Origin of the sequence: Croceibacterium xixiisoli, from assembly GCF_009827305.1 — a bacterium.
In the GTDB taxonomy this organism is placed as follows: domain Bacteria; phylum Pseudomonadota; class Alphaproteobacteria; order Sphingomonadales; family Sphingomonadaceae; genus Croceibacterium_C; species Croceibacterium_C xixiisoli.
The window spans coordinates 397,328-451,619 of the sequence record NZ_WTYJ01000003.1 but is presented as its reverse complement, the minus strand read 5'-3'; the positions used below and the strand labels follow the sequence as shown (position 1 = coordinate 451,619).

62 protein-coding genes and 1 pseudogene (2 of these 63 cut by a window edge) are annotated in these 54,292 nt (G+C 62.1%); 39 read left to right on the top strand and 24 right to left on the bottom strand.

From position 1 onward, the window contains the following. The 11 genes from GRI97_RS15865 to GRI97_RS15810 all read left to right on the top strand — a co-directional run. A protein-coding gene (locus GRI97_RS15865; protein ID WP_161392169.1) for a phage tail protein crosses the window boundary here: on the top strand, window positions 1–22 show its 3' portion. 455 nt of this gene lie to the left of the window's left edge; only the last 22 of its 477 coding nucleotides appear in the window; its start codon lies beyond the left edge, outside the window; it ends in the stop codon at window positions 20–22. Then, entirely contained in the window at window positions 22–696 is a 675-nt protein-coding gene (locus GRI97_RS15860; protein WP_161392168.1) for a phage virion morphogenesis protein, read from the top strand. The genes GRI97_RS15865 and GRI97_RS15860 overlap by 1 nt, the downstream gene beginning before the upstream one ends. Before the next feature lie 225 nt (window positions 697–921). Further along, window positions 922–1,143 carry a hypothetical protein gene (locus GRI97_RS15855; protein WP_161392167.1) on the top strand — a complete coding sequence of 74 codons (222 nt, stop codon included), beginning with the start codon at window positions 922–924 and terminating at the stop codon, window positions 1,141–1,143. A 542-nt stretch (window positions 1,144–1,685) separates the two neighbouring features. After that, complete coding sequence (locus GRI97_RS15845) at window positions 1,686–2,357, top strand: hypothetical protein (protein ID WP_161392166.1); 672 nt, start codon at window positions 1,686–1,688, stop codon at window positions 2,355–2,357. A 932-nt stretch (window positions 2,358–3,289) separates the two neighbouring features. Then, on the top strand, window positions 3,290–4,285 hold the full coding sequence (locus GRI97_RS15840; protein ID WP_161392165.1) for a baseplate assembly protein: 996 nt from the start codon (window positions 3,290–3,292) through the stop codon (window positions 4,283–4,285). Then, window positions 4,282–4,926 carry a phage tail protein I gene (locus tag GRI97_RS15835; RefSeq protein WP_161392164.1) on the top strand — a complete coding sequence of 215 codons (645 nt, stop codon included), beginning with the start codon at window positions 4,282–4,284 and terminating at the stop codon, window positions 4,924–4,926. The genes GRI97_RS15840 and GRI97_RS15835 overlap by 4 nt, the downstream gene beginning before the upstream one ends. Beyond that, window positions 4,926–6,017 carry a gp53-like domain-containing protein gene (locus tag GRI97_RS15830; protein ID WP_161392163.1) on the top strand — a complete coding sequence of 364 codons (1,092 nt, stop codon included), beginning with the start codon at window positions 4,926–4,928 and terminating at the stop codon, window positions 6,015–6,017. Before GRI97_RS15835 ends, GRI97_RS15830 begins: the two co-directional genes overlap by 1 nt. 2 nt (window positions 6,018–6,019) lie before the next feature. Beyond that, window positions 6,020–6,460, top strand: coding sequence for a hypothetical protein (locus GRI97_RS15825; protein WP_161392162.1), 441 nt, complete (start codon window positions 6,020–6,022; stop codon window positions 6,458–6,460). Next, window positions 6,460–7,989 carry a hypothetical protein gene (locus GRI97_RS15820; RefSeq protein ID WP_161392161.1) on the top strand — a complete coding sequence of 510 codons (1,530 nt, stop codon included), beginning with the start codon at window positions 6,460–6,462 and terminating at the stop codon, window positions 7,987–7,989. Before GRI97_RS15825 ends, GRI97_RS15820 begins: the two co-directional genes overlap by 1 nt. 2 nt (window positions 7,990–7,991) lie before the next feature. After that, window positions 7,992–8,771: a hypothetical protein gene (locus GRI97_RS15815; protein WP_161392160.1), complete on the top strand. Its 780-nt coding sequence runs from the start codon at window positions 7,992–7,994 to the stop codon at window positions 8,769–8,771. Window positions 8,772–8,942: 171 nt separating this feature from the next. Beyond that, complete coding sequence (locus GRI97_RS15810; protein ID WP_161392159.1) at window positions 8,943–9,764, top strand: DNA adenine methylase; 822 nt, start codon at window positions 8,943–8,945, stop codon at window positions 9,762–9,764. Between the two features lie 14 nt (window positions 9,765–9,778). Here GRI97_RS15810 and GRI97_RS15805 read toward each other — a convergent pair whose 3' ends face one another. Further along, the gene (locus tag GRI97_RS15805) at window positions 9,779–10,426 is read right to left on the bottom strand and encodes a YoaK family protein (protein WP_161392158.1); all 648 of its coding nucleotides are present in this window, start codon (window positions 10,424–10,426) and stop codon (window positions 9,779–9,781) included. Window positions 10,427–10,553: 127 nt separating this feature from the next. On the opposite strand from GRI97_RS15805, the gene GRI97_RS15800 reads away from it, so the two are divergent. Genes GRI97_RS15800 through GRI97_RS15760 form a run of 9 tightly spaced genes read left to right on the top strand, consistent with a single transcriptional unit; the run spans window position 10,554 to window position 17,611 of the window. Next, entirely contained in the window at window positions 10,554–11,102 is a 549-nt protein-coding gene (locus tag GRI97_RS15800) for a phage baseplate assembly protein V (RefSeq protein ID WP_161392157.1), read from the top strand. Window positions 11,103–11,107: 5 nt separating this feature from the next. After that, on the top strand, window positions 11,108–11,449 hold the full coding sequence (locus GRI97_RS15795) for a GPW/gp25 family protein (RefSeq protein ID WP_328598577.1): 342 nt from the start codon (window positions 11,108–11,110) through the stop codon (window positions 11,447–11,449). 12 nt (window positions 11,450–11,461) lie between these two features. Further along, window positions 11,462–12,628 (top strand): phage tail sheath subtilisin-like domain-containing protein, encoded by a 1,167-nt coding sequence (locus GRI97_RS15790; RefSeq protein ID WP_161392155.1) that lies wholly within the window; start codon window positions 11,462–11,464, stop codon window positions 12,626–12,628. A 43-nt stretch (window positions 12,629–12,671) separates the two neighbouring features. After that, on the top strand, window positions 12,672–13,184 hold the full coding sequence (locus GRI97_RS15785; protein ID WP_161392154.1) for a phage major tail tube protein: 513 nt from the start codon (window positions 12,672–12,674) through the stop codon (window positions 13,182–13,184). Window positions 13,185–13,242: 58 nt separating this feature from the next. Continuing rightward, the gene (locus GRI97_RS15780; protein ID WP_161392153.1) at window positions 13,243–13,581 is read left to right on the top strand and encodes a phage tail assembly protein; all 339 of its coding nucleotides are present in this window, start codon (window positions 13,243–13,245) and stop codon (window positions 13,579–13,581) included. 8 nt (window positions 13,582–13,589) lie between these two features. Beyond that, the gene (locus GRI97_RS15775) at window positions 13,590–13,727 is read left to right on the top strand and encodes a GpE family phage tail protein (protein WP_161392152.1); all 138 of its coding nucleotides are present in this window, start codon (window positions 13,590–13,592) and stop codon (window positions 13,725–13,727) included. Window positions 13,728–13,729: 2 nt separating this feature from the next. Further along, a complete protein-coding gene (locus GRI97_RS15770) occupies window positions 13,730–16,156 on the top strand; it encodes a phage tail tape measure protein (RefSeq protein ID WP_161392151.1) in 2,427 nt (808 codons plus the stop codon). 22 nt (window positions 16,157–16,178) lie between these two features. Further along, window positions 16,179–16,607 carry a phage tail protein gene (locus GRI97_RS15765; RefSeq protein ID WP_161392150.1) on the top strand — a complete coding sequence of 143 codons (429 nt, stop codon included), beginning with the start codon at window positions 16,179–16,181 and terminating at the stop codon, window positions 16,605–16,607. After that, complete coding sequence (locus tag GRI97_RS15760) at window positions 16,604–17,611, top strand: contractile injection system protein, VgrG/Pvc8 family (protein WP_161392149.1); 1,008 nt, start codon at window positions 16,604–16,606, stop codon at window positions 17,609–17,611. The genes GRI97_RS15765 and GRI97_RS15760 overlap by 4 nt, the downstream gene beginning before the upstream one ends. Window positions 17,612–17,763: 152 nt before the next feature. On the opposite strand, the gene GRI97_RS18835 is transcribed toward GRI97_RS15760, so the two are convergent. Next, the gene (locus GRI97_RS18835; RefSeq protein WP_161392148.1) at window positions 17,764–18,372 is read right to left on the bottom strand and encodes a response regulator transcription factor; all 609 of its coding nucleotides are present in this window, start codon (window positions 18,370–18,372) and stop codon (window positions 17,764–17,766) included. A gap of 274 nt (window positions 18,373–18,646) precedes the next feature. On the opposite strand from GRI97_RS18835, the gene GRI97_RS15750 reads away from it, so the two are divergent. The 3 genes from GRI97_RS15750 to GRI97_RS15740 all read left to right on the top strand — a co-directional run bounded on the left by GRI97_RS15750 (window position 18,647) and on the right by GRI97_RS15740 (window position 20,465). Further along, a complete protein-coding gene (locus GRI97_RS15750; RefSeq protein ID WP_161392147.1) occupies window positions 18,647–19,168 on the top strand; it encodes a nuclear transport factor 2 family protein in 522 nt (173 codons plus the stop codon). Window positions 19,169–19,689: 521 nt separating this feature from the next. Continuing rightward, on the top strand, window positions 19,690–19,989 hold the full coding sequence (gene sciP, locus GRI97_RS15745; protein ID WP_161392146.1) for a CtrA inhibitor SciP: 300 nt from the start codon (window positions 19,690–19,692) through the stop codon (window positions 19,987–19,989). Window positions 19,990–20,153: 164 nt separating this feature from the next. Next, window positions 20,154–20,465, top strand: coding sequence for a hypothetical protein (locus tag GRI97_RS15740; RefSeq protein WP_161392145.1), 312 nt, complete (start codon window positions 20,154–20,156; stop codon window positions 20,463–20,465). A gap of 40 nt (window positions 20,466–20,505) precedes the next feature. Here GRI97_RS15740 and GRI97_RS15735 read toward each other — a convergent pair whose 3' ends face one another. The 3 genes from GRI97_RS15735 to GRI97_RS15725 all read right to left on the bottom strand — a co-directional run bounded on the left by GRI97_RS15735 (window position 20,506) and on the right by GRI97_RS15725 (window position 22,221). Further along, entirely contained in the window at window positions 20,506–20,736 is a 231-nt protein-coding gene (locus GRI97_RS15735; protein ID WP_161392144.1) for a hypothetical protein, read from the bottom strand. A gap of 157 nt (window positions 20,737–20,893) precedes the next feature. Further along, the gene (locus tag GRI97_RS15730) at window positions 20,894–21,358 is read right to left on the bottom strand and encodes an OB-fold protein (protein ID WP_161392143.1); all 465 of its coding nucleotides are present in this window, start codon (window positions 21,356–21,358) and stop codon (window positions 20,894–20,896) included. 212 nt (window positions 21,359–21,570) lie between these two features. Further along, a complete protein-coding gene (locus GRI97_RS15725) occupies window positions 21,571–22,221 on the bottom strand; it encodes a hypothetical protein (protein WP_202392789.1) in 651 nt (216 codons plus the stop codon). Here GRI97_RS15725 and GRI97_RS18985 point away from each other — a divergent pair. The 10 genes and pseudogenes from GRI97_RS18985 (at window position 22,106) to GRI97_RS15685 (ending at window position 24,936) form a co-directional block, all read left to right on the top strand. Then, window positions 22,106–22,483: a carph-isopro domain-containing protein gene (locus tag GRI97_RS18985; protein ID WP_407924108.1), complete on the top strand. Its 378-nt coding sequence runs from the start codon at window positions 22,106–22,108 to the stop codon at window positions 22,481–22,483. The two genes, GRI97_RS15725 and GRI97_RS18985, sit on opposite strands and share 116 nt — an antisense overlap. Continuing rightward, window positions 22,480–22,974, top strand: coding sequence for a hypothetical protein (locus GRI97_RS15720; RefSeq protein WP_161392142.1), 495 nt, complete (start codon window positions 22,480–22,482; stop codon window positions 22,972–22,974). Before GRI97_RS18985 ends, GRI97_RS15720 begins: the two co-directional genes overlap by 4 nt. Next, window positions 22,964–23,272 (top strand): ogr/Delta-like zinc finger family protein, encoded by a 309-nt coding sequence (locus GRI97_RS15715; protein WP_161392141.1) that lies wholly within the window; start codon window positions 22,964–22,966, stop codon window positions 23,270–23,272. Before GRI97_RS15720 ends, GRI97_RS15715 begins: the two co-directional genes overlap by 11 nt. A 100-nt stretch (window positions 23,273–23,372) precedes the next feature. Beyond that, window positions 23,373–23,585 (top strand): hypothetical protein, encoded by a 213-nt coding sequence (locus GRI97_RS15710; RefSeq protein ID WP_161392140.1) that lies wholly within the window; start codon window positions 23,373–23,375, stop codon window positions 23,583–23,585. After that, window positions 23,582–23,812, top strand: a pseudogene (locus tag GRI97_RS18945) (DNA translocase FtsK); the annotation flags it as partial. The gene GRI97_RS15710 and the pseudogene GRI97_RS18945, both read left to right, overlap by 4 nt. A 54-nt stretch (window positions 23,813–23,866) precedes the next feature. Next, the gene (locus tag GRI97_RS18460) at window positions 23,867–24,130 is read left to right on the top strand and encodes a DUF2312 domain-containing protein (protein ID WP_202392810.1); all 264 of its coding nucleotides are present in this window, start codon (window positions 23,867–23,869) and stop codon (window positions 24,128–24,130) included. Window positions 24,131–24,132: 2 nt separating this feature from the next. Continuing rightward, window positions 24,133–24,315 carry an LITAF-like zinc ribbon domain-containing protein gene (locus GRI97_RS15700; RefSeq protein ID WP_161392138.1) on the top strand — a complete coding sequence of 61 codons (183 nt, stop codon included), beginning with the start codon at window positions 24,133–24,135 and terminating at the stop codon, window positions 24,313–24,315. A 1-nt stretch (window position 24,316) separates the two neighbouring features. Next, window positions 24,317–24,496: a hypothetical protein gene (locus GRI97_RS15695; protein WP_161392137.1), complete on the top strand. Its 180-nt coding sequence runs from the start codon at window positions 24,317–24,319 to the stop codon at window positions 24,494–24,496. 10 nt (window positions 24,497–24,506) lie between these two features. After that, the gene (locus GRI97_RS15690) at window positions 24,507–24,656 is read left to right on the top strand and encodes a hypothetical protein (RefSeq protein WP_161392136.1); all 150 of its coding nucleotides are present in this window, start codon (window positions 24,507–24,509) and stop codon (window positions 24,654–24,656) included. Between the two features lie 73 nt (window positions 24,657–24,729). Continuing rightward, the gene (locus GRI97_RS15685; RefSeq protein ID WP_161392228.1) at window positions 24,730–24,936 is read left to right on the top strand and encodes a helix-turn-helix transcriptional regulator; all 207 of its coding nucleotides are present in this window, start codon (window positions 24,730–24,732) and stop codon (window positions 24,934–24,936) included. 765 nt (window positions 24,937–25,701) lie between these two features. On the opposite strand, the gene GRI97_RS15675 is transcribed toward GRI97_RS15685, so the two are convergent. From GRI97_RS15675 to GRI97_RS15665, 3 genes are all read right to left on the bottom strand, one after another. Continuing rightward, complete coding sequence (locus tag GRI97_RS15675) at window positions 25,702–25,950, bottom strand: hypothetical protein (RefSeq protein WP_161392134.1); 249 nt, start codon at window positions 25,948–25,950, stop codon at window positions 25,702–25,704. Window positions 25,951–26,081: 131 nt separating this feature from the next. After that, the gene (locus GRI97_RS15670; protein WP_235917879.1) at window positions 26,082–26,432 is read right to left on the bottom strand and encodes a hypothetical protein; all 351 of its coding nucleotides are present in this window, start codon (window positions 26,430–26,432) and stop codon (window positions 26,082–26,084) included. A 67-nt stretch (window positions 26,433–26,499) separates the two neighbouring features. Continuing rightward, entirely contained in the window at window positions 26,500–27,324 is an 825-nt protein-coding gene (locus GRI97_RS15665; protein WP_161392132.1) for a formate/nitrite transporter family protein, read from the bottom strand. 198 nt (window positions 27,325–27,522) lie between these two features. Between GRI97_RS15665 and xth the strand changes: the two genes are divergently transcribed. Next, window positions 27,523–28,317 carry an exodeoxyribonuclease III gene (xth, locus tag GRI97_RS15660; RefSeq protein WP_161392131.1) on the top strand — a complete coding sequence of 265 codons (795 nt, stop codon included), beginning with the start codon at window positions 27,523–27,525 and terminating at the stop codon, window positions 28,315–28,317. Window positions 28,318–28,395: 78 nt separating this feature from the next. Beyond that, entirely contained in the window at window positions 28,396–29,538 is a 1,143-nt protein-coding gene (locus tag GRI97_RS15655; RefSeq protein ID WP_161392130.1) for a glycoside hydrolase family 130 protein, read from the top strand. A gap of 24 nt (window positions 29,539–29,562) precedes the next feature. Here the strand turns inward: GRI97_RS15655 and GRI97_RS15650 are convergent, their stop codons facing one another. The 12 genes from GRI97_RS15650 to GRI97_RS15595 form a co-directional block, all read right to left on the bottom strand. Next, window positions 29,563–30,264 carry a response regulator gene (locus tag GRI97_RS15650; RefSeq protein ID WP_161392129.1) on the bottom strand — a complete coding sequence of 234 codons (702 nt, stop codon included), beginning with the start codon at window positions 30,262–30,264 and terminating at the stop codon, window positions 29,563–29,565. Continuing rightward, complete coding sequence (locus GRI97_RS15645; RefSeq protein ID WP_161392128.1) at window positions 30,261–32,927, bottom strand: sensor histidine kinase; 2,667 nt, start codon at window positions 32,925–32,927, stop codon at window positions 30,261–30,263. The genes GRI97_RS15650 and GRI97_RS15645 overlap by 4 nt, the downstream gene beginning before the upstream one ends. After that, window positions 32,927–33,520 (bottom strand): potassium-transporting ATPase subunit KdpC, encoded by a 594-nt coding sequence (kdpC, locus tag GRI97_RS15640; protein WP_161392127.1) that lies wholly within the window; start codon window positions 33,518–33,520, stop codon window positions 32,927–32,929. The genes GRI97_RS15645 and kdpC overlap by 1 nt, the downstream gene beginning before the upstream one ends. Window positions 33,521–33,532: 12 nt before the next feature. Continuing rightward, entirely contained in the window at window positions 33,533–35,563 is a 2,031-nt protein-coding gene (kdpB, locus tag GRI97_RS15635) for a potassium-transporting ATPase subunit KdpB (protein ID WP_161392126.1), read from the bottom strand. Between the two features lie 13 nt (window positions 35,564–35,576). Beyond that, window positions 35,577–37,280: a potassium-transporting ATPase subunit KdpA gene (gene kdpA, locus GRI97_RS15630; protein WP_161392125.1), complete on the bottom strand. Its 1,704-nt coding sequence runs from the start codon at window positions 37,278–37,280 to the stop codon at window positions 35,577–35,579. A 13-nt stretch (window positions 37,281–37,293) separates the two neighbouring features. After that, on the bottom strand, window positions 37,294–37,383 hold the full coding sequence (kdpF, locus tag GRI97_RS15625) for a K(+)-transporting ATPase subunit F (protein ID WP_161392124.1): 90 nt from the start codon (window positions 37,381–37,383) through the stop codon (window positions 37,294–37,296). A 354-nt stretch (window positions 37,384–37,737) separates the two neighbouring features. Then, window positions 37,738–38,016 carry a hypothetical protein gene (locus GRI97_RS15620; protein WP_161392123.1) on the bottom strand — a complete coding sequence of 93 codons (279 nt, stop codon included), beginning with the start codon at window positions 38,014–38,016 and terminating at the stop codon, window positions 37,738–37,740. Between the two features lie 30 nt (window positions 38,017–38,046). After that, complete coding sequence (locus GRI97_RS15615; protein WP_161392122.1) at window positions 38,047–38,895, bottom strand: TorF family putative porin; 849 nt, start codon at window positions 38,893–38,895, stop codon at window positions 38,047–38,049. 173 nt (window positions 38,896–39,068) lie between these two features. Then, window positions 39,069–40,100 carry a CDF family Co(II)/Ni(II) efflux transporter DmeF gene (dmeF, locus tag GRI97_RS15610; protein ID WP_161392121.1) on the bottom strand — a complete coding sequence of 344 codons (1,032 nt, stop codon included), beginning with the start codon at window positions 40,098–40,100 and terminating at the stop codon, window positions 39,069–39,071. Window positions 40,101–40,108: 8 nt separating this feature from the next. Further along, complete coding sequence (locus GRI97_RS15605; protein WP_161392120.1) at window positions 40,109–40,384, bottom strand: metal/formaldehyde-sensitive transcriptional repressor; 276 nt, start codon at window positions 40,382–40,384, stop codon at window positions 40,109–40,111. Window positions 40,385–40,436: 52 nt separating this feature from the next. Further along, window positions 40,437–41,027, bottom strand: a complete 591-nt coding sequence (locus tag GRI97_RS15600; RefSeq protein ID WP_161392119.1) for a TetR/AcrR family transcriptional regulator — start codon at window positions 41,025–41,027, stop codon at window positions 40,437–40,439. Then, window positions 41,020–42,171 carry a sterol desaturase family protein gene (locus GRI97_RS15595; protein ID WP_161392118.1) on the bottom strand — a complete coding sequence of 384 codons (1,152 nt, stop codon included), beginning with the start codon at window positions 42,169–42,171 and terminating at the stop codon, window positions 41,020–41,022. The genes GRI97_RS15600 and GRI97_RS15595 overlap by 8 nt, the downstream gene beginning before the upstream one ends. Window positions 42,172–42,387: 216 nt before the next feature. Between GRI97_RS15595 and GRI97_RS15590 the strand changes: the two genes are divergently transcribed. Beyond that, a complete protein-coding gene (locus tag GRI97_RS15590) occupies window positions 42,388–45,822 on the top strand; it encodes an acyl-[ACP]--phospholipid O-acyltransferase (protein ID WP_235917878.1) in 3,435 nt (1,144 codons plus the stop codon). A 61-nt stretch (window positions 45,823–45,883) separates the two neighbouring features. Here GRI97_RS15590 and GRI97_RS15585 read toward each other — a convergent pair whose 3' ends face one another. Then, window positions 45,884–46,699 carry a ribonuclease E inhibitor RraB gene (locus GRI97_RS15585; protein ID WP_161392117.1) on the bottom strand — a complete coding sequence of 272 codons (816 nt, stop codon included), beginning with the start codon at window positions 46,697–46,699 and terminating at the stop codon, window positions 45,884–45,886. A 254-nt stretch (window positions 46,700–46,953) separates the two neighbouring features. On the opposite strand from GRI97_RS15585, the gene GRI97_RS15580 reads away from it, so the two are divergent. Continuing rightward, on the top strand, window positions 46,954–47,628 hold the full coding sequence (locus GRI97_RS15580) for a response regulator transcription factor (RefSeq protein ID WP_161392116.1): 675 nt from the start codon (window positions 46,954–46,956) through the stop codon (window positions 47,626–47,628). A gap of 466 nt (window positions 47,629–48,094) precedes the next feature. Here the strand turns inward: GRI97_RS15580 and GRI97_RS15575 are convergent, their stop codons facing one another. The 3 genes from GRI97_RS15575 to GRI97_RS15565 all read right to left on the bottom strand — a co-directional run bounded on the left by GRI97_RS15575 (window position 48,095) and on the right by GRI97_RS15565 (window position 53,418). Continuing rightward, complete coding sequence (locus tag GRI97_RS15575; RefSeq protein WP_161392115.1) at window positions 48,095–48,850, bottom strand: RelA/SpoT domain-containing protein; 756 nt, start codon at window positions 48,848–48,850, stop codon at window positions 48,095–48,097. A 158-nt stretch (window positions 48,851–49,008) separates the two neighbouring features. After that, the gene (locus GRI97_RS15570; protein WP_161392114.1) at window positions 49,009–51,675 is read right to left on the bottom strand and encodes a TonB-dependent receptor domain-containing protein; all 2,667 of its coding nucleotides are present in this window, start codon (window positions 51,673–51,675) and stop codon (window positions 49,009–49,011) included. Window positions 51,676–51,801: 126 nt separating this feature from the next. Beyond that, window positions 51,802–53,418 carry a hypothetical protein gene (locus tag GRI97_RS15565; protein WP_377019704.1) on the bottom strand — a complete coding sequence of 539 codons (1,617 nt, stop codon included), beginning with the start codon at window positions 53,416–53,418 and terminating at the stop codon, window positions 51,802–51,804. A 275-nt stretch (window positions 53,419–53,693) separates the two neighbouring features. Between GRI97_RS15565 and GRI97_RS15560 the strand changes: the two genes are divergently transcribed. Together GRI97_RS15560 and GRI97_RS15555 are read left to right on the top strand one after the other, a co-directional pair. After that, the gene (locus GRI97_RS15560; protein WP_235917877.1) at window positions 53,694–54,068 is read left to right on the top strand and encodes a hypothetical protein; all 375 of its coding nucleotides are present in this window, start codon (window positions 53,694–53,696) and stop codon (window positions 54,066–54,068) included. Window positions 54,069–54,224: 156 nt separating this feature from the next. Beyond that, window positions 54,225–54,292, top strand: the 5' portion of a protein-coding gene (locus GRI97_RS15555; RefSeq protein ID WP_235917876.1) for a lytic transglycosylase domain-containing protein. It continues 583 nt past the right edge of the window; 68 of the gene's 651 nt are visible here — the first part of the coding sequence; it begins with the start codon at window positions 54,225–54,227; its stop codon lies off the right edge, out of view.

Here is a 54,292-nt window from a genome sequence, read left to right as displayed (position 1 = left end):
GCCTGCTACGGGCGAGGAATAATGGCGGACGAGCTCGCCGAGGTCGAACGCCTGGCCGGCGCCATCCTGCGCAATCTCTCCCCGGCTGAGCGCGGCAAAATCCTGCGCCGGATGGGCATCGCCCTGGCCGGCAGCCAGCGCCGCCGCATCGCCGCCCAGCGGGCGCCTGACGGCACGCCGTTCGAACCCCGCAAGGAAAAGCAGCAGGGCCTGCCTTCGCGCGGTGCCACCTGCTTCCTCTATCCGTCTGGTGGCCCCGGCGGATCGCGCCGCGTCATCATGAAGAGCTTCACCTGGGGCACCGGCCGGATGATGACGGGCTTCGATATAGAAACGGGCGCGATCCGCTCCTTCGACTTCGACAAGGTCATCAAGTGGCTGCCGGTGCCTGACGAGCACCGCAACACATCCACCGGCGGGCGCCTGCGCCGCCGCTCGAGCCTGCGGCGCAAGGCCATGTTCCGCCGCCTTGCCTCGGCCCGCTTCCTGCGTGCCGGCGTCGACGATCAGGGCATGTGGGTCGGCTTTACCGGCAAGGCCTCTCAAATCGCCGACATCCACCACAGCGGGCTGCGCGACAAGCCGTCGCTGCGGGGTAACGCCATCCGCTACCCAAAGCGCGAATTGCTGGGCGCGACACCGGACGATCGCGAGATGCTGCTCGATCTGCTTTTTGCGCATGTCGGCACGCCATAATTTGGATGAATGTCATCAACCATAATGCAAATATTTCTCCGGTGGAGAATTCTATTCTGCACATTTGCCATATTATTTTTCAACAGCGGTTGAAAATAAAATTATACGCCCTAAATCGTGAATAAGCCGAGCATATTTCCTGACAGATTTTTGCGGTCGAAAAATATAAACTGAGGATTATTAAAAATTTTTTTGATTGTCCAATTTCCTAAGGAGCGTCGCGATATGCAGTTATCACTCGACCAATGTCGCCAACAAGTGGCAATCCATCTGGATCGTGCTGCCAACGAAACCTTGGATAATGTCAGGCGAATTTCATTGCGAGCTGCGCAGGCATGGGAACGAGAAGCGGACTTGGCTGAAAAGCGGGATAAGCGCCGACAAGCCCTAATCCAATCGCGCGCCAAGCATGGCACTGCCTCCAATTTTGATGCAGTTGATACCTGAGAAGCGCCTAACGATGAGCTTTTAGTCGAATGTGTGTTAAGCCCGAAGTTTAGCTATTTATCGAGTAATCAGCGATATATTTTGAATTCCCGTCAGGCATCGAACCATCGAGCATTTGGCCGACCGCCCGGCCCAATGCCCTACTTAGCAATCTGACGCCGTCTCCCCCGACATGGCCCGGCCATGGCCGATGCAACCTTCACCGCTGTCGATCTGTCGCGCCTCGCGCCGCCGGATATCGTCGAACGCCTCGATTTCGAGACAGCGCACGCGTAGGCCTTGGCATGGTTTAAGGAGGCCTTCGCGACCACGATCCGACAGCCAAAACTTCTTAAGGGCAACGCGATCCGCTACTCCAAGCGTGAGCTGTTGGCGCAACGCCGGACGATCGCGAGATGCTGCTCGACCTGCTGTTCGCGCATGTGGCAAGCAACCTATAAATCGGCCAGCGGTCCAGTGCTGCGTTTTTTATACCGGTCCGGAGCGTTACAAGTTAGCACCGTCAACGAATCATCTGCCAATTTAGAGTAGGGTGCCCGCGCATGAATTTCATGCAGCTTTTACAGTCCCTCGATGAGCTCCTTTACGAGGTAATGAGTTGGCTGGTATTCTTTCCCATCACGCTCTGGCGGACCATCACTCGACCGCTTCAAACCATGGCATACGCCGATAGCGAACTATATGATAAATCTAGCGAACAGTATGCGGATGCGCTGACTCCTCCGCTTTTCCTGCTCATCGCGCTATTGCTATCGCATGCAATCGAGCTGGCCTCTACCGGCTATACCAACCCGATTGTGGCCAGCCAAAAAGGAATGGCTGCTTACATCGACAGCGATACAAAGCTTCTCATTCTCAGGATGATCATCTTTTCAATCATCCCGTTGACACTGGCAGTCGCATCATTGGTTGGGCGGGGGACAGCCATCACCCGCGAGAGTCTGCGCTCGCCGTTTTATGCCCAATGTTACCCTGCTGGCGCATTTGCATTGGCTATCGGGGTGGGAACCATTCTCGTACACGATGCGAGCGATTTGGTGTCGTGGTTTGGCGGCCTTCTGTTTTGCACCGCGTTGATCATGTATTTCGCCATTCAGTTTATTTGGCTTCGCCAGATCATGAGGCGTGGCAAGGTCATCACTGGATTATACGCTGCGACGTCGATCTTCGGCGGCTTTGTGATAGCAGTTTTGCTAGCTCTGTTGTTTGCGTAGATATAGTTTCATCGCTGACGATCTCAGTCTCAGCGATCGTCACTGGGGAGCAGTACTGATGCGCATGATATTAGCAATTTCGGCGTTTTCCATCTTGGCCAGCGTTACGGCGTCCGCCCAGGCTCCTCGGGGACTGGAAGATCTTGTGGGTGCTCGCGCTGCAGGTGCGGAAAATGCCATGCAGACGCGAGGGTATGTGAATGTGGGCGGCGAGACTGGCGATGACCGCGTTTGGACCTATTGGTGGAATGAACGAACGCGGACATGCGTAACAGTTTCCACAGTTGAGGGGCGATATGAAGCCATAACACCCTCGCCCGAGCCCGACTGCCAGCGATCTCGTCCCACGACGCTGCCTGCCTCACCCCCAGCCCAGCAAAGCCCGGATCATTGGTTTAGTTTGGGGCTGATTTGCTTTGGCGAGGGGCAGCGACCTACCTTGGGGACCAGTTACGGTTATACTTGGGACTCTGACAAAGGGCGCTACGTTTACGGTAATCGCACCGAATTGACCCGGCAGGATTTCGATGCCTCCGTTACAGTCCAGCTATGGGACGATGGAGGGCGGATTCTTTTGCCAAGCAAGCTAATCCCACCGATCCATTCGCGCGGAGATCATGGCTGGTGGGAACTCGATAACCTATCGAATGGGCACGACACCATCACTGCGGAATACCGTTTGAATGGCTTGAACAAGCCCCGGTTGGTCATTGACCGCAGATCTGGGCGGATCTCAATCCGAGGGACCGGCGACTACGCATTCAGTGGAACATGTGACTCAGTCGATAATCCACAAAGGCGGTTTTGAGCCATCTCCCACTGGGATCTGCAATTAAGCGCAACCCTGTTTGCGGCTTAAAGCATTGGGACACGGGTTAGTCCCAATGCCTCCTATAGCAATCTAAGGTAGCATCGCCCGACATGGCCACGCCATGGCCGATGCTACCTTCACCGCTGTCGATCTGTCGCGCCTCGCGCCGCCGGACATCGTCGAACGCCTCGATTTCGAGACAGCATACGCGCAGGCCGTCGCGCGCTTTAAGGCGGCCTATCCCGACCATGTGCTGCGCGACAGCGATCCGGCGGCCAAAGTGCTGCAGGACATTGCCTATCGCGCGATGCATCAGCGCCAGCGCGTCAATGACGCCACGCGCGCGGTCATGCCGGCATTCGCTGTCGGCGCGGATCTCGATCACATCGCAGCCATCGTGGGCGTCCGCCGGCTGACCATCACGCCGGCCGATCCAGCGAATGGGACGCCGGCAATTATGGAGAGCGATGACGATCTGCGCCGGCGCATGGTGCTGGCACCGGAAGGCTATTCGGTCGCCGGCCCGCGCGGCGCCTATGTCAGCCATGCCCTGTCCGCCGATGCCGATGTGCTCGATGCCGACGCGTATGGGCCCAAGCCGGCCGACATCCGCGCACTGGTGATGGCCATCCTCGCCGATCATGGTGCAGATACTGCCCTGACCCAAGCCATGGCCACCGCGCTCGACGCCGCCGACTGGCCGGGCGATGTGATCATCTCGCTGCTGGCGCGCAGCGGTACCGGGGAAGCCTCGCCAGCCCTGACCGACAGGATCGAGGCGTATCTTTCAGACGAGACGCGCCGTCCGTTGACCGATCATGTAATCGTCCGCTCGGCCGAGATCATCGACTATGCGATCGAGGCCACTATCTCCACCTTCACCGGTCCGGATGCCGCGATCGTGCTGGATGCGGCGCGGCGCCGGATCGAGGCCTATGTCGCCGACAGCCACCGCCTGGGGCGCGATATCACTCGATCAGGGATCTTCGCCGCGCTGCATACCGAAGGCGTGCATCAGGTCGTGCTGCACACCCCGGCTGACGACATCATCATTGCCCGGCATCAGGCACCTAACTGCAACGGCATTATGCTCACCCATACCGGCGTCGGCGAATGAGCAGCACAACCATCCTGCCGCCCGGCTCGACCCAGCTCGAGCGCGCGCTCGAACAGGTGGCAATCGAGATGCTCGATATTCCCGTGCCTGTGCGCTCGGTCTGGTCGGCCGATGATTGCCCGAATACGCATTTGCCCTGGCTCGCCTATGGCCTGTCGGTCGACAATTGGGCAGACGACTGGAGCGAACCTGTCCGCCGCGAGGCCATCCGTCAGGCGATCCCGCTTGCCCGCGTGAAGGGCACCCGCGCGGCCTTGCGCGCCGCTCTCGATCGCCACGATCCCGCGATCGCGATGCACGACTGGTTCGAGGCCGATCCCCCGCTGCCGCCGCACCATTTCCGGCTTGATCTGCCAATCGCGGCCGACAGCGACGTCGTCTATAATGAGCAGCTGGTCAGCCGGCTGTTGCGTGACATTGAATCTGTGAAGCCCGTCCGCAGCCATATGCAGGCGACCCAGCGGCTCAACACCGAGGTGGCCGGCTATCTGATGGGGGTGGCCAATCCCGGTGGCTTCATCCGCAGCAAGATGACGGCTGACACGGCATCCGCGCTCGATCCCATCTGGGACAGCTTTCTGCAGACCGAAAACGGCGAACCGCTGACGCTCGAGAGCGGTGCCATGCTGGAGCATGAATAATGGCGCTTGCGCTCAAGATCACCCGCGCCGGCCGTGACGCCCTGATCAATGCCGAGGACGGCACCACCGAACCGATCCAGATCGTCGCGGTCGGGCTGTCATCCGTGCCGTTCGTCATGGCGCCGACGATCGAGGCGCTTCCTGGGGAAATCAAGCGGCTCAACAGCATCGCCGGCCAGGCCATCGATCCGTTCACCATCCACATGTCCGCCCAGGACAGCAGCCCCGACGTTTATGATCTGACCGGGATCGGCTTCTACCTGGCCGATGGCACGCTGTTTGCGGTCTATTCCCAGGATGAACCGATCTTCCGCAAGGTCTCGATCGCCGTTTTCCTGATGGCCTTTGATGTTCGCTTCGAAAGCGAGATCGCCGGCGCCATCGAAATGGGCGATGCGACGTTTCTCTATCCGCCGGCCACCGAATTTGTGCAGGGCGTGGCCTATATCGCCACGCAGGCTCAGGTCGATGCCGGCGAGGAAGAGCGGGCGATCGTAACCCCGCGCACCATGGCGGTTCGTCTTGCCGCGCTGGTCGCCGGCATCAACGGCCAGATCGCCAACTTCACCGCTGCGATCGATGACACGATTGCCGGCTTCATCGCCTCAGTAAACGCCAGCCTGGCGGCCATCCGCGCTCGCACTATCACCGGTAGTGGTCTGGCCACGGGTGGAGGTGACCTGACCGCGAACCGGATCATCCATGTGCCGGCGGCCGGTGGCGCCGATATCGACGCTGGTACCGCCGCCGATCTGGCAGTCACGCCGGCATCGCTGCGCGCCACCTCGCGCTCGATGGGCAGCACCGGTTGGATCCGCAATGCTGATGGCACCATCGAGATGTGGGGCCGGGTAACGCCTTCCTACACAAGCGAAGGCGATTTCGCCGTCGCCTTTCCCACCTCATTTCCCACTGCCTGCGACAGCGTAATGCTGTGCGATCTGATCAGCAGCGCTTCTACCGGCGTCGATGCATGGACCCAGCTGATCAACAACAGCATCACGCAGAGCGGTTTTCGTGCCCAGGTCCAGGGCGGTTGGGGCGCATGGGCGGTGCCTGTGGGCATTGCCTGGCGGGCAAAGGGGCGCTGACTGTGGCGATCTTTTATTCTGCATCGACCGGCGGCTTCTATGATGAGACCATCGGCTACACGCCCGGCGCCATTCCGGCTGACGCGGTGGAAATCACCCCGGCGCGCCACGCCGAACTGTTGGCCGCCCAGAAAGCCGGCCGCAAGATCATGACCAATGATAGCGGCCGCCCCGTGCTGGCGCGCGGTCCCTCGGCGGAGCAACAGCGCGCCGCCCTGGTCAATGCCATCAAGGCAGAAGCCCGCCGGCGGATCGAGGCCGTCAGCCCGCCCTGGCGCCAGCTGAACGACAGCCGCGAACCCAGCCCGGCCGGTGCCGCTCGCTTTGCGGCGATCGATGCGCTGCGCGCGGCCAGCGATCGGATCGAACAACAGCTGCAGGCAACGCCTGCTGCAGACCTCGCCACCTTCGATATCTCCACCAATCCGCACTGGGACGCATAATGGCCAAGATTTCCGACCTTCCAAATGTCGAGGCTGACGCAATCGTCGGCGATGAAATCCTGCCGATCGTCAAGGATGGCGCAACGGCAACCGTGACGCTCGACGATGTCGCCCGCGCCCCGATCCGCGAGCTTGCCGCCAATGTTGCCGGGGAGATCGGCCGGCTCGACGAGGCGATGGGCCCGACCATCGCGCAGAGCGACCAGCTGCTGTTCGTGCTGCTCGATGCGCTGCGGCAGGCAACCTGGCTGGCGGTCGATCGCGAACATGGCGGCCCGCCTGAATGGGTGCTGCAGTTTCTCGGCGCGCTGATGGCGGACAAGGGCTTTACCTCCAAGCCCAGCGATCTGGCCACCGACCTGCTCTATGCTTTTGCTGACGCGGCCGGGAATCCCACCTGGCTCTCGGCCCAGCGTTCCGATGGCGGGCCGCCGCCCTGGGTGGTGGATCTGATCGGCGCCCGTCTCGATCGCGCCGGACTGATCCCGATGCGCCGCGATACGGTGCGCGATATCTTCGCCAGCATTACCGATGAAGCCGGCAATCCCACATGGCTTACCGCGCAGCGCTCGGACGGTGGTCCGCCGCCCTGGGTAATCGACCTGCTGCGCAGCCGGCTTGGCATCGGCCAGTCCGGCCTGATCCTGCCCTCTGATCATTACCTCTCTGCCGATGGTCCAAAACCGATCGTCACGGATATGACGCGCGCGGCGCTGTGGGGGTCATCGTCCTCGCAGCTGGGGTGGTCCTATCTTAACCCGATGATGGCATCGTTTGGTGTGCCGCTGTTTAACGGCGGCAAATCCAACGAGCTGGGCTGGAATTCCTTTGCCCGCCTCGGCTCGCGCGTGACCAGGCTGACCTTCCCCGGCAACACCATCCCGGCCAGCGGAGCGGTTGTGGTGGGCAGCACCATGCCGCCCCGGGCGGACATGCTCGCCTTTGCCGGAACGATTGGCGGGGTACAGGGCACGCTCTCCTCCACCGCCAGCGAGTTCACCTTCACCCGCAGCGCCGCCGGCGCGGCCGTCGCGGTACCCGCAGATACGCCGTTCGTGCCGGTGCAGGGCGAGGCGCACAAGAACGCCATCACCTTCATCTGGGGCGCGGGCAAGAACGACCTGACCGGTGCGGCCGGCTCCGATGCCACCGTCATCGCCATGCATGATGAGGCGGTCGCCTATCTGACCCCGCTGACCAAGCGGGTGATCATCATCGGGCAGTTCGTCAACACGCTCACCCCGGCTGTGTCTGCCGTTCGCGACCGGATCAATGCGGTCAATGACCACCAGCGCGCCCGCTATGGCCAGCTGTTCATCGACTATGGCGCCTATCTTACAGGCGCTGCGGTCTGGGGTCATACAGGCCTGACGCCGACCGCCACGGATCTGGAACAGCAGGCGCTCGGCAATCTGCCGCCCTCGCTGCAGATCGACAATGGCCATGTGAACGGCACGGCCAACACCGCCTTCATCAAACACATCGTCCGCCCCCGGCTGCTCGCCCTGGGCTGGTTCAAGGAGTCCTGACCGTGGCCAATTCCCTGTTCATGCGCGCACCTGGCGCCATCGGCACGCCGATCCCCGGCGCGCCGATCATCGCCAGCACCGGCTATGATTATCACTTCAAGCTTGCTGCCGAGGATCACAAGGCGGCCAACGACAACGGCGCCGTTGTCTCCCGCCTTGTAGCGCCCGGCGCTGCCAGCGCAGCAGTTCGCACCTTCGCCACCAAGCACTCGGTCTGGAATTTCCCGAAGATGAAATACGCAGCCACGCCCACCGGCAAGGCCGCGCTGCTGTTCGAAGGCTCCGAGCATCTTGCCAATGCGCTCGCGGCTCTGCCGGGGACCTTGGCCAGCTATACCTATGCAATTGTGTTGAAGGTGGCTGACTGGACGGGTGGCGCCGGCAACTATGACCGTATCATCGGCGGGGACGGTGCCAATGTCACCACAATGCGGCTGTCGGCCACCGTTGGCGAACGGCTGTTGTTTTCCTTTGGCGGGGGGGCGTTTGAGCGGTTGTTGGCGCTCGGCAATGGCTATTTCGTCGTGCTGTTGGCCGTCGATGGTACCAGCACCTCCGATCGGCTGAAGATCGGCGATGGCGCCGTTGAAACGGTCAATCTGGGCAACAACACCTTCTCAACCCTGAGCATGGGTTGCCAGTCCTCGAGCCCTGGCTCTGGCGGCCTGGGTCAAGGGTTCAAGGGCGAGATTGCCAATGTGCAGTTGTGGCCCTGGGCCATGTCGGCCGCCGAACTGAACCAGATCTACGCCAGCCTTAAGGCTGAATACATTGGCGCCTGATTCAAACTATTGGGCTCCGGTCCTATAGGAGCCCCGCCCTCAGAAGGGGGCGTCCGGATGTCCCCACATCCTTCCACTGCGAGACTGCACTCGCACCCATCGGGGCGGCGCGCCGCCCGACATGGCCCCTCTGCGGCATGCTGCAGCGGGGCCTCTTGCAGAAAGACCTACATGTCCACCTTGCTTACCCCTGTTGAACCAGTCTCTCCCGCTGCCGGCTATATCGGCGGCAAACGCAATCTGGCCCGCCGGATCTGCGACATCATCGCCCGCACCCCGCACAGCAGCTACGCCGAACCTTTCGTAGGCATGGGCGGCATTTTTCTGCGCCGGTCGGTCAAACCGCGCGCAGAAGCCATCAACGATATCAGCGGAGATGTCGCCACGCTGTTCCGGTGCGTGGCCGAGCATTATCCCTATGTCATCGACATGCTGCGCTTCCGCGTGGCGAGCCGCGCAGAGTTCGAACGGCTGCTGGCGCTGCCGGCAGAACGGCTGACGGATCTGCAGCGCGCGGTGCGTTTTCTTTACCTCCAACGCCTGGCCTTTGGCGGCAAAGTCGCGGGCCGGCATTTCGGCGTCGATAACCGTGGCCCCGCCCGCTTCGATGTCGGCAAGCTGGAGCCGATGCTGGCCGATATCCATGATCGGCTGCGCTCGGTTGTGATCGAGTGCCTCCCCTATGGCGACTTCATCCGCCGCTATGATCACGAAGGCGCGCTGTTCTTCCTCGACCCGCCCTATTGGGGCAACGAGACCGACTATGGCGCCGGCGTCTTCAGCCGCGACGACTTCGCCGCGATGGCCGCCCAGCTGAGCGGCATCAAGGGCAAGTTCCTCATGTCGCTCAACGACAACACTGGCGTGCGAGAGACCTTCACCGGCTTTCACATCATGCCGGTAATGACCAGCTACAGCGTAGGGCGCAAAGGCGCGAAACCGGCCGGGGAAGTGCTGATCAGCAATTATCCGATTGCTGCGAATGATCTTTAGCAGGCGCGGAGAGTCTAGGGGCGCGCCACCCCGGCGATTGTGCGGGATGTGAACAGGGTCAGCAGTGCCGCGAAGAGAACGGCAATCCAAAGGCTGGCTGACCCCACATTCCGATAGGCAACGGCGCCCGCCAATGCCCCCAACACAAAACCGCACCATAGCAAGAAATAGGGCAGCCACTGCCAGCGGCTGCCCCCTTGCATCGACAGCACAATTCGCTGTCCCATCTTTACCAGCGTCCCGGTCATGTAGGTCACCCCGATGCTGACCTCACCATTGCGTTGAAACACCGTGTTCTCGGCGCCCATCGCCAAGGCGATGAAGACGACGGTCACTGCGGGTGCGCCGGCCACATCCAGTGTCGCCGCAACAGCCAGCGCCATGGTAACCAGGCCCAGGACAGCTGCCTTGCGGTGATGCGCTGCCTTTTGCCCAACCATCGTCCCGATCATTACGCCAGCCACAAACGCAGCAATCAGCTTTAGGGCATCCAGGGCCACGGCAGAGCCATCCACCAAGGTGACAGCCAGACGTGTGGAATTGCCCGTCATGAATGACACAAAGAGGCCACCCAGCTTGATGAACCCGATGGCGTCGACAAACCCAGCGAGCGCAGACAGCGCCGCTGCCAGCAGCCAATAAGGTTTTTCGTACTGGATCACGCCAATCGCCCGCTTTCAGATTGTACCGGATTGCCCGCACGGGCGAAAACCACCCCTAGCATATGGATAAACGGCTGTCCCAATGCGGGGCCGCGCAAGATAGCAAGCGGCGCGTCATGGTCGGTCAATGTCTCAGACAGACCACACCATTGGCGAAACGCTTCAGGAAGGCACGATTGCGTCCGTCGATTATACAGGCGCGACCTGCACAGTGCAGCTGGGTGATCTTGTCACCGGCGATCTGCCATGGCTGACCGGCCGCGCCGGCGCTGTCCGGATCTGGTCGCCGCCCACCGTGGGCGAAGGGTGCCTCGTCCTCGCGCCTGAAGGTGATCTGGCGAACGGCCTGGTCCTGCTCGGCACCTGGTCCAACGCCAACCCCGCGCCGTCGGCTTCGCCAGATCTCACCCTGATCGCATTCGCCGATGGCGCCGCTCTCTCCTATGATCACGCCGCCCATACGCTGGCGATGATCCTGCCCGGCGGCGGATCCGCGCAGATCGATGCGCCTGCCGGCGTCACCATCAATGGCCCGGTTTCAATCGATGGCGACGTGACCGTCTCCGGCGATGTCACCGCTGCAGGGGATGTCATGGCCGACAGCGTCAGCCTGAAGCAGCACCGCCACAGCGCCGTGCAGCCCGGCGGCGGTCAGAGCGGGCCGCCCGCACCATGACCGGCATGTCGCGCACCACCGGCGCCCAGATCGACGGTATCGAGCATATCAACCAGTCGGTTGCCGATATCCTCGGCACGCTGATCGGCACGCGTGCCGGCCGGCGCGATTACGGTTCGCACAATCCCGATCTGATCGACCAGCCTCAGACGGCTGCCAACATCCTGCGCCTGTTCGCCAGCACCGCGCTGGCCCTGTCGCGCTGGGAAGACCGCATCCGCCTGCGCCGCGTCAGCCTCGAGCGCGGCGATCAGCCCGGCGCCGCCGTGCTGACGATCGATGCCGAACGCACCGACACCGCATCCGCCAACCGTTCGGTGCGCCTTTCCCTTCCGCTCAACCGCTAGGAGCCTGCCCCCATGCCTTTCGTCCATGGCATTACGCTTACCGAGATCACCGAGGGCGCCCGCACGCTCACCGCTGTCTCGACCGCCATCATCGGTCTGGTCGCCACTGCGGCCGATGCCGATGCGGCGGTCTTCCCGCTCGACCGCCCGGCGCTGATAACCAATGTCGAAACCGCGATCGGCGCTGCCGGCGTGGATGGCACGCTGGCCACCTCGCTGCGCGCGATCGCCGATCAAACCCGCCCGATCATTTTCGTGGTGCGCGTCGAGGAAGGCGACACCGACGCCGAGACCGCCGCCAATGTCATCGGCAGCACAGGTGCCGACGGGATCAAGACCGGCATGCAGGCGCTGTTGGCCGCCCAGAGCCAGCTGGGCGTAACCCCCAAGATCCTCGGCACGCCCGGGCTGGAAACCCAGGCGGTGACGACCGCTCTGGCTGTCGTGGCGAAGCGGCTGCGCGGCTTCGTCTATGCCCGTGCTCTCGGTGCCAACTCGGCTGCATCAGTCACCTACCGCGCTAATTTCGGCCAGCGTGAGCTGATGCTGCTGACGCCGGACTTTCTGGCCTTCGATCAGGCAGCAGCCGAAACCGTCACCAGCTATGCGGCCGCCCGCGCGATGGGCCTGCGCGCCAGGCTCGATACGGAATACGGCCCGCACAAGACGCTCAGCAATATGAATGTCGCCGGCGCCACCGGTCTGACGCAGGATATCCATTGGGATATCGAGGATCAGGCCACCGAGGCCGGCATTCTCAATGCCGCCCAGGTGACCGCGCTTATCCGCACCGATGCCGGCTTCCGCTTCTGGGGCAATCGCACCTGCTCGGCAGACGAACAGTTCACCTTTGAATCCACCGTGCGCGTCGCCCAGCTGGTCAGCGACACGATCGTCAAGGGCATGCTCTGGGCGCTCGACAAGCCGCTGACGCCGGCGCTGGCCAAGGACATTGTCGAAACCATCAACGGCTTCCTGCGTCAGCTGGTGGCCGCAGAAATCCTGCTCGGCGCCAACGCCTGGCTCGATGAAAGCCAGAATACGGTGGATCAACTGCGCGCCGGCAAGCTGGCGATCGATTACGATTTCACCGTTCCGTCGCCGCTCGAGCACCTCGGCCTGCGGCAGCGCGTGACCGATCGCTACTACGCCGATTTTGCCAGCCTGGTTGCGGCCTGATCCGCGCCTTCCTCCCCGCATCCCTTGATATCAGGAGTCCGCCATGGGCCTTGCTCGCACGCTTAAAGACCAGATGCTGTTCAATGAGGGCCAGAACTACCTCGGCCAATGTCAGACCGTTACCCTCCCGACGCTCACCCGCAAGATGGAAGAAAAGCGCCTGGCTGGCATGAACGGCCCGGTCTCGCTCGATATGGGCATGGAGGCGCTCTCCATGTCCTTCGTCTGCCCTGGGCCCATGCGCCATGTCATGCGCCAGTGGGGCGAACCGCGCGTGGATGGCACCTATCTGCGCTGGGTTGGCAACTACCAGATGGATGACACCGCCGCGATCGATCACGTCGAGGTGGTCGTGCGCGGTCGCCATAGCGAGATCGAGATGGGCGATCAGGAAACCGGCGAGGCCGGCTCCTTCACCGTCAGTAGCGCGCTCGCCTACTACAAATTGACGTGGAACGGCCGCGTCGAGATCGAGATCGACTTCCTGCGCATGATCGAGCGCGTCGACGGCGTCGATCGTCTGGCCGAACGCCGCGCCCTGCTCGGCATCTTCTGATCAACCGGCCCGGTCGCGCGCCGGGCCGCCCCTCTTATCCCGTCTCCGGAGCAATCTCATGACCAAAACCGTTGCCGCCGCCGCTCTCGCCTCCACTGCCGTTGCGGCTATGACCACCATCACGCTCGACACGCCGATCCAGCGCGGCGAGACCACCATCGAGACGCTGCAGGTGCGCAAACCCGCTGCCGGCGAACTGCGCGGCCTGTCGCTCTCCCAGCTGCTCAATCTCGACTATGGCGCCCTCGAAAAGCTGCTGCCGCGCATCACCATTCCGAACCTGACAGCTCTGGAAGTGGCCGCACTCGATCCGTCCGACCTGACCCAGCTGGGCACGGAGGTAATGGATTTTTTGCTGCCGAAAGCGACCAAAGCAGCGGTCTCCCCCTCCACGTAGAGGAGGCGATGGCAGATCTGGCGGTCATCTTCCATTGGCCGCCCGCTGCGATGGAAACCATGTCGATCGCTGAACTGATGGGCTGGCGCGCCCGTGCCGCCAAGCGCTCACAATCCCATGATGCACTTTCGAAGGGCAAAAAATAGCCATGTCGAACCGTAACCTCCGCATCCGCGTCCTGCTCGAGGGTGCCGATCGCCTTACGCGCCCGATGCGCGATGCGGCGGCCGGTTCTTCGCGTTTGGCGCAGACCTTGGCCGCCACGCGCAACCAGCTGAAGGCGCTGCAGCGCAGCCAGGCGGATATTCAGGAATTCCGCCAACTGCGTAGCGGTACCCGTGCCCTAGAACAGCAGATGCAGCAGGCGCAGGCGCGAACAACCGCGCTGGGCCGCGCGATCGGGCAATCCACCAACCCGACACGGCAGATGCAGCGCGAATTTGCTGCCGCCAGGCGTGAATCCGAACGACTGACCAATGAGCACCGCCAGCAATCCACCCGCCTGACCGAACTGCGCACCCGGCTTGCTGCAGCCGGCATTTCCACGCGCGACCTGGTCAATGGCGAGCGGCGCCTGCGCGAACAGATCCGCCAGACCTCGGACAGCATGCGCGATCAGGATCGGCGCCTGCAGGAATTGACGGCGCGGACCCAGCGCTTTGCCGATGCGCGTGCGCGCTTTTCGAGCATCCAGGGCACCGCAACCGGCACCGCCGCCGGCGGCGCCGCCGCGATCGGCACCGGCCTGACAATCATGCGCCCGCTCGAAGGCTCGGCCGACGACGCGATGCAATTCGAAAGCGTAATGACCGACATCAACCAAAAAGTTGTTCAGGCGCGCGACGCTGGCCGTGAGATGGGGCTGGAGCTGCGCCGGTCGGCGCTTGCGGTCAATCAGATGCCCCAGGATCTGCAGCGCGGGGTCGATGCGCTGACCGGGTTCGGCCTGGGCGGCCAGCAGGCGGTCGACATGATGACGCCGATCGGCCGGACGGCCACGGCGTATAAGGCCGATATCGAGGATCTGAGCAAAGCCACCTATGCCACCTTCGACAACCTGAAAGTTCCGATCGAGCAGACCGGCAAGGCGCTCGATGTCATGGCCCAGGCGGGCAAGAGCGGTGCCTTCGAACTGAAGGATATGGCGAAGTTTTATCCGCAGCTGACCGCCAACCTGCAGGCTCTCGAGCACACCGGCATTCCGGCTGTGGCGGATCTGTCTGCAGCGCTGCAGATCGCCCGAAAAGGTGCGGGTGATGCCCCTCAGGCCGCCAACAATCTGATGAATCTGCTGGCCAAAATGAATTCCGAGGAGACGATCCAGAATTTCCGGGAGCTCGGGATCGATGTGCCCAAGGCCCTTAAACGCGCAGTCAAGGAAAGCCGCAGCCCGCTGGAAGAATTCATTCGATTGACCGAGCAGGCGACCGGTGGCGATCAGGCGAAGCTGGCAGGCCTGTTTGGCGACATGCAGGTGCAGCAGGCGCTGCGCCCGCTGATCGCCAACTTCGAAGAATACAAGGCGATCAGGGCCGACGCCATGGGCGCGGACGGCACCGTCGATGCCGACTTTGCCGAGCGCATGAACGATACGGCTCAGAAGGTTCAGCGGCTTAAGATCCGGATGCAGGATCTGTCCCTGACCGTCGGCGAAAAGCTCCTCCCGCTGATCGCCCAGGGCGCGACCAAATTTTCCGAGATTGCAGATCGTATTTCCGCATTCGCTGAGCGGCATCCGGATGTCATCCGGGGCGCCGCCATGGCCGCTGCCGTGCTCGCTGCGCTGTTTCTGGTCGTGGGCGGCGGTGCGATAATCCTGGCCGCCGTGATCGCGCCGATCGGCATTCTCGCAGCGGCGGCCACAGCGCTCGGCATCGGCCTTTTGCCGCTGATCGGTATCGCCCTGTTGGTGGTCGCCGGCATCGCCGCCATCGCGGCCGCGAGCTACTGGCTGTACGAGAACTGGGGTAACTGGCCCAAGATTGCGCAGGGCATCGTAAACGGGCTGAAGTATGTCTTCCTGAATTTCTCGCCATTGGCGATCTTCAGGCGCGCCTTCATGCCGGTGCTTGATTATCTGCGTTCGATCAATCTGGCCGATATCGGTCGCCATCTCATTCAGGGACTGATCAAGGGCATCGGTGGGGCTATTCCGGGCCTGCGCGCGGCGATCGATGTGGTGGGCAATCTGTTGCCCGACAGCCTCAGGAAAACGCTCGGCATCCACTCGCCATCCCGCGTCTTCGCCGAGATCGGCGGTTACGCAATGGCCGGGCTGGATCAGGGGCTGGGCAAGAATGCCAATGCGCCGCTGGCGCGCATCAATGACCTTTCGGCCCGAATGACCCGGGCGCTGGTCGTGGGAGCCGGCGCCGGGGCCATGGCAACCGCAGCGGCACCCGCCGCCGCGCGCGATGCCGCCCGCTCAAGCCCGCCGGCAGTCAGCGCGCCCGCCGAATTCCACCTGCATTTCCATGGCGTGACCGGCGATCCGGCCGCCATCGCCGATGCCGTGCGCAAGGCGATCGAGGATCTCGAGCGCGAACGGCGCGGCCGCACCTTCAGCGACGAATGAGGAAGGCTGATCCATGCATCTGATGGCCCTTGGCATGTTCCTGTTCGAACTGGCGACGCTGTCGGCCGAGGAATTGCAGCGCAAAACCAATTGGAGCCACGCCCGATCACCCCGGATCGGCGCGCGCGATGCCACCCAATACACCGGGCCAGGCGAGGAAGTGATAACCCTGGCCGGGTCGGTCTTCCAGGAAATCGCCGATGGCCGCGTTTCGCTCGACCAGCTGCGCGAGCTTGCCGACGCTGGCGAGGCGCTGCCGCTCGTTGCCGGCAATGGCACCGTCTTCGGTTGCTTCGTGATCGAGGGCCTCGACGAACGCCACACCTGGCTGCTGGCCGATGGCACGCCGCGCCAGATCGACTTCAGCATCAACCTCCTACGCGTCGATGATCCGGCCACCCAGCGCTATGCCAACGGCGACCAGCCCGCGCCGGCCAAGCCTGCGGCATGACCGCCCGCAGCAACATCGCCGATTGGCGCGTCACGCTCGATGGCGTGGATCTGTCTGATCGCCTGCGCCCCCTGCTGATGTCGCTGCGGCTCTCGGAAAAGCGCGGCGATGAGGCCGATCAGCTGGATATCACGATCGCAGATGTCGGCGGCCGCGTTGCCCTGCCACCCGAGGGCGCCGTCCTGCAGCTGCAGCTGGGTTGGAGGCAGGGGCCGGATGTAACGGTCGGACTGGTCGACAAAGGCAGCTTCAAGGTCGACGATGTCGGCCACAGCGGCCCGCCCGATCAGATCACCATTCGCGCGCGGGCCGCAGATTTCACCAGCGAGATTCGCAATCGCCGATCACGCAGCTGGAAAAACACCACCCTCGGCGCTGTCGTTACCCAGATCGCCGCCAGCAATGGCCTCTCGCCGCGCGTGGCGCCCGCCCTGGGCGCAATCGCGGTGCGGAGCATCAGTCAGAGCCGGGAAAGCGATATCGCCTTCCTGCGCCGCCTCGGGGGCGATCACGATGCCGTTGCGACCATCAAGGACGGCTGCCTGATCTTCGCCCCCAAGGGCGCCGGCACCACCGCTGGCGGCCAGCCCCTGCCGGTACTCGCCATCCGCCGCTCAACGGCCGGAACGCACAACTGGCAGCGGCAGAAGCGCGACGGGCAAACCGGCGTCACCGCCAGTTGGCACGATCGCGCCGGCGCCCGCCGCCAGAGCGTGACGGTGGGCGATGCCGAGGGCGCCAAAAAGCTGCGCCGGATCTATCCGGACGAAATCAGCGCCAGGCGCGCGGCCGAGGCGGAACGCAGCCGGCTCGGCCGCGCTCCGGAAACGCTCGATCTGCGCCTGCCGCTCGGCCGGCCTGACGCCTTTCCCGAAGCGCGTGCAAATGTCAGCGGATACAAGGCCGAGATCGATACCGGCGACTGGCTGATCACCGAGGTGACCCATTCGCTCGACAAGGGTGGCGGATTTGTGAGCGATATGAGGATGGAGCGGATGGCATAAATGTGCCCGGCAGGATCCAGACCGCCGGGCACTTTCCCCATGCTGCAGAATGTATCACATCTGCCGAATATGTCCAAATTGTCGCCTTTACACTGCTGGCAACACTATGAACCGCAACCAAAACTCTGGCGTCTGGCAAAACGGCGCAGGCATCATTCCTCGTGGAGTTCGCCATGAATGGCGATCCTGGCGGCTGCTGCGATGCTCGGCGCCTCCAGCTTCCGCAAGATACTGGCCCGGTGAATTTCGACAGTGCGATAACTGATGCCGAGCCTCAGCGCAGTCTCTTTGTTCGAACAGTCTTGCATCAGGCAGCCAAGCACCGCCCTTTCGCGTTTTGACAGCAGTTCGAGCTTTTCCCGACATTCTAGGCGTCGCCGCTGCTGGCGGATATGCTCAACAGCTGAAGCACGCAGCAGCTTGATGGCTTCCGAGAGCGAATCTGTTGTGATGGGCCAGCGTAAATATCCCAGCGCACCGTCGAGAACAGAACTCACGAGCGTTTCGATATCAGGATCATCATCGTAAAGGATGACGGGATAAAACAGGCCCTTGGGCATGATATCCGACAGCAGGGGCGCGTCGTTGCCTAGCGAGCCGTGGTGGGCCAGAACAACGCCCGTCCGGGGCCGCAGCCGCCTGAATTCGGTCGCGCTGTCGAAAATCTCCGGATGCAGTCCCATTGAGTGAATCAGGGCAGAGATGCTTGCTCGAAATTCTGATCTTTGGTCGATCACATAAATCTTGTCGCCAAATTCCACCTTGCTGATCCCTCTGCCGACCGCAGGTTAAGTTACAATTGCATACCGCGGGGCAACGTCGATGTTGCAGAAAATTTCCATTGCGTTCGCTCGTAACAAGACCGTTTACGCCTCAAGCTTTGCCAAAACTGTCGACAAATCAACAACGAGACATTGAGATTGTTCATTCGATCAACTATTTATATGTTGACGGAAATCGAGCGATGGCGGGCAAGGCTTTCGTCGCTAAAATGCATTCGACGCAGGAAAATTTCTACCAACTGGGAGAAAATTGATGAGGGCTTTGGTCTCGATCACTGTAGCGGCGCTCATGTCCGCTACAACACTGGCGCCAGCAGCGGCGCAGCCGCTCAGCGATCCCGTAATTGCACACGCCGACCCTGAAAGCCTGTTCACCAGCGCAGACCCTGACTTGCACCGCAACAAGCAGGCAGCGCTGAACATCATCAAGGTGCTGTTGGAAGCCAACCAGTGGGATCGCGCTGGGGAATTCCTCACCGACCGCTATATCCAACACAATCCGCTCGCGGCCTCTGGCCTGGACGCGGTGATCACCTATTTCACCCAGGTCGCCAAGGCGAAGCCTGCCCCGGTGCTTGAACGCACCCAGCGACCGATCGTCGCCGTGCAGGCAGAGGGCGATTTTGTGACCGTTCTGTTCGTGCGCGAACTTCCCGTCCCGGGCAAGCCTGGTGAAAGCTATACCACAACTTGGTTTGATACCTGGCGCTTTATAGACGGTAAGGCAGATGAGCATTGGGATCCGGCTACTCTTCCGTTGCCTGCTCCTCGATAAACCCCGCCTCACGCGGTCGGTTCGCGCAGGCATCATTTAACCTTGCCTGCGCATCGCTGTCGCCGCATACCGATGCCTTATGCGTCGCCGCTTTTGGTCTCGCGCCTGTCGTCGGCATGGGCTGCCGGATCGAAAATCACCCAACCTGAACTCTGTCGCAGCAGATTGCTGCCGCATCGCCGGCACTTGGTCCGGTAATTCAGACCATCATGCCAAACCCTGCGCGGATCCACCTTGTGTCCGAAGAACTCGCAGATTGTCAGCCAGAACATGCTTAATTCCTTGCAGCTGTGTTGAGTCCTCCCCGACGAATTCTGGATACCGCTCTCGAATGCTGCAGTGCAACATGTAAAATCTCGAAAGCGGGGTTTTCCTAGGTTCATGCGCCCGCGAACCCGACTTCTGCTGCCAAAATTTACATATGTGACCAGCGAGCGGCATTAACCAAAAGGTGAAGCAACAAATTAACCTCTCCGGCGCAGCTTAAGCACAAACGCGTACATAGAGGTATTTGTCGTCTTATGTCGGTTCAACAGTCGTGTCAGTCTCCGCCTGTAATTGGACCGCTGGGGGAGATCATGTCCCTTTCATCGCTACCTCCGCGCAATCTCAAGCGCTGGGTGCCGCGAAGGAAAGCGGAAGTGGTGTGCGCGGTGGAGGGCGGCCTTCTGACCATGGATGAGGCGCTCGAACGCTACAGTATCACCCTTGAGGAATTTGTAGGCTGGCAAAGGTCCGTCGACAGATCCGGAATGAATGGTCTGCGAGTGACCAAGATCCAGCATTATCGTGAGATTTACGACCAGCGATTGAAATACTGAGGTTGTGCGGGCGGTGCCAAGCTTCCTGGTTGGATTGGCATCGCTCGCATAGCGAAATCGACAGCGCAGGCAATTCGCGGGGGAAGGGTTTGTTCGCAGTCCCTCTTCACCTTAAAAGATTGAAAACATGCTGAATTCACCGTGTTAATTGCGGCGTGATATGCATGGGCGAGTCCCTGGGTGCCTTCTGCGATAAAATTGTGTCGCTGCGTCGATATGAAGCTGCCTTGCAGGCAGTTGAGGCTGTATTCGCAGAGCTGGAGCATGCACCGGACATCATCATGATGGTGAGCGAGCAAGCGCTAAATGCCGGACAGGATGTGCAGGCCATCACGGAAGCGCTCGCTGCTGCCGACTTGCCCGCCGTTGAAGCCCAGATTGCCTCTATGCGATACATCTTTGTCATCCAGGCAGATGATCAACGCTTCCGTATCACGGTCCAAGCAGGCCAAGTTGACCTGTCCAGAGTGCTTTAGCTCGATCTGCTGGGAGCGATGGTCGCCGGGTAAAGGCTGTTCAGACTCGCCTTATAACCTGACCGCCATCAACAATCCGGAAGGCTGGCGCACTTTCGCCCTCAACAATCTCGATCGGTCTCCCATCCATCAATCGATGGGAAATGCGGCCTTTCCGGGTCCACGGTTCACCTGAACGAGTGTGATAAATCACCTGCCGCTGAAACGCCTTTACCGTATATTGTTTGCCGTCGGCGTCAGTCGCTAAAAACTGCTCAAGCTCAACCCACATGAATGGCCTCCGGGCTCGAATCATGACTTGGCTTCAGTGTACACCGCGCATCTACCTTGGTCTGCCTGCATTCGCCTGGAGGAGCTAGGGGCTACGATAGGCTATGCGTCCTCCCCTCACCCACTCTGCGCTGCCGCATGACCCTTGGCCAAACTGGCTAATCGGCGATTTCGCAATCCCGCAACTGCGGTGCTCCGATCACTTCTCTGATCCCGCCACAAAGCACGGAAATCTCCGCGCCCTCTATAAGTGATGCCAATTTGGCCTCGCTGGCACCTTCTAGGGAAGCTTTCACAGGCATAAACTGATTGCTTGTTTTCAGTTGCAACACGGGCTGGTTCATAAAGTCGACCGCAACGCCGGCGATGGTGCCACTCACCAGAAGCCGGTGCTCCCCGTAGGCCTGCTGGGCTGTGAACTCATTGGCATCATAGGCTTCAAACAAGTCAGAGGCGGCAACCGTCACAATGGGCTTATATTTGTCGGAAATGATGTCTGATTTGCTGTCGGTGTTTCGTCTTTCGGATACCGCTCCGAAAACGACCAGCCCGACCATTGCGGCTGCTACGATCAGCCCGAATTTTTCGACACCTCTGTGTGCAGTATTTGCGCGTTCGAACAACTTTTGCCCCTGCTGCGAATCACACCCCCTACCTGATGCTGACAGCGCTGGGCACCTTCCGCAACACCGCCAGGCCGAAACTTTTCCCTGTCCTACAACCCCGGGACTAACCTAGTTGGAACATTTCATGAACGTTAAGGGGGTGAGGTTGCGTGCAATCAGACTTACACCGGGCTGCGAATTCGCCTGCCCGCAATGCAGTGTCAGATGCGCTACGGTCGTGATGACGAGGGATGATCTTTGGCGGGAGGTGGAGGCACTGTTGCGCCTTCAGGCGTTGGAGCCTTGCCCTGACCGGGCGCGAAAGATCCGGTCGCTGCGAAACCAGTTGGCAGCCGCTGAGCGAGAATTCGGGCGGCTTCAGCCCGCGATGCGCCCTCGGGCACAAAGGCCAGCAGACCTTCGAACATATCGGTCAGCGCGGCTTCACTAGGTAGCACGACTGACATGGTAACATATTGGACGTCAGGTTTTCCGGCCTCGATGGCTTGGGCTTCAGGCTCTGCTTCGTCGTCCCTCAAACCAGCCAACTGCATCACCTGCGCAGGGTCGATGCCCCGCAACGCCAAAACCCCCGCAATTTTTCGGGTAAGATCTATCGGGAGTTCGCGTTTCTTGAAGCGTTTTGAATCCTCGAAATAGGCATAGCGTGGAAACCCAATCCCGAGCTCGTCGGCCATCCGACGAATAGAGATCGGCGGGTCGGCCGCCATCCTCAATTTTTTTAACCGCTCGCTTGCCGATATCATGGCAGCCACCGTGCAAAAATTTTGCACGCCGTCTGTACGGCAAACGTATTGCTTAGTGTATAAAATATCTATACACGCGGTCGACATGGAACCGGACATCTCAATTTTCGACATGCTTGGCGGTATTCGGCCGATGGCAAGGATGCTGGGCGAAAGTCCGAGTAAAGTGATGGGATGGAAGAACGCGGGAAGGATTCCGTCTCATAAGCAACGGGAGGTACTCGAAAAATGCATATCTGCAGGTTTCGAGATTACAACTCAGCACGTGGTCTTCCCCCTTGGCCGCTCCGGTGAGTCTTCTACCATAGAAAGTCAGCGCGGGGACGTCGCTTGCGATCGGAATGGAGAAGCGAAACGCAAGGCGGCGCGCTCATGACCAAACCGCGCGCACCCATGACATTTGGCCTGGCGATCAAGACCGTGGTCGGGGTGCTCGGCCCGGATCAGGCCCGGCAAATCGTCGGCCGATCCAAGCGCACGCTCGAATATTGGGAAGATACCGACAAGCCGACCCTGCCGACGCTCGATCAGGCTATCGCTCTCGATACCGCCTTTATTGCTGCGGGCGGCGGCTTTGCTCCGATCCTTGAATCCTACGAGCGGCAGCTGAACGTGTCGCTGACAGAAAGCTTCGCCTGCCGCACTGCATTGGCCGACGATATCAACGCGGTCGCTCGCGAAATGGCCGATGCGATCGGGACCAGCGTGCGCGTGATCGAGCCAGGCGCCTGTCCCAAAACCATCTATCGCGCGGTTGCTGAAGCAGAGGAGGCCATCACGGCACTCACAATCATGCTCGCCCGCCTCAAATCATTCCTGCCCGGCAATGGGGCCGCGCAAGAACGGGGTAATACAAATGACGGGTGAAACGGGGAAACTTCCACATGTTCAGTGTCCGGCCTGCGGCGGCAAAGCCTTTGCACGCACGTCGGGCAAGCATAGCCTGACCTATCGAGAGGCCTATTACCACTGTCGCAACCCGGACGCCTGCGGCCATCAGTTCGTGGTCGAAATGGTCGCCACCCGCAGCGTGAAGCCCAGCAGGTTTCCGCGCCCCAAGGTAGTCCTTCCGCTCACGACCTGGCGCACCGCCGCCAACGATCGCGCGGCCAATGACGATGGCCCTCCGGGGGAACCGGTCGCCGGTACCATGACCGACCGCTGATCTAACCCACCAGCCCGTCCCCTTCTGAATTTCTGCCACCCGGCGCGACCCCCGTCGCCGGGCGCGCTCCCCCTTTGCCTACTGAAACGGAGCATTTCCCATGCGTATCGCCAGTCAGACCATCGCCACCCGCAACCCGGTTATTCCGCCGGCAAAGCGCGCCTATTCCTTCACCTGCCACTGCTGCGGCACCACCGAAAACAGCCCCAGTCCCCACGCGCCGGCAGGTTGGGTGGTCGCCTTCAACGACGATGCGAGCTTCCTGTTCTGCCCCAATGAGCGCCTGTCGGCCGCACTGGCGGTGACCCAATGATCGCCGCACCCGCCATGCCGCCTGCCACCCAGCCAAGTGCAGGGGATAGCGCCGCTACCGATGCCTCGGCTCTCTACATGCGCGCCGTCGCTGCCGTGCAGGACAGCGGCAAACCCTCCACCTCCTGGCTCCAGCGCCAGATGGGCGTCGGTTACAACACCGCCGCCGCATGGATCGAACAAATGCAGCAGGACGGCATGATCTCAACTCCCGATCACCTCGGCCGCCGCGTCATGTTGGGGGAGGGCGCGCCGCCGCCCAGGCCCGCACCCGAACAGCAAATGCAGATCCCCGTCGAACTGCCGGAGAAATTCCGCACAGCCGACGATCGCCTCCGCCTGCTGATCGAACGCGTCGAGCGGCTCGAGGAAGAAAAGAAGGGCATCAACGACGACATCCGCGAAGTCTTCGCTGAGATGAAGGGCACCGGCTACGACACGAAGATCGCCCGGATGATCCTGCGCCTGCGCAAAATGCGCCCCGACGATCGCGCCGAAATGGAAGCGCTCCTCGACGCCTACAAAGCCGCCCTGGGGCTCTCCTGACCATGCGCCGCGACACCACCATCCACCCGATCGGTTGCACCTGCCCCAACTGCAACGGTCCAACCCGCACCCGAACCAGGGCCGCCGCCCGCACCATCACCCGCGCCCTGCTCCTGATCGCCGCGATCTGCGCCATCCCCTTCATCGTCGCCTGGGCCTTCGCCTCGGCGTCGGGAAATCGCTGACATGACCTTGCCGCAGCCCAACACCGGCCGCCGCCCGGAAGCGGCTGCCGGCAAGCGCGTGAACGTCACGCTCCGCAACGGGATGCGTCCTGCTGAAAGCTGGGCCGCAGACGGTCGAGCCGGCTGCAATTGGTCGCTGAACGGCCACCCGTTCGACATCACCCATTTCAAAATTGTCTGAGAGCGCAACCATGATCCGCCGTTACCCAGACCCGCGCATCGCCCGCGTTATGGCCGATCTCAACATCGGCCGGATGCAGGCTTATCGCCACCTGCAGCAGCGTGACGCGCTCGCCCTTCGGTTTCGCGAAGAGCGAACAAAACGGGCGCGCGATCAGTGATCGCATCGCCTGCTTTCACCCGTCGGCGCCGCCCCCTTCCCCCGCCGCGCTCGCCCCATTTCTGGAGGATCACATGCCCGAATACCCCGCCCGCACCGGCCGCTTCCTCACCCTTCGCGATATCGTCAAGGAAACGTCCCTATCCCGCGCCACGATCTACCGCATGATCGCTCGCGGAGAGTTTCCCGCTGGAACTCGGATAAGTCCGCGCAGGGTCACCTGGCGTTCCGAGACGATCGAAGCCTGGAAAAGCGAGCGCTACCCGATTCCGCAAGTCTGAAGCGCCGGGCCTCGCTGCCAAGCGAATCTATCTATCTCTCCAAATCTAGGGTACTCGCCGTGCAGCAGGCATCAGCGCAAATTTTTCAACGTCCCCCGCTCGCGGCAAATGGGGGCATCCCCGGGGGCACCGACGCATTTCAGGGCGAAATTTACTCAGGTAAAACAGAGCCAAACCGCCTAAATGCAGGCTGTCTCCGTCTCCGCCACCCTTGCGGCAGCGTTTTTCCCTGCATCGTTCCAGAAATCGCATGATCGCTGGCATTGGGACTAATGCCGGTCGTCGGCATGTGGCAGACCTGCCCCGCCCTGACTTCCGCGCCGCCTTTGAGCTCCAAACAACAGGCGCGCGACGCAACCAGCGTTCACACCTCGCGCGGCCAGCACACCCGAAGGCGGCCTTCACCGTCATCGTCAAGGCGATCAATGCATTGGAACGCTGACCTTTCGGCACTTACCCCAGGGTTCGCCGGTCGCTCCATCGCTCCGTCATCCAGCACCCAAATGCGATCGACAGGACCAGGGGCACGGAAAAAATCAGCCCACCGATCCCGAAGTAGGAGATAATCGCAAACGACAGCAATCCATTGCAGACGGCAATCCACCAGCACTTCATGTCATTCCCCCAGCAGCGATAGCCAAGCCATCGATTTGATTATGCCAAATACGTAACCGTTTGTCGCGCAACCAATTCAGAACAGATCGGATATGTCAGAATGATAATGGTCCGCGTCTGAAACTACCCACTCGTGTCCAATTCGGCGGCTCACCCCGTGACGGGCATATCCACGAAATCCGGCGTCGCGGAAGAACATGGCTTGATGCTGCGTCCCATGGTCCAGTTCTTGGTCAGCCGCACTGTGGGGTTGGGCGCGCACCAGATTTCTCCCCCGTCATCCAGCGCTGTCACCCACACCAGATTGTGTTCCTGGCTATAGTCGATAACGCCAATGGCAGATCCGGATCCTTTGCCGACAATGTAGACCGGGATCGGTGGATTCAATTGGGTGAACATGCCGCGCTCCGTTTGTTGCGTGGATCATCAGATCATCTGTGACGCGCGCTCCTGAACCCGCAGCATCCGAAAAGGTTTCGGTGGGTGCATCGGCAGCATGTGATGACTCTCATCAAACTGTCGCATCGCGATCAACCAGACGCTGCACCCTGCAAGGGCTTGATCGCGACCTTGGCCCGACGGAACAATTCCAGCGCACTCCCCCCGTCCAGAAGCTGCCGGACGACGTCATTGGCTTCATCTGAATCCAGATGAAGATGGGCTGCACGCCCGTGAAGATAGAGCGAAATCTGCAAATGCCCGTCGAGAGGAACGACGAACACCTGCGGATATCCTGCTCCTTTCAAATCGGACATGCGCAGGTGGCGCGCAATGGCCGCCGCGATCGCCCCCCCTGTCCGTTTCACCTTGCCCTCCCCGGCAAGCGCATGTCGCTTGAAATCGTCAAGCCGGCCCGAACCTATCGGACGGATGCGCCACATCTGTTCACTTATGAACATAGTTAACAAAAATTGTTAACTCATATATCAATGTGCACAGCCAGCGACCTCAACCTGGCTGATCGCCCTTGCGCTGCCGCACCGGATAGACCCACCCGTAGGCCAGCGCGATAATGGATCCGCCGATCATGTTGCCGATTGTCGCCGGGATCAGATTTCCGGCCATGTCGGCGAAGGACATCGTCCCCGCCGCGCTGCTGATCGTGCCCTGCACCAGATAGGCATAGGGCAGAAGATACATATTGGCGACCGAGTGTTCCAGCCCCGCCGCCACGAAGGCGGCAATCGGCAGGATCATCGCCATGATCTTTTCGGTCACCGTATGGCCGCCAAAGGCCATCCAAACGGCCAGGCACACGAGCATGTTGGCAATCACGCCGCTGGCCAGCGTGGGCAGGAAATCCCGCCCGGTTTTGGATGTTCCCAGTTCCAGTGCAGACAGGCCCACGGCCCCGTCCCCGCCCTCATGCACGCCGGCAGCAAAGATCACCCCGGCCAACAACAGCGCTCCGGCGAAATTGGCAAAATAGACGATTGCCAGTGCCTTCAGCGCCTTGCCCATCGACACTCGCCCTGCGGCCACGGGGCCGGCCATCAGCGTATTGCCGGTGAACAGTTCGGCCCCGGCGATCAGCACCAGCACCAGGCCCAATGTGAAGACCAGACCGGCCAGCACTTGCCCCGCCCCGAACGACAATTCGTCTCCCCCTGACAGGGCAATGGTCGCGAACATGCCCCCCAGTCCGATAAAGGCGCCGGCCAGCATGCCGAGCACGATCATCGATCCTGTCGGCAGGCTGGCTTTGTCTTCCAGGGCCTTGAACACGGTTTCCGTCAGATCGGGTGGCTCTGGCAGCGCTGGGGTTTCGGCCATGTCTGTCCCTCTTTCAGTTGGCGAACGTGCTGGAAACATCCGGACGGGGGCCTCAGCGCGCGGGCAGGCGTCATGTCTGAAACGAACCGGCACCGGTCGCGATCGTTCCATCAGTCCACAGCATTGCCGCCATACCCGGCGATGGATCCGCTTTGGCCCGCCCGCGTTTAGGCTCTTGCGGGTTGCTCCAGGTGCTTCATGAAAATCGCGACCTACAATGTGAACGGGATCAACAGCCGGCTGCCCGTGCTGCTGCGCTGGCTCAAGCTCGCCCGGCCCGATGTTGTCGCGCTGCAGGAACTCAAGGCTCCGCAAACCGCCTTCCCGCAAGATGCTCTGCGCGCGGCCGGCTATGAGGCGATCTGGCAGGGGCAGAGCCGGTGGAACGGGGTCGCCCTGCTCAGCCGCATCGGCCAGATTCACGAAACCCGCCGGGGCCTGCCCGGCGATCCGGATGACGATCAAAGCCGCTATATAGAGGCGGCGATCAACGGCGTGCTGTTCGCCGCGCTCTATCTGCCCAATGGCAACCCCCGCCCGGGGCCGAAATTCGATTACAAGCTGCAATGGTTCGATCGGCTCCACGCGCATCTGGCCGAACTCGTCCGGCTTGAAGCGCCCGTGGTCATTGCCGGTGACTTCAACGTGATGCCCGAAGATCAGGACGTCTACGCCCCCGAACGCTGGCAGGATGACGCGCTGTTCGCGCCCGAAGTGCGGGCGGCATACCGGCGATTGCTGGCGCAGGGTTGGGTCGATGCAATCCGCCATCTGCATCCGCAGGAGACCATCTACTCCTTCTGGGCCTATTGGCGCGGCGCCTTCCAACGCAATGCCGGGCTGCGGATAGATCATCTCCTGCTCAACCCGCTGGCCGCCCGGCTGCTGCATGCGGGCCAGGTCGATCGGCGCCCCCGGGCGTGGGAAAAGTCGAGCGATCATGCCCCGGTGTGGATCGAACTGAGCGATACGCCGGCAAATCCGTGCCCGTGAACCATAGTCCCGCTGCCGCGTTGCATGCCCGGAAGACCACACGCCTTTGACTGAAACGGCTTGGATTGCGGAGGCTGCATGCCCTATACCGAAGATCAGCTCGTGCTCGTCCCGGATGATATCGATCTGGCCCGATCCCCACTGGCCGGGCATTTTTCGGCGGAAACCCATGTCCTGGGCGCCTTCAATCCCGGGCTGACCCGCCTGCCCAACGGCAATCTGCTGATGATGGTCCGCATTGCGGAGGCTTTGCGCCGCCCCATCCATGATGGCCACGTCCATGCGATCCGCTGGGATGGGGAGAATGGCGATGGCCGCTTCGTGCTGGATGCCTGGCCGCTCGAACATGTCGACACCTCCGATCCGCGCAAATTCATGCTGACGGGGCCGGGGTGGAAAGTGATGGCGCTCACCTCCCTGTCATGGTTGCTGCCGGTGGAACTTGCACCCGATGGCCTTTCCATCATCGCCTTGCATTATGATCGCGCCATTGCGCCGAACAGCAGCCTGCAATGCTATGGCATCGAAGACGCGCGGATCAGCCGGATCGGTGACCGCTATCTCATGACGACCTGCTCGGTCAGCCCGGAACGCCACTCCACCACGCTCTACAGCTCCACGAACGGGCTGGACTGGATTTTCGAAGACGTCGTGCTCGATCATCAGAACAAGGACATGCTGATTTTCGAAGGGCTGATCGATGGTCATTACTGGGCGCAGACGCGCCCGTTGGGCGATCTCTATTTCGCCTATCCACCGGGCAGCGAATGGCGCCCGGGCCCGTCGATCAATCTGGCGCTGTCACCCGATGGTCATTTCTGGAAACCCTATCGCAAGCCGGGCATCCGCCCGCACGCCGCCACCGTGGCGACCGCGCGGATGGGCGGGGGCACGCCGCCCATCCTGACCGAAGAGGGCTGGCTGACCCTGTGGCACGGGGTGGAGCCCAATGGCATCGTCGGCATCTATCGCACCTATTGGTCGATCCTGGACCGGCACGATCCCGCCATCGTGATCCGCACCGATCATGCCCCGCTGCTCGAAGCCGATCCGGCGCTCACCCGCCCGATCGAACACCAGATGTATCTCCATGATGTCGTGTTCACCACTGGCATCGTGGACGCAGGCGATCACTACATCGTCGCCTCGGGCGAAGCCGATCTGGCCTGCCGCATCACCCATATTCCCAAAACGGTATTTCTGGGCGGAACAACATCCTGACCCTCTCGATCCGCGTATGGACAGTCAGCCCGCCGGATCGCCCCCAAGCAGCCGGTATCCCACGCCCAATTCATTGACCAGGATCGCCGGGCGGCTGACATCGGTTTCGATCTTCTGCCGGATGTTGCGGATCACCACGCGCAGATATTCGATGTGGCGTTCATAATCATGCGGCCAGACGGCGCTCATCAGCTGTTGATGCGTGATCACCCGGCCGGGGAATTTGGCCAGCTCGGCCACCACGCCATATTCCTTGGGCGTCAGATGCACATCGACTTCGCCCTTCAGCACGCGGCGATTGACCAGGTCGATCTCGACATCGCCGGCCACGACCGAAGACTGCGCCCCCTGCTGGTGAATGCGATGGCGCAGGGCCGTGCGCACGCGGGCGAGCAGTTCTTCGCTGTCGAACGGCTTGGTCACATAATCATCCGCGCCCAGGTCCAGCGCCGCCACCTTCAGATCGGTCGCTTCGCGGGCTGACACCACCAGCAGGGTCGCGGTCGATTGCTTCCTGATCAGGGGGATCAGTTCCAGCCCGTCCCGATCCGGCAGGCCCAGATCCAGCAGCACCACATCGGGGCTGGCATCGGTCAGCCGATCCATCGCGGCCCGGGCGTTTTCCGCCTCCACCACCCCATAGGATGCGCGTTCCAGCGTCGTGCGCAGCAGCCGGCGGATGTGCGGTTCGTCATCGACGATCAGAACCCTGGCGATATCGGTCACAGCAATTGCTCCTGATCGGGTTCGCGCACCAGCCTGTTGTCCGGGAACAAGAGGGAGAACCTCGCCCCCCTCGGCTCATCGCGATTGGCCGCTTCGGCGGTCAGCCCCATCGCTTCGGCAAAGGCCTTCACGATGGCCAGGCCCAGGCCGGTGCCGGTCTTGGAACGGTCGGATCCTTCGATCCGGATGAAGGTTTCGAAAATCTCGCCCTCCCGGCCTGCCGGTATTCCCGGCCCCTGATCCAGGATGGACAGGCACAGCGCGCCCGGCCGGCGTTCGGCGGCAATCCGCACCGGCGTGCCCGGATCGGCATAGCGGCCGGCATTGTCGAGCAGGTTGATCAGGCAGTGATGGAACAGCTGCGCATCCACCATCACCAGCGGCAGGCTGGGCGAAACATCCAGTTCGATATCATGCCCGGCCAGCGCGCGGCGGGTGTCGTGCACGGCGCTGCCAATGGCGTCGGTCAGGTCGACGGGTTCCAGCTTCAGCCGGATCACGCCGGCTTCGACCCGCGCCATATCCAGCAGGTTCGCGATGAAGCGATTGAGCCGCTGCGCCTCGCTTTCCAGCATGTCGAGTCTGTCATCCTGCACCGCGCCCCGCAATTCCTGGGTGATCCCCAGAATGGCGGTCAGCGGCGTGCGCAGATCATGGCTGACCGAAGACAGCAGCGCCGCCCGCAACCGGTCCCGATCCTTGAGCTGGGCGATGTCGCGCAATTCATCTTCCAGCTGCATGCGTTCCAGCACCAGCGCCGCCTGATCGAGCAGGCTCATGAGCAGCGGAATGTCATCGGAACGGATCGGCTGGCTGCCATCCTCCGTCGCCAGGCCGATCACGGCCACGACCTTGCCCGCCGCCCGCAGCGGATAGAACAGCCAGTCCGATGCGGTCAGCGTATCCGACCCCAGACCGGCGGGCTGGTTCTTTTCCATCGCCCATTGGGCAGCCGCCAGCTCGATCGTGTCGAACCGGTTTTCGGGCGGCACGGCGGCGCGCAATTGCGGCCCGCCGGAAGCTGCCACCAGCAGGGCGGTGCGCACCGCAAACATCCGCCGGATTTCTCCGCAAATGGTCTGCAGCAGTTCCTCTTCATTGCCGGTGGCACTGATCTGCCGCAGGAAACCGGCCTGGGCGGCATTTTCCCGCGCGCTCGATCCGGCCAGTTCGGCCTGATCGCGGATGCGGGCGGAAAACTGGCTGGTGACGAAGGCCACGCCCAGCAGCACGACGATGGAAACGACATTTTCCGGATTGGCGATGGTCAGCGATCCGGTCGGCGGCAGGAACAGGAAATTATACGCCAGAGAGGATGCCACCCCGGCGAACAGGCCCGCCCGCAGGCCGAACAGGCTGGATGCCACCATCACCGGCAGCAGATAGAGCAGGCCGACATTGGCGAGATCAAGCACCTGGAACAGCGCCAGTCCCGATCCGGTCACCGCCGCCACCATCAGCAGGGTCCAGCCATAGGCCGAAGTCGGCCCCGCCCGCCATGAGGGGAGATAGAGCCGCCGCCCGCGCGTGGATTGCGCCTTCGTCGGCAGCACATGCACCGCCAGATCGCCGCCGGCCTGCAGGATCTGGTCCGCCACGGGCCTGCGCCAGGGGGCATACCAGGCGGCATGGGCGGAATGGCCGAGGATCAGCTGGGTGGCGCGCACTTCGCGGGTGTAGGATGCCAGCCCTTCCACCACATCGGCCGCCGGCACGGAAACGACCGTTCCGCCCAGCTGGTTGGCCAGGTTGAGCGCGTTGGCCAACCGCTTGCGATCATCTTCATCGAAGGCGCGGCTGCGCGGCGTATCGACATGCACCGCCGTCCAGCTGGCACGCAGGGCATCGGCCATGCGCTTGCCGGCCCGGATCAGCCGATCCGCATCAGGAGCCTCGCTGACCGCGACCACCACCCGGTCTCCGCTGGCCCAGCTGCCCGACAGCGCATGCTGGCGCACATGTTCCAGCATCTGCGAATCCACGGCCTGCGCCGCCCGGCGCAGCGCCAGTTCGCGCAGCGCCGACAGGTTCGATTTGGAAAAGAAGTGGTTGAGCGCCCGCGTCGCTTCCTGCGGGATATAGACCTTGCCCTGCTTCAGCCGCTCGATCAGTTCGTCCGGCGGAATGTCGACGACTTCGATCTCCGCGCTTTCCAGAATCCGGTCCGGCACGGTTTCCCGCACCCGGACATGGGTAAAGGAAGCGACGATGTCGTTCAGGCTTTCGATGTGCTGGATGTTGATAGTCGAATAAACGTCGATCCCCGCCGCCAGCAGTTCTTCCACATCCTGATACCGCTTGGGGTGGCGGCTGCCCGGCGCATTGCTGTGGGCCAGTTCATCGACCAGCACCAGGCCCGGGCGCCGCGCCAGAATGGCGTCCATGTCCATTTCGGTCAGCTGGCGCCCCTGATAGGCTTCGCTGCGCCGGGGAATGATCTCATGCCCGCGGGTCAGCGCCTCGGTTTCCGCCCGGCCATGGGTTTCCACCACGCCGACCACCACATCGGCCCCGGCCTTCCGGCGCTCCGCGCCGTCGCTCAGCATTTCCCAGGTCTTGCCGACGCCCGGCGCCGCCCCGAGGAAAACCTTGAGGCGGCCACGCCCTTCCTGCGCGGCTATGCGCAGGAGAGCGTCAGGGTCCGGTCTGCTGTCATCCGCCATCACCGGGCGGTTGTACTGCCGAGCCGGTCGAGCTGTCGATTGAGTTCGAGCACATTGACCCGATCTTCGCCCAGAAATCCCAGCAAGGGGCGCTGGATGGACCGTTCCACCAGATCGCGCACATCGACCTGTGCCAGACCGCGTGCAGCAGAGACGCGGGAAACCTGGGCCAGAGCTGCATCGGGCGAGATATCCGGATCAAGCCCCGAACCCGATGCAGTGACCATGTCAGCCGGCACCGCCTCGGTCACGCCTTGCGCGCGTTTCTGTTCGACATCGGCCGCAACCCGATCGATCAGGGCCTGGCTGGTCGGCCCGAGATTGGAACCGGAGGATGCCAGCCCGTCATAGCCATCCGCCCCGGCCGCCGACGGGCGCGTGTGGAAATAGCGTTCCCCCACAAAGGCCTGCCCCACCACCGAAGAGCCGATGATTTTGCCATCCTGCGTGATCAGGCTGCCATTGGCCTGCGACGGGAACAGCGCCTGGCCGACACCGGTCATGGCCAGCGGATAGGCGATGCCCAGCAACAGGGCGAACAGGATCGTCATGCTGATCGCCGGGCGGAATGCGGTTTTGAGATCTGAACCCATGATGGGATCCTCCTAAACGAGACCCAGACCGTTGACGGTCAGATCGATGAGCTTGATGCCGATGAACGGCGCGACCAGACCGCCAAGGCCGTAAATGGCCAGATTGCGGCCGAGCAGCGCCCCGGCACCGGCAGGGCGGTACTTCACCCCTTTCAGCGCCAGCGGCACCAGCAGCGGGATGATGATGGCGTTGAAGATGATCGCCGACAGGATCGCGCTTTCGGGCGTCACCAGCCCCATGACATTGAGCACGCCCAGCCCCGGATAGAGCACGACGAACATGGCCGGGATGATCGCGAAATATTTGGCGACGTCATTGGCGACGGAAAATGTCGTCAGCGCCCCGCGCGTCATCAGCAATTGCTTACCCAGCCCGACGATCTCGATCAGCTTGGTCGGATCGCTGTCGAGATCGACCATATTGCCCGCCTCGCGCGCGGCCTGCGTGCCGGTGTTCATGGCAACGCCCACGTCGGACTGGGCCAGCGCCGGGGCGTCATTGGTGCCATCGCCGCACATGGCTACCAGCTTGCCATCGGCCTGTTCCTTGCGGATCAGCGCCAGCTTGTCTTCCGGGGTGGCCTGCGCCAGGAAATCATCCACCCCTGCCTCGGCCGCGATGGCGGCGGCGGTCAGCCGATTGTCGCCCGTGATCATCACCGTGCGGATGCCCATGCGGCGCAATTCGCCGAAACGCTCCCGGATGCCGGCCTTGACGATATCCTTGAGGAAGATCGCGCCGAGCAGCCGCCCATCGCGCGCCACGGCCAGCGGGGTGCCCCCGCTGCGCGCGATATCGTCGGTGATGCGGCGCAATTCGGCGGCGGCGGGCGTTTCGCCGATGTCGGGATTCGCCGTCAGGATCGAATCCACCGCCCCCTTCTGAATCAGGGTGCCGTTCATGCTGACGCCGGAAATGCGGGTCTGCGCGGTGAAGCCGATCACCTCTGCCCCGGTCGGCAGGCTGGCGGTCGCGACATGAAATGCCTCGCGCGCCAGGGTAACGATCGATCGCCCTTCCGGGGTTTCATCGGCCAGGCTGGCCAGCAGCGCCGTTTCCGCCAGATCTTCCACCCGAATGCCCGCCAGCGGGCGGAACTCGGTCGCCTGGCGATCACCGATCGTGATGGTGCCGGTCTTGTCGAGCAGCAGCGTGTCGATATCGCCTGCGGCCTCCACCGCGCGGCCGGATTTGGCCAGCACGTTGAAACGCACCAGCCGGTCCATCCCGGCGATCCCGATGGCAGAGAGCAGCGCGGCGATGGTGGTCGGGATCAGCGTGATCAGCAGCGCCGCCAGAATGGTGACCGGGATCGATCCGCCGGCATAGGATGCGAAGCCGGGAATCGTGCCGACCGCGATCAGGAAGATGATCGTCAGCCCGACCAGCAGAATGGTCAGGGCGATTTCATTGGGCGTCTTCTGCCGCTCGGCCCCTTCCACCAGCGCGATCATGCGGTCGAGGAAGCCCTGCCCCGGTTCCTGCGTCACGCGGACCTTGATATAATCCGATATCACGCGGGTGCCGGCGGTCACGGCGGACCGATCGCCGCCTGCTTCGCGGATAACGGGGGCGGATTCGCCGGTGATGGCCGCTTCATTGACCGAAGCCACGCCTTCGACCACCTCGCCATCGGCAGGGATCAGCTCGCCGGTTTCCACCAGCACCAGATCGCCTGCCCGCAGGGCGCTGGCCGCGACCGCTTCGGTGCCGCCGTTCTTGACGCGATTGGCGGTCAGATCCGCCTTGGTGGCGCGCAGCGATGCGGCCTGCGCCTTGCCCCGCCCCTCCGCCAGGGCTTCGGCGAAGGTGCCGAACAGCACCGTCAGCCACAGCCAGATGACGAGTTGCAGCTTGAAGCCGGTTGCCAGCCCATCCTGCCCGATCACGAGCAATACGGTCAGGAGCACGGCCACGATGGCGGTGGTGAACATCACCGGATTGCGGATCAGTTCGCGGGGATTGAGCTTGCGGAAGGAATCGCCCAGCGCCGGGACGATCAGATCCGCGGTGAACAGCGATTTGGGAGTATTCTGGCTCATATGCCGGCCCCAATCAGTAGAGTTGCCCGCGGATCATCGCGAGATGATCGGCGATCGGACCAAGCGCGAGGCCTGGCAGGAAGGTGAGACCGCCCACGATCAGCACGATGCCGATCAGCAGCCCGGTCCACAGCGGACCGGTGGTGGGGAAGGAACCGGCGGTTTCGGGCACATATTTCTTGGCTGCCAGGCTGCCGGCGATGGCCAGCATCGGCACGATGACGAAGAACCGCCCCATCCAGATCGCCACACCCAGCATCGCGTTGTAGAACGGGGTGTTGGCGGTCAGCCCGGCAAAGGCCGAACCATTGTTCGCCACCGCGCTGGTGAAGGCATAGAGGATTTCCGAGAAGCCGTGTGGCCCCTTGTTGAGCGGCCCGGCCAGCCCTGCATCCAGCACGGACGCAATGGCGGTGAAGCTCAGGATGATCAAAGGCAGCACCGCAATGGCGAGCACAGCCAGCTTGACTTCCTTTCCTTCGATCTTCTTGCCGACATATTCGGGCGTGCGGCCGACCATCAGCCCGGCGACGAACACCGCGAGAATGGCAAACAGCAGGAAGCCATAGATACCGGCGCCCACGCCGCCGATCACGACCTCCCCCAATTGCATGTTGAACAGCGGGATCATCCCGCCCAGCGGGGTGAAGCTGTCATGCATAGCGTTGACCGCACCGCAACTGGCCGCCGTGGTCACCACGGAAAACAGCGCCGAGGCTGCAATGCCGAAGCGGACTTCCTTGCCCTCCATATTGCCGCCCATGACGCCCAGCGCATGGAGATTCGGATTGCCGGCGGCTTCCTGCCAGTACACGATGGCCGTGCCCGCCAGGAACAGCGCCATCATCGCGGCCAGGATCGCCCAGCCCTGGCGCGTGTTGCCCACAGCCTTGCCGAAAGTGTAGGTCAGGCCGACGCCGATCAGGAAGATCGAGAGCATCTGCACCAGATTGGTCAGCGCGGTCGGGCTTTCGAACGGATGGGCGCTGTTGGCGTTGAAGAAGCCGCCACCATTGGTGCCCAGCATCTTGATCGCTTCCTGGCTGGCCACCGGCCCCAGCGCCAGCGTCTGCCGCGCGCCTTCCAGCGTGGTCACATCGACCGGACCGGCCAGGGTCTGCGGCACGCCGCTGGCGATGTAGAACACCGCCAGAACCACGCACAGCGGCAGCAGCAGATAGAGCGTCACCCGCGTCACATCGGCCCAGAAATTGCCGATCCCGGCCGCGCTGCGCCGCGCGAAACCACGAAACAGCGCGAAGGCGAGCGCAATGCCCGTCGCGGCGGACAGGAAATTGTGAATCGTCAGGCCCAGCATCTGGCTGAGGTTCGACATGGTCGCTTCCCCGCCATAGCTCTGCCAATTGGTGTTGGCGGTGAAGCTGATCGCGGTGTTGAAGGCCAGATGATCCGACACCGGCCCCAGCCCCTGCGGATTGAGCGGCAACACCGCCTGCAGGCGCAGGATCACATAGGTGAACAACAACAGCGCCACATTGAAGATCAGCATATGCACGGCGTAGCGGCGCCAGCTCTGATCCTCGTTCGGATCGATGCCGGACAGGCGGTAGAACCCCCGTTCGACCGGCCCCAGCACCATATGCAGCGGCGTCCGCCGCCCTTCGTACAGCGCAAACAGCCACAGCCCCACGGGCTTGGCCAGCGCCAGCAGGATCGCCACGAACAAGGCGATCAGGATCCATCCCTCGACGGTCATGGTGTGCTCGCTTTCAGAAGCGTTCGGGCCGCAGGAGCACGGCCACGAGATAAAGGAGAAGGCCCAGCGCGGTGATCGCCGCCAGCCAGAGATCGATGGTCATGTCGCCGCCCCCGTCAGATGCTGTCGCACAGGCGTGCGTAGAGCAGGGTCAGAGCCAGCAGGCCGGCGATGAGGCCGACCCAGATGATGTCGCCCATAGTCAGATGTTCCTTGGATAGCGGGCGCCACTGCCCGAAATACGCGCCGGCAGTGGCCCCGTGATGGCGACCGCAGCCCGGCCGCCCCTGTCATGCGCCACCATATTCCGGCCCCCTGTCAGCCTGCGCCCACGCCGGGAGGGCGGGGGAACACAGCAAGAGGATGCGCAATTAGGCCCGGTCAGCGTTTCATTGCGAGATCGGCCCCGGCCGATCGGAATATGTTTTGCATAGTGTTTGCGCCCGCCGGCACGGGGTCAAAGCCAACCGCCTGGGGATTTGGCGATGACCACGCGATCGAACATCCGCGCCCCCTGCCACAGCATGACGCTGCCCCCGCTCGCGCCCAGCACAGCGGCGGCCGCCAGGCCCAGCTCCGCCGCCGTGGCCGGGTGGAACGGGATCGTGCGGACCATGCTCACCAGCAGCAAGATGGCGCCCACGGCCAGGGCGATCAGCCCCGCACCGCCCAGGCGCAGGGCTGGATCGACATACCACGGCTGCGGCACGCGGATGATGCTGCCCGGTTGCAACATGATATCGGCCCGCACCTGCGCCCGCGCCGCTCAGAACGCCGCCGTCAGGCTGAGCACCACCGTGCCATCGGCAATCGATCCGCTGCCGTCCTGCCCCTTGCTGAAATTGGGCTGCAGGCGCAGCGCCTCTGCATCGCTGATGTCGGTATCGACATAGGCCACGCCCAGAGTCAGATTGCGCCAGCTGGTATCGACGCCCAGCATCCAATCCCAATAGGAACCCGTGGGGCTGACGCTCGTGCCATTGGGGCCAAGCCCGGGATTGCCATCCGAATAGCCGATGTGCGCCTTCACGGTGAAGGGCGTTTCGGGCACCGCCATCAGGCCATCGGCAAACAGATAGAGATTGTCCTGCGTCTGGCCGGCACTGTCGGGCGCGTTCGACACATTGGCCAGGGCATATTGCTTGGGCGCATATTGCACCCCGCCCGTCAGGGTCAGCGGACCGGTGGTGCCGGACAGTTTCGCATAGATTTCGGCAAAATCCGTATCATCCGCGCCGCCGGGATACATGTACCAGATCAGCCCGGTGTCCAGCATTGCCCCACCGCCCAGATCGGCCTTGAAGCCCAGCAACAGGTCCAGCTCCATATTGGCACCGCCGAACGTGCCCCAACCTGCCAGGTTGGAAGCCCAGGCGCCGGCATAAAGCCCGCTGTCGTGGCTGACGGTCAGCCCGCCCTGCACCGTCATGTTGCCATCGGTCTGCGATACACCGCGAAACCGGTAATCCGATGCCAGGGTGACCGATCCGTTCACGGTGACGGAACCGGAATCCGCCCCCTCCACCGCCGCATCCTGCGCATGGGATGGCGATGCGATCACACCGCAAGCCATCACCGAAACACACATCGCGCCGACGAATTTGATGCCGTTCATATGCAGATATTCCCGCTTGTCCGTCGATCGACATCAGGATTGATGCGATCGGGATGGCGGCCAAATATCGAAGCCGGGCATTGGAATTCGAGATCGACAAAACGCGATCTGCATATGATCGGTGTTTGGATGGGATTTTCGAGGCTTCCAGCCTGGCGGAAGCCTTCCCGCCCTCAGCCGTGCGGCGGTTCCACCGCCACGGTCAGATGGGCAATCTCATGTACGGGCAGCAGCCGCTGACGGATCTGTGCCGGGGTCACATGGCCGATCACATCCACGATCGCGGCATGCGCCTGCGGGCCGACCTGCCAGATATGCACATCCGCAATCCGCGCATCGCCAGGCGCCTCGACGCAATCATGGATTTCCTTCAGCAGCTGCGGGTCCGCCATATCGAGCAGGATCGCGCCGGTGTCGCGCATCAGCGACCAGGCCCAGCGGGTGATCACCACGGCGCCGACGATGCCCATCAGCGGATCCAGCCACACCCAGCCGAGATAGCGCCCGGCTAGCAGCGCGACGATCGCCAGCACCGATGTCAGCGCATCGGCCAGCACATGGACATAGGCGGCGCGCAAATTGTTGTCATGGCCGGTTTTTTTGCCCGGCTTCGTCGCAGTACCGTGCCCATGATCATCGTCATGATCGTGTCCATGCTGATGATCGTGATCATCGTCATCATGGTGATGGTGGTGATGCGCATGGCTGTGGTGATGGCCATGGCCATGCCCATGCCCATGCCCATGGCTGTGCCCACCCATCAGCAGCGCGGCACTGACCAGATTGACCACCAGCCCGACCACGGCGACGATGGTCGCCTCGCCAAAGGCCACGCCGGTCGGGTTGGCCAGGCGGATCACCGATTCCCACGCGATCCCCAACGCCACCATGCCCAGCACCATGGCGGAGGCGAAGCCGGCCAGTTCGCCGATCTTGCCGGTGCCGAAACTGAAGCGGGTGTTGCCGACATTGGCCTTGGCATAACGATAGGCGATCGCGGCGATCCCCAGTGCCCCGGCGTGGGTCGCCATGTGGAAACCATCCGCCAGCAACGCCATCGATCCGGTCCAGTAACCGGCGATGATCTCGATCACCATCATCACGGCGGTCAGCGCCACCACCCACAGCGTCCGCTTCGCATTTTCATCATGCGACGCGCCCAGGAAATCATGCGTCTGCCGCCGGCTATCCAGATCGATGCTCACATTCCGTCCTATTTCGCATAGCGGCGCAGCAGCGTCGCAATTTCCTGGGCCGCTTCGCTGCGCTCGGCATCGCTCAAGCCCGGCGCTGCGACATGTTCGCGCAGCTGTTCCTCGATCAGCTCATCCATCAACCCGCCGACCGCGCCGCGCACCCCCGCCACCAGATGCAGCGTGTCACGGCACGGCGCATCGCCCTCGACCGACCGTTCGATCGCGGCAATCAACCCGCCAATGCGGCGGACGCGGGCGAGAATCCGATCCCGATCGTGTGAATGATGCGCCATGGGATAGGGGGGTACCCTATATGGAGCAAAAACGCAAACCCCTGCGCCAACGCTATCGCGCCAGCGCCTCGTTCACCCGCTGCAGCGCAGCAGCCAGCGGGTCGGTCTCCCCCAGCAAAGCGAAGGTGCCGTTCAGCGTGAAGGCGCAATGACCATGCACGGTCGCCAGCAGCGATCGGGCCAGCGGCACGGCCTCATCCTGCCGGTCGGGCGGCAGCACCAGCGCCACTTCCCGCACCACCAGATCCATGATGCCGGTGATCTTGTCCTGATAGAATTCGGGCAGCGGCACCTCTTCCGGCAGGCGGAAATCATAGAGCGCGGCCCAGGCATGGCGATGGGCAATGGCGAATTCGAAATAGGCATCGATCGCGCATTTCAGCCGGTCGGCATCCGGCCCGGCTTTCGCCAGCTGGCTGTCCAGGAAGCCACGCCAGCTGTCCAGCGTGCGGCCGTTGATGGCCAGGATCATGCCGTCATAATTGCCGAACACATTGTAGAGCGTGCCGATCGAATAGCCGATCCTTTTGGCCACCTCCCGCGCGGAAAACCGCGCAAAGCCGACCTCCTGCATCTGCCGGTGGCCTTCGGTGATGATCATTTCGCGCAATTCCGCGCGGCTGTGGTCTGACCGCCTACCCATTTTTGCGACGCTTCCGGACGAAGGGATATGTGAACTGGGCGAAATAGCCGCTGGGCACCTTCTCCGGCACGCCATAGCCGGACGGCCATCGGCTTTCAGGCAGGTAATAGGTGCCGAAGATCCGGTCCAGAATCGGGAAGTGGATGGCGAAATTCTTGTCCACCCCTTCCCGCTCGATCGCATGATGCCAATGGTGGAACCGCGGCAGCGCGATCCACTGGCCCAGCGCGTTGAAATCGCCGCGCACATTGGCATGCAGCAGCGACGACCAGACATAGACCACCCCGACATAAGCCTGCATGACCGAGGGCAGGAAGCCGAGCGTCAGCAGCGGCAGCGAGGTCACCGACCGCAGCAGCACGATCTCGATGAAATGCATCCGCGCCCCGGCCAGCCAGTCCATCGATTTCGCGCTGTGGTGCACCGCATGGAACCCCCAGAGGAACGGCACGCGGTGGAACATGCGGTGGAACCAGTATTGCGCCAGATCGGTCAGGAACATCGCCGCCGCGAACTGCACCAGCCACGGCAGGCCGGACACGAATTCCCGCGTGCCGGCCAGCCAGTTAACATGGGCATTGATATAGCTTGATGGCGCCAGATTGAGGAAGGTGAGCAGCTGCACCATCATCGAGCTGACGAGGAAATAGAACAGATCCTCCCGCCATTCGGTGCGGAACAGCCGCTGACTCGCCTTGTGCGGGAACAGCCGTTCCACCGGCGCGAACATCAGCCCGGTCGCGATCATGTTCACGGCGAAGAAATCGACCCCGAAGAAGATGCCCCAGTCATGCGTTTCGCGCGCCTGCACCGCCGCCCCGCCCAGGATCGTGGCCGCCAGCGCGATCAGCAGCGCCGTCAGCCCCAGCGCCTTGCGCGGGCGCAGCAACAGGCTCAGCAGCGCCAGCGCATAAGCCGCCAGCAACACGCCATGGACCACCATGCGGAAGGATGGATTGTCGCGCAGCACGGCCAGTTCGGGCAGTGCGGTCCATTCGGGCCAGCGCAGCGCGAGCACACAGCACAGGCCGAAAATCGCCAGCACCAGCGCGAAAAAGCCGGAGAACCAACCGGTGCCGAATCCGCGCGCCTCGATCGGCGCCTCCAGATCGCGCCCCAGCTGCTTCAGCAATCCTCGCTTCATAGCCACACCTCTCGTGCTTGTTCCCGGGATGCTCATAACCCGGCTTCGGCAAAAATTAAACAGTGATAATTTAATTATTGAACACTGATCATTTTATCGATAGCCAGATGGATATGAAGGATTCGGTCATGGATTCGCTTGCGGCAGGATCAGCCTTAAACCGCCCGTAATATCCGCCGGCCTATTCACTCCCGCACTTTCAGCACAGAGGTACTCATGTCCGCACCCGATCTGTCCCTGCTGACCAGGCGCCGCTTCGCCCCGATGTTCGTGGTGCAGTTCCTGGGTGCCTTCAACGACAATCTGCTGAAGTTCGCCATGCTGTTCCTGGCCAATTTCGGCATCTTCGCCACCCAGCCGGACAAGGCGGAGATGCTGGCCGCGGTCGCCACCGGCCTCTTCATCCTGCCCTATTTCCTGTTCTCCGCCCTGGCCGGGCAAGTGGCCGACATGGTGGACAAGGCGCGGCTGGTCCGCTGGATCAAGGGGGCGGAGGTCGGCATCATGGCGCTGGCGCTGGGCGGCTTCTGGTATCAGTCGATCCCCGTCCTGCTGGCCAGCCTGTTCCTGATGGGGCTGCATTCTACCCTGTTCGGCCCGGTCAAATTCTCCATCCTGCCGCAGCATCTCGCCCCGCAGGAAATCATGGGCGGCACCGGCCTGTTCGAAGCCGGCACCTTCCTGGCCATTCTGGGCGGGCAATTGCTCGCCGGCGTGATTCCCGCGTGGGAGGCTGGCCTGGTCGCCATGGGCATCGCCGCCCTGGGGCTGGTCGCCGCCTTCGCCATTCCCCCCGCCCCGCCGCTGCGCCAGGCAGAGCCGCTGGACTGGAACATCTGGCGCGGCACCTGGCAGATCCTGCGCACGGCCCAGCACGGGCGCGGCGTGTGGCTCGCCATTCTGGGGATCAGCTGGTTCTTTTCCGCCGGCGCGGTGCTGGTGTCGGAATTTGCCCCGCTGGTCAGCGGCACGCTCGCCGCGCAGCAGGAAGTTGCCACGCTGTTCCTGATCGTGTTCTCGGTCATGATCGCGATCGGATCGATCACCGTGAACAAGCTGCTCGGCGGCGCGGTCTCGGCCCGCTATGTGCCCATTTCCGCCCTGCTGCTCTCGCTCGGGCTGATCGATCTGTGGCTCTCGACCAGCGGATTTTCCGTCCGCACGGCCGGCGCCTCCACCGCGCAGTTCCTGGCCACCCCTGGCTCCTGGCGCATCCTCATCGATCTGGCGGTGATCGCCTTCGCTGGCGGCATGTTCATCGTGCCGCTCTACGCCATCATCCAGGTCCACAGCCCACCCGAAGAACGATCGCGGATCATCGCGGCCAACAATATCGTCAATGCCGGGGTCACCGTGGTGGCCGTGCTGGCGATCACCGGCCTGCTTGCTGCTGGCATGGCGGTGCCCGGGCTGATCGGCGTGCTCGGCTTCGCCACGCTGGGCGTCGCGCTGATGAGCGTATGGCTGCTGCCCGAAACCCTGTTCAAGGATGTGATCCGCGCCACGCTGCGGCTGTTTTACCGGGTGGAGGTGCATGGCGCCGAACATATGCCCGCACCGGGGGAACGCGCGGTGGTCGTGGTCAACCATCTCAGCTTCCTCGATGGGCTGATCCTGGGCGCCTTCCTGGCGGGCAAGCCCACCTTCGCCATCAACACCCATATCGCCCGCAGCCTGGCGGTGCGCCCGTTCCTGAGCCTGTTCCGCAGCTTCCCGGTCGATCCCACCAATCCGATGGCGGCCAAGGCCATGGTCAAGGCGGTGAAGGAAGGGCAGACGCTGGTGATCTTCCCCGAGGGACGCATCACCCGCACCGGTGCCCTGATGAAAGTGTTCGACGGGCCCGGCATGGTTGCGGACAAGGCCGATGCCCCGCTGATCCCCGTGCGGCTGGACGGGCCACAATATACCCCGTTCTCGCGCATGAAGGGCAAGGTGCGGCTGCGCTGGTTCCCGAAGATCACCCTGACCGTATTGCCCCCGCGCCGCTTCACCATCGAAGGCGAAATGAGCGCGCGTCAGCGCCGGGCGATCGCCGGGCGGCGGCTCTATGATGAAATGAGCCGGATGATCTTCGACACGTCGGACACATCGCGCACGCTGTTCACCGCGCTGACCGACGCGCGCGACATCCACGGCGGCAAGGCGCTGGTGGTGGAAGATGTGAAGCGCGAACCGCTCAGCTATGATGGGCTGCTGATCGGTGCCGGGCTGATCGGCAAGCGGCTGGCGCAGGGCACGCGCCAGGGCGAAGCGGTCGGCGTGCTGCTGCCCAATGTCAGCGCGGTCGCCGTCACCTTTTTCGCGCTGCAGGGTATCGGCCGCGTGCCGGCCATGCTGAACTTCACCGTCGGCGCCGCCAATCTCCGGTCGGCCTGCGTTACCGGTTCCATCGCCACCATCGTCACCTCCCGCGCTTTTGTCGAACAGGCGAAACTGGCCGATGTCATCGCCGCGCTGGAGGGCGATGGCCGGCGGATCGTCTGGCTGGAAGATCTGGGCCAGACGATCAGCGGCGGCGAAAAACTGCGCGCCCTGCTGGCACGCGGCGGCATCGCCCGGCGTCATCGGAAACTCGACATTTCGCCCGATGCGCCGGCGGTGATCCTGTTCACCAGCGGATCGGAAGGCGCGCCCAAGGGCGTGGTGCTGACCCATCGCAATCTGCTGGCCAATTGCGCGCAGCTTGCCGCACGGATCGATTTCAATTCCGCCGATGTGGTGCTCAACGCCCTGCCCGTGTTCCACAGCTTCGGGCTGACCGGCGGCACGCTGCTGCCGCTGTTCAACGGCATTCGCACCGTGTTTTACCCCAGTCCGCTGCATTACCGCATCGTCCCGGCGCTGGCCTATGATGCCAATGCCACGATCATGTTCGGCACCGATACCTTCCTGGCCGGCTATGCCCGCATGGCCCATTCCTATGATTTCTATTCGCTGCGCTACATCTTCGCCGGGGCCGAGAAAGTGCGCGATGAAACCCGTCGCATCTATGCGGAGAAATTCGGCCTGCGCGTGCTGGAAGGCTATGGTGCAACAGAGGCGGCCCCGGTGATCGCGGTCAACACCCCGATGCATTTCCAGGCCGGCACGGTGGGCCGCCTGCTCCCCGCGATCGAGGCGCGGCTGGATGCCGTGCCCGGCATTGCGGCAGGTGGCCGGCTGTTCATTCGCGGGCCCAATGTCATGGCCGGCTATCTGCTCGCCTCAGACCCGGGCGTGCTGCAACCCCCGGTGGCAGGCTGGCACGACACCGGCGATATCGTCACTTTCGATGATGCTGGCTTCATCACCATTCGCGGCCGGGCCAAACGCTTCGCCAAGATCGGCGGGGAAATGGTCTCTCTGCCGGCGGTGGAATCCTACGCCGCCTCCGTCTGGCCAGACGCCATGCATGCCGTGGTCACCCGGCCAGACCCGCGCAAGGGCGAAACCCTGGTGCTGTTCACCACTGCAGCAGATGCCAACGCGAAAAGCCTGCAGGAATGGGCGCGCGCCCATGGCGTGACCGAACTGATGGTGCCGCGCGACATCCGCATCCTGGCGGGACTGCCGGTGCTGGGCACGGGCAAGGTGGATTATGTGACGCTGGGGGAAATGGCGGCGTCAAAGGGGGATGTGAACGAAGTGCAGGTGGAAGACGAAGTGTGACCGCCGGCAGCGCCCGGGTGGCCGATGCCAAACATCGCCACCCGGCACGCGAAAACGGCAATCAATCAGCCTTACCCTGCACCAACAGCCGCTTGAAGAAAGACGGGTTGGACTGGGATTCAGGTTCCTTGATCACGAGCGTTTCCCAGCCATCGTAACGAACGCCTGAAGCCGCGGCCGCTTCAAGCAGCATGGGTGTCAGTTCTGCAAAAGTGCTGAAATTGGCAGGGGCGTCACAGGTCAGGACCAGCCCTGTCTCGTCTTCCAGCCAATGATCGATGAGCAGGCCTGACGCAGACAAATTTGCGGCAAGCCCCTCCAGGTCTGCCCGATCACCATAGAACCAGAAATCGATCTTCCTGGGGATGGATCCGTCATCACCATGCGTATTCAGGGAACTGATCACTCTTCGATCGCCATCGACCTGCGTATCGAGCTGGGTCGGAGTGACAAAGGCGTCATAGGTTTTGAATGCGAAATGGCTATTGCATGCAATCACCGCGACATCGCTTGATACCATTGCCACCACAGCAGCCAGGTCGAGTTCGGGCGCATGCACGAAATAGATCGTGCGCCTGCCGTCGCCGGTGGCGCTGGCTGTGTGGAAGCCGGGTTCGGCACGATCCGCGACCATGGCGATGAGATGATCTTCAAGATCGTACAACGCGTCCATGCAAAGCGGCATCCCGCTGTCGTTCACATGTCGTGCATCGATATCGCAAATGACGGCGGTGATCCGGTTAGCCCGTGCACATTCATGAATGTCGTCATTGACCCGGGTCCGTACCACCATGAACCCGCCCTCATCGGACTGGCGTTCCAGCAGCATCCAGCGGTCGTTTTCCCCGCCCACCGACATATCCGTCGCATTGTCCATCCTGCCATCCTCTATATGGAACAGTCACAGTTGCTTGCTGGTCTGATGTCGTGCGCTGGCAGCCAACAGCCTGTCTGTCCGCAACGGCAGGGCAATGAAGCACAGGGCGAGGTTGCTGTCATTCGGGAAGCAGTTCCTGCAGCATGAGGGTGATGATCCTCACGGGATCGAGCCGCATATTTCCTGCCGTAATACCGTCATACGGAAGTCACATCCCCCCGGCAGGGAACGCCCGTTACAAGGGGCCTGAGACCATGAAGCGCGTCAAAATCTTCACATCCAATCCGGATGCAGCGCGATTCGCCGAATTCGCCCATGGGGATACGGCCTACAGCTTCGAACTGCTCGGCCCCGATGGTCCGCGCAAGCTGATCGAAGGCCAGGCGCAGATCTTCGTCGACTGGGTCATGCCCGATCTGTCCGGCCTGGAAATGTGCCGTCGCTTGCGCGCCGATGCGCGGCTGCAGGATGCCCATGTCACCATGGTGCTCGAACGCGATGACAGCGACGATCGCCGCCGCGCGCTCAAGGCCGGAGCCGATGATTATGCCGTCGGCCCGCTGGACCGTTCGGCCATGCTCGACCGGGTAATGGCGCTGCAACCGGCCAGCGCCGCCCGCACCGCCGGTCAGGTGATCTCTGCCGGCGGGCTGCATATCAATGTCACCGGCGAACAGGCCCTGTGGCAGGGCAGCCTGGTACCGCTGCGCCCCAATGAATTCCGCGTGCTGCGCTATATGGCCGAAAACCCCAATCGCGTGCTGACCCGCAAGGATCTGGTCGATGCGTTGGGGAAGGCCGGTGATCCTGATTATCTGCGCACCGTCGACGTCTGGATCAAGCGCCTCCGCTTCGGCCTGCGCGGCGCCGGCGCCGATCACCTGCTGCGCACGGTCCACGGCAAGGGCTATGTGCTCGACCTGACCTGAGGGGCACTTCGCATTTGTCGACCAGTATACACGCATTTAACTATACGAAGCCAACCTCCCGTCGCCTGCGACTTGTTCTTCAAATAATTTTTTACTGGTGAGTATTTTTCAATTTAAGTATATTTAAATTTTTTCATACTAGAAACCAGGCAACACTTGTTGGTGAGGAATGGGGTCCGGAAACTTTCCTCGAAGAACCCTATCAACCAACCGAGAAAAAAGAGCCGTATCCAAAAAATAATTTGGGTACGCCCTCTTCAAAGCATTAATATCTGCCACCGAAACTAGAACCACTTGCTTTCTGGATTCATCCGCTATTTGACTTTCTAATTCTGTATACATTCGATTTGCTTCGGCAGATTCCTTAGCTTTGTAACGCATAAGAGTTATATGCCCTTCATCGGGATCAAGCGTTACAATGAAATATTTTGCATCCTTGGCCGAACCCAGCGTTACTAAAGTAGTATTATATGCCTTTTAGCATATCTCTTGCGCGAAGTTTTAAAGTTAACTTTTCAAGTTCGTTACGAAGCGCTATCTTATTGGTAGGAGTTCCCGGCACGCATGGTGTTTTTTCCATTGATGCAATTGCCGAACTCATCAGAGCAAAAAATTGCAACCAATCCTCGTCGCCCTGGCTAGACTTCACTGCTTGCTTCGTAAAAATACCGACAGCCTCAACCGCAGTCGCCCAAGCGTGCTGGGCTTGAGTCCTTATTTGGATTTCAACACGAAGACCATTGTAAGCGGCGGTCTTAGCCGTTCCCATATACTCATAAACCAGATGAAAAGAACGGTACCCATCAGGTTTGGGATTTTGGATATAATCCTTTTCGTTTCTGTATTTATGATCAAAAGATCCGGTCTTATACGCCTGAACAAGACGATAGACTTGGGACAACCTACTGAACACAGCTCGACATCCAGCAATGTCCTGCATCTGTGTCATGCGCATCGTAGGCTTCACGACAAGTTTCCGATGAATTGAGTCAAGCCGCTTTGCCCTTTGGGCAACTACTACCTTACTTTCAATTTTTCTAGCGCGATGCCGAAGAGTTATTTGAAAAGTGTTCAGAGGATAAGCGTGCGCTGAGCGCCAGTTGTTGATCACCCCTAACGCCTCAAGTCCCGAAACATTGCTCACCGGAAATACCATCACACCCAGTGCTTTACCAGCTGCGTTGACCTGCTCAGGTTTGTATTCCGGTACTGACCAAGCCAATGTCTTGCCTACTCATCCAAATCGATTCACATTTTTAACAGCAACAAACTCACGGATCAAACTCGGTACGACGTAAATAAAAAGCCGCCGCCCCGTGAGGGGAGCGGCGGCTTGATGCCCTACGCCAGAAGAGTGGCGCAGGGAGGGAGGCTGTTACCTTAGAACGTGACCGACAGCGATCCCGAGAAGGTGGTGCCGACATTGTAGGTGTTCACGTCGATACGATTGGCTTCGAACTGCTGGAATTCCTCGTGGCGACGGCCGAAGATATTGCGCACTTCGACCTTCGCTTCGACATTCTTGCCAAACACCGAAAAACCTTCACGCGCGACGAAATCGAGCGTGAGGCCCGGCCGTTCGATCACATCGGGCTGCGGCGGCGAACCGTTCAGGCCACGGGTGACCACACGGTCGCTGGCGTAGTTGAGCAGGAAGGTCTGCTGCGACAGCCGGTCTGCGTTTTCCAGGCCGAACTGCAGATTGACCAGATGATCGGACTGGCCGGTCAGCGACGCACCATCACGGAAATAGTCGGTTGCAATGCCCGACGATGCACCGAACACCCGCACCGTATCACCGGAAGACACTTCCAGCTGTGATTTGGTGAAGGTGTAGTTGCCGACCAGCATGATCCGCTGGCCCTGTTCCCACAACCCGTTGGGCAGATCGAACATCTGCTGCACTTCGAATTCGGCACCATAGAGGCTGGCCGAAGGGGCGTTGGCATAACTGACGGTCTGAATGCCGCTGAGCGAGACGATGAACGCTTCGATCGGATTGTCGATCTTCTTGAAGAAGCCGGCCAGAGAGATCTTTTCGTCGCGGTTGATGTACCATTCTGCACGCGCTTCGGCGTTGAAGAGCTGGCTGTCCTGCAGCAGCGGGTTACCCAGATAGGTCCGGTTGCTTTCGGGATCGAAATACGGCTGATAGATCAGCTCGCGGAACTGCGGGCGGGCGATGGTCTTCGACCCGCTGATGCGGAACTGCAGATCCGGGCGCGCTTCCCAGGTCAGGGTCGCGCCAGGCAGCCAGTAATTGTTGTCCAGCTGTGTGGCGGCCGTGGAGCCACTGGGGGTGTTGAACACCTGAATCGGCGAAACCGTCTGCTTGGCGGTTTCATAACGGACACCGGCGTCGAGCACGATGCCTTCCACCAGTTCCGCGTTGATCTTGCCGTAACCGGCATAGTTTTCCAGCTTGGCACGGAAGGCCGGGCTGCTTTCATCGTCCTCGATCAGGCCGATGTTGTAATAATCGATGATGCCCGGCTGCAGCAGCAGATCGGGGCGCAGCATGCCGACACCGGATTCGAAGCTGGTCGGCGCGTCGAACAGGAACGAACGGCGAGAGCTTGTGCGGGTGGTATCCGCAATCGCGCCGCCGATGGTGGCGACCACGCGCGGCAGCACTTCGTAGCTGACGTCCACGCCGCCCGACCACAGATCTTCATTGAGTTCGGAGAAGGTGACGTCGGCGCTGCCGGCGTTGCGGTTCAGCCGATTGACGAAATGGTCGCCATAGGGATCGGCAGGCGTGTTGGTCCGGACATATTCGAACGACAGCTCGAACGGCGCATCGCGCTTCGAATTGGCGTAACCGCCACGCACGTCGATGCTCAGACCGTCCATCGGGTGGAATTCGCCCACGAACTGGGTGTCGATCAGCTGACGGGCATACCATGCCGTGTCCTGCTGCATGAAATCGGCAATGCCCTGCATTTCCTGACCCAGGCCCAGCCGCGTGTGCTTGACGGTGTCGCGAATGTAGAGATTGGTCCAGCGGATGGTGTTCTCGCCGAACTTAAGGCCCAGGCCGAGCATGCCGTTGACGACGATGCGCTGGTCGGTCGAGACCCGACGGTAATCGGAATCCACGGCCGACAGATCGGCAGAGAACGAACCCTGCTGGATTGCATCGCGGGTGGTGTATTTGTTGCTGTAACCGCCACCGACGATCACGCCCAGTTCACTGGCGCCCAGCTGGATGGCCGTACCGCCGGAAAACGAACCCGACCAGTTGGCCGGCATGTTGCTGAAGCGCTGCACGACTGCATTGCGGCCGGTCACAAACTGACCGGCGATGGCCTGCGTATCGACATTCCCGCCGCTGATCCGTTCGCCGCTGGCGAAGAAATCAGCCAGCGCGGGCGGAATGTCACGATTGCCGTTGTCGAAACCGGTCCAGTCGCTGCTGCTCCCGAAATAGGAATAGCCGGTCTGGTTGGTGGTTTCGCTGTCCCAGGATCCGCCGACGCCCACGGTCAGAAAGGGCTCGTCCGGAATAGCCTTCGTGGTCAGATTGATCACACCGCCGCCGAATTCGCCGGGATAGTTGGCGGAATAGGTTTTCTGCACCAGCGAGGATGCAACCAGGCCGGTGGGGAACAGGTCGAGCGGCACGACGCGGCGCAGCGGCTCGGGGCTCGGCAGGGGCGAACCGTTGAGCAGCGCCAGCGAATAGCGATCGCCCAGGCCGCGCACATAGACGAAGCCGGAGCCCACCACCGAAAGGCCCGTCACGCGGCCCAGCGCACCGGCAATATTGCCTTCGCCCGTGCGCGCGATCTGCTCGCTGGACAGGACGTTCAGCACCTGGCTGGAATTGCGGGTCGGATCCCGGTTGATGCGGCCGGTGACCACGATCGTACCGCCGGGAACGGAAATATCCGTTTCTTGCGCGACAGGCTCTTCGACCGGCTGATCAGCCGAAACGGGGTTTTGCTGGCCGCTGTTGGCGGCGGTGTCTTGCGCAAGCGCGACACCAGGAAAGCTCAGCGCGGTGGTAAGCAGAAGCAGCCCACCCAGCTGCTTGCCAGTGGTCATGGTACGAAACCCCTCAAGATTCGATGGTCGAACGCTGCCCGGGACGCCCCCGAAACAGAAAATGCCCGAAACAGAAAAGGGGGGAGCGCACGCAGGCCCATGCCCGGTACGCCCCCCCTTTTAAGATCAGGCCGCTGTGGTGGTGTAGACCGGCAGCGTGGTGCAGGCACCGGTGTTGCTGGTGCCGAAAGTGGCGTAGGAGCTGTTGCAGGTCCAGCCTTCCCACCACTTGTCACCGGTGCTGGCAGCGCCGCCAACATAGGTGGTGGTGTCGAAGAACGAGGAAATCGTCTTCGGATCGACGGCCAGAGAGCTGGTTTCACCCGCGCCATTGATGAACAGGCCGGTCAGCGTCGAGGTGAAGCTGTCCTTGTTGTTCACGCCGCCGGTGAAGAAGCCACCGACCTGCGCATTGGTGTAGGTGCCCGTGCCCAGGAACTTTTCGGCGCTGCAGGTCAGCAGGACCGAGGTTGCTTCCAGCGTGGCTGCGTTGGCGCCGCCCGAACCGTTCATGCGGATGCATTCATTGTTCGGCGATACCACCACGCCATTGATCAGCTCGACATCGGCATTGCCGCGGAAGAACAGCGATGCGCGGGCATTGCCTTCGTTGTTGGAACTGACCTGGTTCTGCACGGCCGTGAAGTTGGCCACGCGCAGACGGGTGCGCGGGGTGTCGGTTTCCTGACCGTTGCTGTCGATTTCCATCAGGCCGTCGCCCAGGCCCGGACGCTGGATCAGCAGGGCATGCTGGATATCGACGCGCGCGCCAGTGTCAACGTCGAGGCTGTCATCGTCCGCGCCGGTCACGACGAAATGCTTCAGGCCGAACTGGCCGCCGAAGAATTCCGCACCATCGTCAGAGCTGTTGTGCGACTGGATATGATCCAGCACGGTGCCGCTGCCGACCGATTCCGTGGTCAGGGCCTGCAGTTCCGAATTCGCCCCCAGCACGAAGCCGGAATAGCGGATCTGGACATAGCTCATGCGACCGGCGTTGTAGGTGTCGTCATTGCCGCCGTAACGGGCGGGATCCGGCGCGCCTTCGGTCTGGCGTTCGCAGGTGCCGGACGCAACCGTACCAAATCCGCAATCGGTGGTCTTGGCGCGGCCCATCAGCACGATGCCGCCCCACTGACCCTGCGACGAATCGCTGTTCAGGCCCAGCACGTTGTCGCGGCTGGTGAAGACGACCGGCATGGCCTTGGTGCCGACGGCGTTGATCTTGTTGCCGCGGTTGACGGCGAGCCAGGACTGGCCCGTGCCGGCAAAGACGGTCACGCCCGGATCGATCGTCAGCGTGACATTGGTATCGGCCGTCAGCGAAGACGACGGGCAGCCCACGGTCGAGGTGGTGAAGGGGGCACCGGCGGTCGGGGCGGTGAAGCCGCCATCGCAACCGACGTCGACGCGGCCAGCCATCTGGTACAGCACGCCATCGAGACGCGGCAGGGTGCTCGAAGCGCGGATCACCTTGGGCAGCGTGCAGACGCGCCACGAACCGGTCGGGCCGGTGATGGTGCCAGCATCGGTCAGACCCTGGGGATCGGCGATGGTCGGGCAGCCGGTGGCTGCGACGACGCCGGTCGGGGTCGGGGTCGACGGCGGGGTCGGGGCGGGCGTTGCCGGCGGATTGATGATCACGTCACCGCCCGTGCCGGGCGAAGCAATATCGTCAGGACCGCAGGCGGCCAGCGCCAGCATGCTGCAGCCAAGAACAAGCGAACGGGAAATTTTAGTCACGGCGAGCGGTCCCCTCAAAAACCGAGAATCGAACAGATGCGAAATCTAGGTCGCAGGGTCGGCTGCTAGGCGCTCAACGTGACAGTTTGTTTGCAGTCCGGAACCGGAGTTTGCATTGCGACATGAAAAGCACACAATTGCAGCAAACATCTGACTTTTCTGGAATATTTTTCAGGCCAAGTTCAATATTACTCTTTTATGACAATATTTCATTTTGGTTGCAGATTGGTCGGTGCGGCCGCACACTGCAGGCATAGAATATAAGGAGTAGGGCCATGTTTGGGATGTTCACCGCCGCTGCACTGTTCGCCATTCAGGCCGGTGTCGCTGTTCCGCCGCCGGAATCGGAAAGCCTGCAGACAACCGATGTCGCGTTTGAAGAAATCGCGAACGGACAGAATGCCGCCGCCATTGCCGCCTTGCAGGAACGGCTCGCCGCCGAACCGTCTGACCCCGCGCTGCTGATCAATCTGGGCGCCGCCTATCAGCGCAGCGGAGACAGCGAACGGGCCGCAGCCGCCTATCGCGCCGCCGCCGACAGCAGCACCCGCTACCAGCTGGAACTGGCTGACGGCAGCTGGATGGATTCCCGCCACGCTGCTCGCCTGGCAATGCATTCGCTCGACCGCACCACGCTCGCCCTGCGCTGAGCCCGGTCTTTCCGGCGGGGGTCAGGTGGCCCCTGCCGGCTCCATGCGCAGGTGGCGCGCGTTCATGCGCAGGCAGGGCGCGGTCCGGCGCATGAACCACCCACTGTCACGCCAGTGTCATTTCCGGTAAGCAATGGCCCGAGGATGGAGGGCCAAATGATTCTGCGCGCCGGTAAAGTCGCTGCCTTTATGGCATTGGCCGCGCTGTGTGTGTCGCCCGCGCA

Excerpts from the sequence above, each read along its gene's own strand:
- GRI97_RS15860 (WP_161392168.1), top strand. The coding sequence starts at position 22 with ATGGCGGACGAGCTCGCCGAGGTCGAACGCCTGGCCGGCGCCATCCTG.
- GRI97_RS15855 (WP_161392167.1), top strand. The coding sequence starts at position 922 with ATGCAGTTATCACTCGACCAATGTCGCCAACAAGTGGCAATCCATCTG.
- GRI97_RS15845 (WP_161392166.1), top strand. The coding sequence starts at position 1,686 with ATGAATTTCATGCAGCTTTTACAGTCCCTCGATGAGCTCCTTTACGAG.
- GRI97_RS15840 (WP_161392165.1), top strand. The coding sequence starts at position 3,290 with ATGGCCGATGCTACCTTCACCGCTGTCGATCTGTCGCGCCTCGCGCCG.
- GRI97_RS15835 (WP_161392164.1), top strand. The coding sequence starts at position 4,282 with ATGAGCAGCACAACCATCCTGCCGCCCGGCTCGACCCAGCTCGAGCGC.
- GRI97_RS15830 (WP_161392163.1), top strand. The coding sequence starts at position 4,926 with ATGGCGCTTGCGCTCAAGATCACCCGCGCCGGCCGTGACGCCCTGATC.
- GRI97_RS15820 (WP_161392161.1), top strand. The coding sequence starts at position 6,460 with ATGGCCAAGATTTCCGACCTTCCAAATGTCGAGGCTGACGCAATCGTC.
- GRI97_RS15810 (WP_161392159.1), top strand. The coding sequence starts at position 8,943 with ATGTCCACCTTGCTTACCCCTGTTGAACCAGTCTCTCCCGCTGCCGGC.
- GRI97_RS15800 (WP_161392157.1), top strand. The coding sequence starts at position 10,554 with ATGTCTCAGACAGACCACACCATTGGCGAAACGCTTCAGGAAGGCACG.
- GRI97_RS15795 (WP_328598577.1), top strand. The coding sequence starts at position 11,108 with ATGTCGCGCACCACCGGCGCCCAGATCGACGGTATCGAGCATATCAAC.
- GRI97_RS15790 (WP_161392155.1), top strand. The coding sequence starts at position 11,462 with ATGCCTTTCGTCCATGGCATTACGCTTACCGAGATCACCGAGGGCGCC.
- GRI97_RS15785 (WP_161392154.1), top strand. The coding sequence starts at position 12,672 with ATGGGCCTTGCTCGCACGCTTAAAGACCAGATGCTGTTCAATGAGGGC.
- GRI97_RS15780 (WP_161392153.1), top strand. The coding sequence starts at position 13,243 with ATGACCAAAACCGTTGCCGCCGCCGCTCTCGCCTCCACTGCCGTTGCG.
- GRI97_RS15775 (WP_161392152.1), top strand. The coding sequence starts at position 13,590 with ATGGCAGATCTGGCGGTCATCTTCCATTGGCCGCCCGCTGCGATGGAA.
- GRI97_RS15770 (WP_161392151.1), top strand. The coding sequence starts at position 13,730 with ATGTCGAACCGTAACCTCCGCATCCGCGTCCTGCTCGAGGGTGCCGAT.
- GRI97_RS15765 (WP_161392150.1), top strand. The coding sequence starts at position 16,179 with ATGGCCCTTGGCATGTTCCTGTTCGAACTGGCGACGCTGTCGGCCGAG.
- GRI97_RS15760 (WP_161392149.1), top strand. The coding sequence starts at position 16,604 with ATGACCGCCCGCAGCAACATCGCCGATTGGCGCGTCACGCTCGATGGC.
- GRI97_RS15750 (WP_161392147.1), top strand. The coding sequence starts at position 18,647 with ATGAGGGCTTTGGTCTCGATCACTGTAGCGGCGCTCATGTCCGCTACA.
- sciP (WP_161392146.1), top strand. The coding sequence starts at position 19,690 with ATGTCGGTTCAACAGTCGTGTCAGTCTCCGCCTGTAATTGGACCGCTG.
- GRI97_RS15740 (WP_161392145.1), top strand. The coding sequence starts at position 20,154 with ATGGGCGAGTCCCTGGGTGCCTTCTGCGATAAAATTGTGTCGCTGCGT.
- GRI97_RS15735 (WP_161392144.1), bottom strand. The coding sequence starts at position 20,736 with ATGTGGGTTGAGCTTGAGCAGTTTTTAGCGACTGACGCCGACGGCAAA.
- GRI97_RS18985 (WP_407924108.1), top strand. The coding sequence starts at position 22,106 with ATGGCAGCCACCGTGCAAAAATTTTGCACGCCGTCTGTACGGCAAACG.
- GRI97_RS15725 (WP_202392789.1), bottom strand. The coding sequence starts at position 22,221 with ATGTCGAAAATTGAGATGTCCGGTTCCATGTCGACCGCGTGTATAGAT.
- GRI97_RS15720 (WP_161392142.1), top strand. The coding sequence starts at position 22,480 with ATGACCAAACCGCGCGCACCCATGACATTTGGCCTGGCGATCAAGACC.
- GRI97_RS15715 (WP_161392141.1), top strand. The coding sequence starts at position 22,964 with ATGACGGGTGAAACGGGGAAACTTCCACATGTTCAGTGTCCGGCCTGC.
- GRI97_RS15710 (WP_161392140.1), top strand. The coding sequence starts at position 23,373 with ATGCGTATCGCCAGTCAGACCATCGCCACCCGCAACCCGGTTATTCCG.
- GRI97_RS18460 (WP_202392810.1), top strand. The coding sequence starts at position 23,867 with ATGCAGATCCCCGTCGAACTGCCGGAGAAATTCCGCACAGCCGACGAT.
- GRI97_RS15700 (WP_161392138.1), top strand. The coding sequence starts at position 24,133 with ATGCGCCGCGACACCACCATCCACCCGATCGGTTGCACCTGCCCCAAC.
- GRI97_RS15695 (WP_161392137.1), top strand. The coding sequence starts at position 24,317 with ATGACCTTGCCGCAGCCCAACACCGGCCGCCGCCCGGAAGCGGCTGCC.
- GRI97_RS15690 (WP_161392136.1), top strand. The coding sequence starts at position 24,507 with ATGATCCGCCGTTACCCAGACCCGCGCATCGCCCGCGTTATGGCCGAT.
- GRI97_RS15685 (WP_161392228.1), top strand. The coding sequence starts at position 24,730 with ATGCCCGAATACCCCGCCCGCACCGGCCGCTTCCTCACCCTTCGCGAT.
- GRI97_RS15675 (WP_161392134.1), bottom strand. The coding sequence starts at position 25,950 with ATGTTCACCCAATTGAATCCACCGATCCCGGTCTACATTGTCGGCAAA.
- GRI97_RS15670 (WP_235917879.1), bottom strand. The coding sequence starts at position 26,432 with ATGTGGCGCATCCGTCCGATAGGTTCGGGCCGGCTTGACGATTTCAAG.
- GRI97_RS15665 (WP_161392132.1), bottom strand. The coding sequence starts at position 27,324 with ATGGCCGAAACCCCAGCGCTGCCAGAGCCACCCGATCTGACGGAAACC.
- xth (WP_161392131.1), top strand. The coding sequence starts at position 27,523 with ATGAAAATCGCGACCTACAATGTGAACGGGATCAACAGCCGGCTGCCC.
- GRI97_RS15655 (WP_161392130.1), top strand. The coding sequence starts at position 28,396 with ATGCCCTATACCGAAGATCAGCTCGTGCTCGTCCCGGATGATATCGAT.
- GRI97_RS15645 (WP_161392128.1), bottom strand. The coding sequence starts at position 32,927 with ATGGCGGATGACAGCAGACCGGACCCTGACGCTCTCCTGCGCATAGCC.
- kdpC (WP_161392127.1), bottom strand. The coding sequence starts at position 33,520 with ATGGGTTCAGATCTCAAAACCGCATTCCGCCCGGCGATCAGCATGACG.
- kdpB (WP_161392126.1), bottom strand. The coding sequence starts at position 35,563 with ATGAGCCAGAATACTCCCAAATCGCTGTTCACCGCGGATCTGATCGTC.
- kdpA (WP_161392125.1), bottom strand. The coding sequence starts at position 37,280 with ATGACCGTCGAGGGATGGATCCTGATCGCCTTGTTCGTGGCGATCCTG.
- kdpF (WP_161392124.1), bottom strand. The coding sequence starts at position 37,383 with ATGACCATCGATCTCTGGCTGGCGGCGATCACCGCGCTGGGCCTTCTC.
- GRI97_RS15620 (WP_161392123.1), bottom strand. The coding sequence starts at position 38,016 with ATGTTGCAACCGGGCAGCATCATCCGCGTGCCGCAGCCGTGGTATGTC.
- GRI97_RS15615 (WP_161392122.1), bottom strand. The coding sequence starts at position 38,895 with ATGAACGGCATCAAATTCGTCGGCGCGATGTGTGTTTCGGTGATGGCT.
- GRI97_RS15605 (WP_161392120.1), bottom strand. The coding sequence starts at position 40,384 with ATGGCGCATCATTCACACGATCGGGATCGGATTCTCGCCCGCGTCCGC.
- GRI97_RS15600 (WP_161392119.1), bottom strand. The coding sequence starts at position 41,027 with ATGGGTAGGCGGTCAGACCACAGCCGCGCGGAATTGCGCGAAATGATC.
- GRI97_RS15595 (WP_161392118.1), bottom strand. The coding sequence starts at position 42,171 with ATGAAGCGAGGATTGCTGAAGCAGCTGGGGCGCGATCTGGAGGCGCCG.
- GRI97_RS15590 (WP_235917878.1), top strand. The coding sequence starts at position 42,388 with ATGTCCGCACCCGATCTGTCCCTGCTGACCAGGCGCCGCTTCGCCCCG.
- GRI97_RS15585 (WP_161392117.1), bottom strand. The coding sequence starts at position 46,699 with ATGGACAATGCGACGGATATGTCGGTGGGCGGGGAAAACGACCGCTGG.
- GRI97_RS15580 (WP_161392116.1), top strand. The coding sequence starts at position 46,954 with ATGAAGCGCGTCAAAATCTTCACATCCAATCCGGATGCAGCGCGATTC.
- GRI97_RS15570 (WP_161392114.1), bottom strand. The coding sequence starts at position 51,675 with ATGACCACTGGCAAGCAGCTGGGTGGGCTGCTTCTGCTTACCACCGCG.
- GRI97_RS15560 (WP_235917877.1), top strand. The coding sequence starts at position 53,694 with ATGTTTGGGATGTTCACCGCCGCTGCACTGTTCGCCATTCAGGCCGGT.